42 protein-coding genes (1 of these 42 running past the window's edge) are annotated in these 57,671 nt (G+C 36.4%); 9 read left to right on the top strand and 33 right to left on the bottom strand.

The features are described from left to right. The 7 genes from QM491_RS16610 to QM491_RS16580 all read right to left on the bottom strand — a co-directional run. Positions 1-2,200, bottom strand: partial view of a TonB-dependent receptor gene (locus tag QM491_RS16610; RefSeq protein ID WP_283328694.1) — the 5' portion only. 605 nt of this gene lie to the left of the window's left edge; only the first 2,200 of its 2,805 coding nucleotides appear in the window; it begins with the start codon at positions 2,198-2,200; its stop codon lies off the left edge, out of view. Positions 2,201-2,819: 619 nt separating this feature from the next. Next, on the bottom strand, positions 2,820-5,921 hold the full coding sequence (locus QM491_RS16605) for an efflux RND transporter permease subunit (protein WP_283328692.1): 3,102 nt from the start codon (positions 5,919-5,921) through the stop codon (positions 2,820-2,822). 20 nt (positions 5,922-5,941) lie between these two features. Beyond that, positions 5,942-6,994, bottom strand: coding sequence for an efflux RND transporter periplasmic adaptor subunit (locus QM491_RS16600; protein WP_283328691.1), 1,053 nt, complete (start codon positions 6,992-6,994; stop codon positions 5,942-5,944). Positions 6,995-7,006: 12 nt separating this feature from the next. Next, positions 7,007-8,338 (bottom strand): TolC family protein, encoded by a 1,332-nt coding sequence (locus QM491_RS16595; RefSeq protein ID WP_283328689.1) that lies wholly within the window; start codon positions 8,336-8,338, stop codon positions 7,007-7,009. 70 nt (positions 8,339-8,408) lie between these two features. Further along, positions 8,409-8,840, bottom strand: coding sequence for a MarR family winged helix-turn-helix transcriptional regulator (locus QM491_RS16590; RefSeq protein WP_095163830.1), 432 nt, complete (start codon positions 8,838-8,840; stop codon positions 8,409-8,411). A gap of 391 nt (positions 8,841-9,231) precedes the next feature. Beyond that, positions 9,232-11,388, bottom strand: a complete 2,157-nt coding sequence (locus QM491_RS16585; protein WP_283328687.1) for an alpha-galactosidase — start codon at positions 11,386-11,388, stop codon at positions 9,232-9,234. Between the two features lie 175 nt (positions 11,389-11,563). After that, positions 11,564-12,736, bottom strand: a complete 1,173-nt coding sequence (locus QM491_RS16580) for a replication initiation protein (RefSeq protein ID WP_283328685.1) — start codon at positions 12,734-12,736, stop codon at positions 11,564-11,566. A 696-nt stretch (positions 12,737-13,432) separates the two neighbouring features. Between QM491_RS16580 and QM491_RS16575 the strand changes: the two genes are divergently transcribed. Beyond that, on the top strand, positions 13,433-14,503 hold the full coding sequence (locus QM491_RS16575) for an endo-1,4-beta-xylanase (RefSeq protein ID WP_283328684.1): 1,071 nt from the start codon (positions 13,433-13,435) through the stop codon (positions 14,501-14,503). A 134-nt stretch (positions 14,504-14,637) separates the two neighbouring features. Here the strand turns inward: QM491_RS16575 and QM491_RS16570 are convergent, their stop codons facing one another. The 3 genes from QM491_RS16570 to QM491_RS16560 are packed head-to-tail and all read right to left on the bottom strand — an operon-like array spanning position 14,638 to position 16,174. After that, on the bottom strand, positions 14,638-15,612 hold the full coding sequence (locus QM491_RS16570; RefSeq protein WP_283328682.1) for a type II toxin-antitoxin system HipA family toxin: 975 nt from the start codon (positions 15,610-15,612) through the stop codon (positions 14,638-14,640). A 19-nt stretch (positions 15,613-15,631) separates the two neighbouring features. After that, positions 15,632-15,961 (bottom strand): HipA N-terminal domain-containing protein, encoded by a 330-nt coding sequence (locus QM491_RS16565; RefSeq protein WP_283328681.1) that lies wholly within the window; start codon positions 15,959-15,961, stop codon positions 15,632-15,634. Between the two features lie 6 nt (positions 15,962-15,967). Beyond that, positions 15,968-16,174, bottom strand: coding sequence for a helix-turn-helix domain-containing protein (locus QM491_RS16560; protein WP_283328679.1), 207 nt, complete (start codon positions 16,172-16,174; stop codon positions 15,968-15,970). A 462-nt stretch (positions 16,175-16,636) separates the two neighbouring features. Here QM491_RS16560 and QM491_RS16555 point away from each other — a divergent pair, with 462 nt between their 5' ends. The 3 genes from QM491_RS16555 (at position 16,637) to QM491_RS16545 (ending at position 21,670) form a co-directional block, all read left to right on the top strand. Then, positions 16,637-18,571 (top strand): family 43 glycosylhydrolase, encoded by a 1,935-nt coding sequence (locus tag QM491_RS16555; RefSeq protein WP_283328677.1) that lies wholly within the window; start codon positions 16,637-16,639, stop codon positions 18,569-18,571. A 241-nt stretch (positions 18,572-18,812) separates the two neighbouring features. Beyond that, positions 18,813-19,667, top strand: coding sequence for a sialate O-acetylesterase (locus tag QM491_RS16550; protein WP_283328675.1), 855 nt, complete (start codon positions 18,813-18,815; stop codon positions 19,665-19,667). 77 nt (positions 19,668-19,744) lie between these two features. After that, on the top strand, positions 19,745-21,670 hold the full coding sequence (locus QM491_RS16545; RefSeq protein WP_283328673.1) for an alpha/beta hydrolase-fold protein: 1,926 nt from the start codon (positions 19,745-19,747) through the stop codon (positions 21,668-21,670). A gap of 124 nt (positions 21,671-21,794) precedes the next feature. On the opposite strand, the gene QM491_RS16540 is transcribed toward QM491_RS16545, so the two are convergent. The 8 genes from QM491_RS16540 to QM491_RS16505 all read right to left on the bottom strand — a co-directional run bounded on the left by QM491_RS16540 (position 21,795) and on the right by QM491_RS16505 (position 40,755). Next, positions 21,795-22,913: an endo-1,4-beta-xylanase gene (locus QM491_RS16540; protein WP_283328671.1), complete on the bottom strand. Its 1,119-nt coding sequence runs from the start codon at positions 22,911-22,913 to the stop codon at positions 21,795-21,797. 155 nt (positions 22,914-23,068) lie between these two features. Continuing rightward, positions 23,069-27,133, bottom strand: coding sequence for a hybrid sensor histidine kinase/response regulator transcription factor (locus tag QM491_RS16535; RefSeq protein ID WP_283328670.1), 4,065 nt, complete (start codon positions 27,131-27,133; stop codon positions 23,069-23,071). A gap of 424 nt (positions 27,134-27,557) precedes the next feature. Next, a complete protein-coding gene (locus QM491_RS16530; protein ID WP_283328669.1) occupies positions 27,558-29,717 on the bottom strand; it encodes an endo-1,4-beta-xylanase in 2,160 nt (719 codons plus the stop codon). 24 nt (positions 29,718-29,741) lie between these two features. Continuing rightward, positions 29,742-30,701: a DUF5627 domain-containing protein gene (locus QM491_RS16525; RefSeq protein ID WP_283328667.1), complete on the bottom strand. Its 960-nt coding sequence runs from the start codon at positions 30,699-30,701 to the stop codon at positions 29,742-29,744. Between the two features lie 120 nt (positions 30,702-30,821). Continuing rightward, on the bottom strand, positions 30,822-32,609 hold the full coding sequence (locus QM491_RS16520; protein WP_283328665.1) for a RagB/SusD family nutrient uptake outer membrane protein: 1,788 nt from the start codon (positions 32,607-32,609) through the stop codon (positions 30,822-30,824). Between the two features lie 39 nt (positions 32,610-32,648). Next, positions 32,649-35,675 carry a SusC/RagA family TonB-linked outer membrane protein gene (locus tag QM491_RS16515; protein WP_283328663.1) on the bottom strand — a complete coding sequence of 1,009 codons (3,027 nt, stop codon included), beginning with the start codon at positions 35,673-35,675 and terminating at the stop codon, positions 32,649-32,651. 48 nt (positions 35,676-35,723) lie between these two features. Further along, positions 35,724-37,613 (bottom strand): RagB/SusD family nutrient uptake outer membrane protein, encoded by a 1,890-nt coding sequence (locus QM491_RS16510; RefSeq protein ID WP_283328662.1) that lies wholly within the window; start codon positions 37,611-37,613, stop codon positions 35,724-35,726. Positions 37,614-37,626: 13 nt separating this feature from the next. Next, on the bottom strand, positions 37,627-40,755 hold the full coding sequence (locus QM491_RS16505) for a SusC/RagA family TonB-linked outer membrane protein (RefSeq protein WP_283328660.1): 3,129 nt from the start codon (positions 40,753-40,755) through the stop codon (positions 37,627-37,629). A 411-nt stretch (positions 40,756-41,166) separates the two neighbouring features. Here QM491_RS16505 and QM491_RS16500 point away from each other — a divergent pair, with 411 nt between their 5' ends. The 5 genes from QM491_RS16500 to QM491_RS16480 all read left to right on the top strand — a co-directional run bounded on the left by QM491_RS16500 (position 41,167) and on the right by QM491_RS16480 (position 46,977). Beyond that, positions 41,167-41,985 (top strand): SDR family oxidoreductase, encoded by an 819-nt coding sequence (locus QM491_RS16500; protein ID WP_283328658.1) that lies wholly within the window; start codon positions 41,167-41,169, stop codon positions 41,983-41,985. Continuing rightward, a complete protein-coding gene (locus QM491_RS16495; RefSeq protein ID WP_283328657.1) occupies positions 41,982-42,866 on the top strand; it encodes an NmrA family NAD(P)-binding protein in 885 nt (294 codons plus the stop codon). Before QM491_RS16500 ends, QM491_RS16495 begins: the two co-directional genes overlap by 4 nt. Before the next feature lie 588 nt (positions 42,867-43,454). Then, a complete protein-coding gene (locus QM491_RS16490) occupies positions 43,455-43,937 on the top strand; it encodes a nuclear transport factor 2 family protein (RefSeq protein WP_283328655.1) in 483 nt (160 codons plus the stop codon). A 25-nt stretch (positions 43,938-43,962) separates the two neighbouring features. After that, positions 43,963-44,880, top strand: coding sequence for a helix-turn-helix domain-containing protein (locus QM491_RS16485; RefSeq protein ID WP_283328653.1), 918 nt, complete (start codon positions 43,963-43,965; stop codon positions 44,878-44,880). A 501-nt stretch (positions 44,881-45,381) separates the two neighbouring features. Further along, a complete protein-coding gene (locus QM491_RS16480; RefSeq protein ID WP_283328651.1) occupies positions 45,382-46,977 on the top strand; it encodes a BACON domain-containing protein in 1,596 nt (531 codons plus the stop codon). Here QM491_RS16480 and QM491_RS16475 read toward each other — a convergent pair whose 3' ends face one another. The 15 genes from QM491_RS16475 to QM491_RS16405 form a co-directional block, all read right to left on the bottom strand. Next, on the bottom strand, positions 46,978-47,400 hold the full coding sequence (locus QM491_RS16475) for an IS1/IS1595 family N-terminal zinc-binding domain-containing protein (RefSeq protein ID WP_283328650.1): 423 nt from the start codon (positions 47,398-47,400) through the stop codon (positions 46,978-46,980). 158 nt (positions 47,401-47,558) lie between these two features. Next, on the bottom strand, positions 47,559-48,080 hold the full coding sequence (locus QM491_RS16470; RefSeq protein WP_283328648.1) for an SH3 domain-containing protein: 522 nt from the start codon (positions 48,078-48,080) through the stop codon (positions 47,559-47,561). Positions 48,081-48,096: 16 nt separating this feature from the next. Next, on the bottom strand, positions 48,097-48,375 hold the full coding sequence (locus QM491_RS16465) for a hypothetical protein (RefSeq protein WP_283328646.1): 279 nt from the start codon (positions 48,373-48,375) through the stop codon (positions 48,097-48,099). Further along, entirely contained in the window at positions 48,356-49,318 is a 963-nt protein-coding gene (locus QM491_RS16460; RefSeq protein WP_283328644.1) for an N-acetylmuramidase domain-containing protein, read from the bottom strand. The genes QM491_RS16465 and QM491_RS16460 overlap by 20 nt, the downstream gene beginning before the upstream one ends. Positions 49,319-49,404: 86 nt before the next feature. After that, positions 49,405-50,451 (bottom strand): SH3 domain-containing protein, encoded by a 1,047-nt coding sequence (locus tag QM491_RS16455; protein ID WP_283328642.1) that lies wholly within the window; start codon positions 50,449-50,451, stop codon positions 49,405-49,407. Then, positions 50,414-51,229, bottom strand: a complete 816-nt coding sequence (locus QM491_RS16450) for a lysozyme (protein WP_283328640.1) — start codon at positions 51,227-51,229, stop codon at positions 50,414-50,416. Before QM491_RS16450 ends, QM491_RS16455 begins: the two co-directional genes overlap by 38 nt. A gap of 62 nt (positions 51,230-51,291) precedes the next feature. Next, positions 51,292-51,957: an SH3 domain-containing protein gene (locus QM491_RS16445; RefSeq protein WP_283328639.1), complete on the bottom strand. Its 666-nt coding sequence runs from the start codon at positions 51,955-51,957 to the stop codon at positions 51,292-51,294. 10 nt (positions 51,958-51,967) lie between these two features. Then, complete coding sequence (locus QM491_RS16440) at positions 51,968-52,339, bottom strand: hypothetical protein (RefSeq protein WP_283328637.1); 372 nt, start codon at positions 52,337-52,339, stop codon at positions 51,968-51,970. Positions 52,340-52,467: 128 nt separating this feature from the next. Next, positions 52,468-52,845 (bottom strand): hypothetical protein, encoded by a 378-nt coding sequence (locus QM491_RS16435; protein WP_283328635.1) that lies wholly within the window; start codon positions 52,843-52,845, stop codon positions 52,468-52,470. Positions 52,846-52,892: 47 nt separating this feature from the next. Continuing rightward, on the bottom strand, positions 52,893-53,597 hold the full coding sequence (locus tag QM491_RS16430; protein ID WP_283328634.1) for an SH3 domain-containing protein: 705 nt from the start codon (positions 53,595-53,597) through the stop codon (positions 52,893-52,895). 2 nt (positions 53,598-53,599) lie between these two features. Continuing rightward, the gene (locus QM491_RS16425; protein ID WP_283328632.1) at positions 53,600-54,508 is read right to left on the bottom strand and encodes a glycoside hydrolase family 19 protein; all 909 of its coding nucleotides are present in this window, start codon (positions 54,506-54,508) and stop codon (positions 53,600-53,602) included. A 47-nt stretch (positions 54,509-54,555) separates the two neighbouring features. Beyond that, the gene (locus QM491_RS16420; protein WP_283328631.1) at positions 54,556-55,344 is read right to left on the bottom strand and encodes an SH3 domain-containing protein; all 789 of its coding nucleotides are present in this window, start codon (positions 55,342-55,344) and stop codon (positions 54,556-54,558) included. Beyond that, on the bottom strand, positions 55,341-56,546 hold the full coding sequence (locus QM491_RS16415; protein WP_283328630.1) for a glycoside hydrolase family 19 protein: 1,206 nt from the start codon (positions 56,544-56,546) through the stop codon (positions 55,341-55,343). The genes QM491_RS16420 and QM491_RS16415 overlap by 4 nt, the downstream gene beginning before the upstream one ends. A 260-nt stretch (positions 56,547-56,806) precedes the next feature. Further along, a complete protein-coding gene (locus tag QM491_RS16410) occupies positions 56,807-57,058 on the bottom strand; it encodes a hypothetical protein (RefSeq protein ID WP_283328628.1) in 252 nt (83 codons plus the stop codon). Next, a partial coding sequence (locus QM491_RS16405; protein WP_310589577.1) for a hypothetical protein occupies positions 57,055-57,671 on the bottom strand: 617 nt, incomplete at its 5' end. The genes QM491_RS16405 and QM491_RS16410, both read right to left, overlap by 4 nt.

Genomic DNA, 57,671 nt, shown 5'->3' with positions numbered 1-57,671 from the left:
TACCTCCTGACATATTTTCAGGGCGAGTTCTTGTCACCAAATTGGCATCTACAGTTTGGCTGTAAACTATTTGGCTCAAGTAATAGCGGTACGAAGACCAAATACCAATACTCGCAAAAGTTGCAGGGTCAAACTTAGAAATATCAAAACTTAACTCGTGATTTTTGGCTGGCAATAAGTCCTGATTACCCGAAGTGATATAAAATGGGTTATTGTTCTGAACCACTGGTTGTAAATCTGTTATACTTGGAGCTTCTACGTTGAGCGTATAATTGAAGCCCATATAAGCATTGTTTTTGAACTCGATATTGGCAGAGAAATTTGGAGTCAAGGCTTGATACTGCTTACTGATATTTGCTGTAAGAGGTTTTCCTTTCTGAGGATATACCTTGCCATCCAAGTCATATTGTAATACTGCTAATCCGAATGATAAGTTGATTCCGTCATTTGAAAATCTCAAACCTGAACCCACACGGTTGTAGGTAATTTGATTTTGATAATAAGTACTCAAACTATCATAACGTTGTGATTCTAAGTTACCGTTGAAAGCATCACGTCCCACATTTTGTCCGCTGTTGTTGAAGTTATAGAAACTTTCCCAATAGACTTTTTTGGAAAGCGGTTCCAAATAGTTCACCCCAGCTTTAATCATAGTCGTGGTATTCGCATTTTGGTTAAGCTGCGAAATCGCACGAATTTGGTCATTAACATTGGTGGCATTAAAGAAGCGTGTCAACGAGCGGATATTATCTGTTCCATCGGTCGATGACGTGCTTAAAGTACTACTTGCTGCAAATGTTCTTCCTTTTTTCTTGAACTTATGGCGATAAATAGCGGTGAAATTGAAGTTATAGGCATTCAGATTAGAGCCATTGTTCATGTTTATACGGTTCTGAACATCTTCTGAATTATTCAAATACTGCTGAACTTGGTTGACAGAACTATTGCTACCGCTGAAACGCAAATTTGTTTTAGCAATAATGGTATTTGAGGAATCCAACATTTGTTCCAAACGAGCAGCTACACTATGAGAGTTTCTAAAACTAACTGTATGGTTGGTATCGAGCGTACTAAAGTTAGAGTTTTGGAGGAAAGTTTTTGTATTCTGATACTGGTCGAGGTTCAACTTTGTTTGGTTATAGAAATAACTCGAACTAAACTTTGTCTTTTGGTGAGTGTAGTTGTAGTTGACACCCGTACCGAAGTTGTTTGTAAAGCCTTTTCCATCGAAATTGTTCAGATAATCACCTTCCATATAATAGAATCTATTGCCATTTCCGAAGCCAAAATCCCCATTATCGTTGGAATTAAAAGAGTTATTTCCTTTAAATTCACCATAATCACTCCAGTTTACGCCAGTTTCGTTGATATTATTGGCATATCCTAACACAGAGAATTGTTCCTTTTTGTTGAAACGGTTATAATTTCCTCTTAATACGCCACGGTCAGAAGTACCGACAGCGGCTGTAATTTTTCCGAAAGCACCTTTTTTAAATTCGTCTTTCAGTTCTAGGTTAATGGTTTTTTCTTTTTTTCCATCGTCAGCTCCAGTTAAAAGTGCTTGGTCAGATTTGCCATTATATACTTGTACCTTAGAGATAGTTTCTGCTCCTAGGTTCTTGGTAGCAGCTTTCGGGTCATCACCAAAGAAAGTTTTTCCGTCAACCAATACACGTTTAACATCCTTTCCTTGGGCTTTGATATTTCCGCTTGCATCGACTTCGATACCTGGGAGACGGCGAAGGAGGTCTTCTACTGAGGAACCAGGCGGAACCTTGAACGAAGCAGCATTGTACTCGACCGTATCACCTTTGATACTAAGTGGTGCTTTGGCAGTTTTTACCACTACTTCAAGGAGTTCTTTGGCGATAGGCTTGATTTTGATAGGACCGAGGTCATTTACATCGTTGGGAAACTCTTTGATTTTTTGTTGATAAGGCAAAAAACCTACATACGAGATTTTGAGCAAATACGTGGCATTTTTTACATTTCTGAATTCAAAAGTACCCTTGTCATTTGCCCTTGCAAAGTTCACCAAGGATGAATCCTTGGGCTGGAGAAGCATGACCGTTGCACCTGTCAAAGTAGTGGCGCTGGTATCCTGAACAACGCCTCGAATCGTTACTCGTGTAGGATTTTGGGCAAAGAGGTTGGTGCATGTAAAAAATAAAGCAATTAATAGAACTAAAGATTTGTTCATAGAATTTTGAATTTTAGATTTTCTTGGAGGTAAATAGGAGTGCTGAATTATGAGTGATGAGTTTTGAGTGTAATTTTATGATTACTCATATTTTATCTCATTAATTTCTTCAACTTAATTCTGCACGACTACGCATATGGTTTATGGAGCGGTGTATATATGGGGTTTCAGCTTTCGGGTATCGGCTTTCGGCTTTGAGCAAAATGTATTTTGTAAACAACATATCACTTCAAAAACATAAAACCACTTTGTGCCTTTGTGCCTGTTGCTTTTGTCCCTATTTCAACAATGACTTTTCAAATTTATAGGAAGTTCACAAGAGTATTTATGAATTTAAGATTTTTTAACTAAAAGTTTAGCTAATTAACTAAAAAAATAGTTCAAATCGTTGTCTCATGAAAAATTAATTTTAATATCATACCAATAGCCACAATAAGCTTACGATAGGATATTGTGCGCAAGATATATTTTATCAAAAAATTGTAAGGAAAGAATGGGATGAAAGGCTTAAAATATGGGCTGGAATTATATTTTTCGGTAGAAAACTATAGTTAAAAAATAAACCGCAGAAAAAGCTTCTCTGCGGTTTAAACGAAATACCAAGTTAAAAATTATGGTCTTAAGCAGTTTTTGCTGCTTTGCGACGAAGAATTCTATTTTTCAACGATTCTATAATCATGTACATACAAGGTACAAGCAAGAGAGTTAATAGGAGTGAGCTTGTTAAGCCACCAATAATAACCCATGCCATACCGTTTTTCACTTCTGCACCAGCGCCACTTGCAATCGCAATCGGCAACATACCTGTAATCATGGCAATAGTCGTCATCAAGATTGGACGTAAACGTTCTTTACCTGCCTCAATCAATGCTTCTTTTACAGATAATCCTTTCTCTTTCAAGTGATTGGTAAAGTCGACAATCAAAATACCATTTTTAGCTACCAAACCCAATAACATAATCAAACCAACAATGGCGAAGATGGTTAGAGATTCCATCGTCAAAGCAAGAGCCAATAGCGCACCAATCAAAGCCACAGGAATTGAAAATAATACGACAAACGGATATACCACACTTTCGTACAAAGCCACCATAATGAGATATACCAAAATAACACCTAGCAAGAAAGCAAATCCGAGACTACCAAAGGCATCTTTCTGACGTTGAATTTCGCCTAAATACTCAATCGTTAATCCTTGTGGCAATTTTAATTTATCTACCTTTTTCTGAATATCTGCTACGATTGTACCAGTCGCACGACCTACTGCCGAGGCTGTTACTTTAATAGAGTTCATACGGTCCGAACGTTCCAATACCGATTGTCCAACTACCTCTGTTACAGTTGCTACATCTTTGAGCTTGATGATAGCCCCACGACTATTACGCAAGGTCAAATCACGAACGTTTTCGATAGAACGTTTGTCGGATTTATCTAAGGTGATATTGATGGGATATTCTTCGCCCGATTGTCTGAACTTAGATTGATCGTTACCTCTAAATGCCAATTGAATTGCTCCACCTACTTCAGGAACACTCAAACCAAGATTCGCAATTTTTTCACGGTCAAGTTGTACAGAGATCTCCGATTTCAAACTTTTAGTCGAAAACTCCACATAGTCTGTTCCAGGAGTTGTACGAACAATCTCCTTCACCTGATTGGCAATTTGCTGAATCTCATTCATATCGACTCCCTTAATAGCAATCTGGATAGGCGCTTCGCTATTCCCTGTAAGCCCTGTCAAACGGATTACAACTTTTACCCCAGGAATTTTGTTGATTTCGTCACGCAATTGTGTACCAAAAATCTCTGACGAAACCTTACGTTTTTCTTTAGGGACTAAGGTTACAGCTATTTCGGAAATATTACTATTGCTACCACCTGAACCCATAGCACCTGTTTGAGTACCCACATTGGCAAAAACCTTTTCTACTTCTGGTTTTTGCAAAATCATTTGCTCGATTTGCTTCGTGACCAAGTTAGTTTGTGACAAAGGCGTTTGTGGTGATAACTCTAATTGAATAGTTAATTCGCCACGGTCGCCATTTCCTGCAAAAGATGATCCAATAAAACCAGCAGGTAATAGTGAAAATGCTCCCACAAACAAGATTAAAATGGCAATCAAAACCCAACGTTTGTGATTTAAAGACCATACTAAAATTTTACCATACTGTTCTTTAACACCGTCCAAAAAGCTTTCAAAGCCTAAATTGATACGTCCCCACAGGCTTGATTTGCTTAGTATTTCTACTTTCCCCCATCTTGAAGCCAACAAAGGCGTCAAGGTGAATGACACAAACAAACTCATTAAGGTTGAGAATACTACCACTAATGAAAATTCTCTTAAGATATTACCAATCAAACCACCACTCATTGACAAAGGCAAGAATACTACAACGTCAACCAAGGTAATAGCGATTGCTGTAAATCCAATTTCCTGACGACCTTCAAGGGCTGATTCTATTTTGCCTTTACCCATTTCGAGATGTCGGTAAATGTTTTCTAAAACCACAATACTATCATCGACCAAGATACCTACAACCAATGAAAGACCCATCAAAGTCATCAAGTTGAGGGAGAAACCAAACACATACATCAAGATAAATGTTGGAATCATAGCCGAAGGAATCGCCACTAATACAAACAAGGAACTACGGAAACTATGTAAGAAAAATAGCATTACACCACCCACAATCACAATTGCCAAGAAAAGGTCATGTACTACAGCATCGGCAGAAGCCAAAGTATAAACCGATTGGTCATTGGCAATTTCGTAATCAAACTTCTGAGAAGCATATTGTTTTTTAATGTCGATTAGTTTTGCTTTTACAAACTTGCTTACATTTACGGCATTAGCATCTGCTTGTTTTACAATTTCGATACCAATACCTGCTCTACCATTGTTACGGTTGATGGTTGTCGGTTCTGTTTGAGCATCGGTAATAGTACCTAAATCAGACAATAGTACTCTGCTACCATCGGCATTTTGACGGATAATCAATCGACGAAGTTCCTCAACTTTGACCAATTTGGCATCCAAACGGATTGAAGTACGATTATCATTGTTTAGTACACTACCCGCAGGGTAAGACATATTGCTGTTGGCAATCATTTGATTGACTTGTGCCGACGAAATACTGTATGCCTGCAATTTATCATTATCAAGATTTACTTGAATTTCTCTTTCGCTACCACCAATCAAGCGTACTGTACCTACACCCGCCACATTGGCGATTTGAGGTTTGATTTTTTGGTCAATCAAATCATACAAGGCAGGCTCCGACAAGTTGGCTGAAGCACTAATACGTAATACGGGTATTTCGTCCGTATTATAGCGGTTTACCACTGGATCGTCGGCATCGTCGGGAAGTGTAGATTTGATTTGGTTAATCTTTCTTTCGGCATCACGCTGCGCATCTAGGGTATTCACACCAGATTTTAATTGAATCGTAATCAAAGAAAGACCTTCCATTGACTGCGATGACATTTTATCGATACCCTCGATAGCCGAAACTGCTTCTTCGATAGGTTTGGTGACAACATTTTGTATTTCATCCGATGAGGCTCCACGGTACATCGTTTGAACCATAATCACGTTTGCCTCAAATTTGGGCAAAAGGTTATAATTAAGCTGTTTATAGCTGACAAACCCAAATAAAATTAGCGTTACAAAAATTACGGTAATCAATAAGGGTCGTTTTATAGATAGTTCGGTAACTGACATATTCTTATGATAGTTAGCTGTTATTGATTAGACGTTTTTGTAATTTTAGTCCCGTTAGTCAAGTTGATTTGACCACTTGTAACGACCTCTTGACCTTGTTGTAAACCAGAAATAACTTCAATGTTTTCGCCAATTTCACGACCTAATGTTACTTTTTGAACAATAGCCTTTCCGTCTTGGACAACATACACATAAGGATTTTTGATACCTTCTGCCAAAGCCAATTTTGGAATTTGCAAAACGCTTCCTTTGCGACCTAAATCAAAGTTGACCATCACATACGTACCCGCACGAAGGCTGTTGCCTGTCAGGGTTAATTCTACACGGTAGTTGTGGTTTTCGTCACCTTTAGGAGAAATGAATTTTACTTTACCTACAAAAGTTTTATTCGGAAAAACATCGGTAGTAATACGTGCCGATTGACCAATTTTTAGTTGATAAACATCTTTTTCATTGACATAAACCACTGCTTTCAAATTCACATCATCCACGATGGTAGCGATAACATTACCAGGGTTTGCATATTCACCAGCCATCAATTTTCGAGAAGTAATCACACCACTAATCGGTGAAATAATATTACCATCGGCAATTTGTTGTTTGGTCAATTCGATTTGAATACGTGTATTTTCAACATCGTATTTTGAGTTGGTAACACTCACTTCTGTACCTGCATTTCCTTTGAACAAGTCGGCATTACGTTTCAAATCCTTTTCTAATTTGTCGAGCGTCAACTGATTAGCTTTCAAATTGATTTGCTTCACCTTTGAATCCAAAGAACCAATTACTTGTCCCTTTCGTACACGTGAACCAACCTCAATACCCAAAGTTTCGATTTTACCTTGAATAGCACTTGTAACAGTGGCTTCGTTGGTCAATTCGATATTGGCAGGAAGGCTTACATCACCAGCCAATTCTTGATAGCTTACTTGGTAAGTCGAAACAGCCACTGGCAATGCCGTACGGTCTACAACTACCTTGTTTGCTTCAATTTTCTTTTTGTTTTTATATAGCGTAAATCCAATTAATCCTACCAGAGCAATAATGGATAGCGTGATTACTGACTTTTTCATTGATATTTTTGATTAAAATTGATTGATATAGCTTTTTAAAGAACCTTTTGATTTTTCATATTCCAATCTCGAACTCAGCACATTGATAAGCGAAGTCATGTAATTACTTTGTGCTTCTTTGAACGAGTAATCAGAATTGAGCAAATCTGACAATGTTGCCACTCCTTTTTCGTATTCTACCGTAGTACTTTCTAAGACTGTTTTGGCAAAAGTGAGGTTTTCGCGGTTGATTCCTAAGTCCGATTGAGACTTTTGCAATTGTGCCGAGGAGTTATGATATAGCATAGAAAGGTTATCACTCATAAGCTTGTAGTTCGCTTTGGCGTTTAGCAATGAAATTTCTGCTTGCTTAAGCTGGCTGCTTTTACGATAACCACTGAACATCGGAATATTTACTTTTAAACCAACCGTTGAGAAATCAAACCATTTGCCGAATGAAGGACCAAATTCATTCCCAAAACTTTGTCCACCATAACGGGCATACATCGAAACCGTTGGCAAGAAAGCTGCTTCTTTGCGCTTTACATCAAAAGACAAAAGTGAGGCATTAGCATTTTGAATTTTAAGGTCTAATAAGTTGCCTATTTCAAATCCATTCTCTTTTTCTACTAGCGTCATTCCTTCATAATTCAAAGATTCAACATCTACTACATCTTCAGTAACGGGCATACCTATGGCATTTTTGAGACGGTTTAAAGCGATTTGCTTGTTTACCTGTAGGATTGATTTTTGGGCAACAATATTGTTCAAGCTTGCTTTAGTACGATCATACTCTGTTTTTTTAATCACGCCTTTCTCTAAACGAAGCGCCAAAATCTCTAACAAGTCTTTATATTTCTTTTCGTTTTCAAGCGTTAATTTTTCTTGTTCTTTGATGACTAATACTTGAAAATACGCACTTACTGTATTGTAAATCAGTTGCTCTTGGTTTTGTTCTTTCTTAAAAGCCGAAAGCTGGTTGTTGGGTTCGGCAGCTTTGATACCCACTAACATCGACTTGTCATAAATTACTTGGTCGAGTTGGGCTGTACCCATGGTATTGTATTGATTACCAAACTGTAATCTAATTTCTGTAGGAGAAAACGCCCCCGCAGGAATCACAGTAATTTGACGCTTTAGGTTATCATCAAATGTAATTGTACCATTTACTTGAGGCAAATATCCTGCTAATGCTTCTACAGATTTTTGTTTAGCTAAGGCTATTTCGTTCTCGTAAATCGTATTACTGACATGATTTTTGAGCGCATAATCTACACTCGTTTTTAGGGTCAAACGTTGCTGTGCCTGAGCACTTAGCGAAAGCCAACATCCTAACAGTGCTAGGTAATATGGTATTGTTTTCATAAAAGAGTAGTTGATTTTAATATTGTTGAGCTTTCAATAGTTGATTTTATCAACTATTTGGGCAAAAAAATTATTTTTCTGAATTTTGCTTTAGTTTGATTAAAACTTTGGTAAATACCTCAAGCTCTTCTTCTGTAATACCTACCAAATTTCTTTCGGTCACCACATCGATAACCTCTTGGCACTGTTTCATGATATCTTTTCCTGCTTCGGTAATCACCAAATGTTTTTTGCGACGGTCGGTGGTGTCGTTTACACGAATCAAATAGCCCATTGACTCCAACTGGTCGATATGACGCATTACGGCCGACTTGTCCTTATGAATCATTTCGGCTAAATCTGACTGAATTGTTTCTTCTTTAGAAGCAATAAGATGTAGCAAAAAATGCTGCTCAGGCAAAATCTGAATACCTGCATTAGCCAATTCACGAGCCGATTGTTTGAACAATGCTTTGACTGTATCAGCAAATAAGTATCTAAATGAATTACGTTGTACTTCCATAATCGTTGACTTTTAAAAAGTTGATTTTAAAAATAGTTGACAAAATCAACGATTCAAAATTAGATAATGAAAATGTACTTTCCAAAGAAATTTGATAAAAAGTAAAAAAAGAATATAAACGGCTCAAATGAAGCTACATAGACTTAAAAACAAAACATGAGTCATCCCTAATTTAGAGATTGAGTGCATGAGTGATTATTTTTAATCTACATTTAGTAGAGACGCAATGCTATGCGTCTAAAGGGGATATAATCACAAAAGGCGTTCGAAATGAGTTTTTCGAACGCCTTTTGTGATAAACAGTAAATAAACCCTCTTTCTCTCAATCTCAACTCTCTAAATTAGGAATGACTCATGCTAATAGTTAAGTTATCGCAAAAGAGTTGTGTTTTTACTCGATCACTAACCAAGTGTATCCCTCGGCAGGAATTTTCACTTTTACTTGAATTTCATAATTACGGTTCAAACTATATACTTTTGAGGTACCTTCTTTTTCTCTGACTTTAGCTTCTTTGGTCAATCCTGTATAATAGAGGGGGAGTATAATGGTTCTCTCTATGGCTTCGGTATTTGGATTATACAGCATGGCTAATCCTTTTTGAGCTAGGGAGCTCGATACATGAAGCAAACCATCCCAATCTCTTCCATCAGCACGACGAAGCTGAATCATATCAGCATTCAAAATATCTCTATACTTTTTATACCAGCTAATAGATTTTTGCACAACAGCTTTTGTATCATCGGTATCGTATAGTCGTGGCCCTCGATAACAGGCTTGAACACCAGCCCCATAATAAATCATCATCAGTTGTTCATAATCAGAGAGGTGCTCATTGAGAGGTTCTAAAATAGCACTCTCGTCTCCACCTTGATATTTGGTCAATGGTACAAATCCCCAACTCATCGAGCTTGTCTTTTCGATAGTGCCATCGTGGATATTTTGTCGATTCAAAATACGCTGTTGTGCTCTACTCAACGAAAAGTTTACCTCACGATAACCTAAGGCAATTTTATGAGTGCCATCCAAAAAATACCAATCTGGCGCATTGATATATACGCCACTTTCATTCAACCAACGATATAACTCTTTCTGGATATTCATTTGTTTCCATTGCGAATCAGCCAAATTCTCGTGACCAGGGTGTTTGGTCGAAGCACATACATCGCCAGGGTATGGACCATCGTTTTCCCAAATATCAAAATGAGTTACTGCAAAAAAGTGTTTGATTTTATCTCGGTAATCAAGTCCCCACTTACTTCCAAAGCAAGGCGCATTTCCAAAAAACGCATGCCCAGTTTTTCCCGTTACTGGATCTACTACGTCATTGTCATCATCGATTCGGCGACTACTAAACAAAGAATATCCACCCAATAGTATTCCTTTGGAATGAGCATAGTCTGCTAATTTTTTCCAGCGAGATAAATTTAACTCGCTAGTATCTTCCATATTGAGGTGACTTCCAAAACTCAAAATCAAAGCTTCGTACCCTGTTGCAGCACATTGATTGATACAATTGACAACTTGTTCGTCATTTTGACTGACCAAGTGCATGAAAATAGGATTTTGAGTTGTCCATGGAGCTATAGTACGATACATTTTACGAATCATTAAACCCCTACGCTGACGATCGTAAGAGTCCATCAACAGCTCGTGTGTACGTACAGATTTATAACTTTCACCATTAGCAATTTTAATATGAGAGACCTTTTCGGGATATACCTCAAACAAGCAAGGTGTTTCGTAATTGTAATTTACCTGTGAGGTATAAGTCGAATCTATCAGCCAATGAGTGGTTTGGTCACTAATATCATAACGCATAGCATTGTTAAAAGCATAATTAGTTTCGAAGTAAATACCATGCTGTTTTTTCATCTGCGTTGGACTCCCTACTACGGCACTTTCTTCTTCTACCAAGCCTAAAATTTCATTTACTACTCTATCGACATGAATCGTTTTATGGCTCTGATTGATTACCTCTACCCATTTGATAATCAATGGAATATTATCATACAACTCATAGTTAACTTGTATTTTAATACCTTGTAAATCTTGCACTTGAGGCAAAAAACTTAGTATCAATCGTTTGCCTTCTGGATGTTTTGTATTGGATGCCCATGTGCTAGCTTTCCAATTGACAAAAGGCTCAACAGATTTTACTTCGAATGACTGATAAACAAAGTCGGAGCTTCCTTTACGAAGACCTTTTAACCATTCTTTTTTTAAGTAGGCATTTTCTTTTTGCCCTTCTAAGCCACCAACACAATACGTTTTTCCATCTATTATTACTCTAGCTTCTGGCTTTAGCGAACGTATCAATTGTTGCTGAGTGCATTTGTTAAAATAGTCATAACAAACTAAGTTGTCGCCCAGAAAAAAACTTCTGCGAACAAGACCATTATCTAAAATAATGTGAGAATCCTTGATTTGAATTTGTGATTTTTGAGCTATTGGATGAACAAGCCAATCTTGTTCAATAGTTTGATTTTGAGAGAATAGATTACTAATTGTTCCCAGAATGAGAGCAATAGATAAAAGTTTTTTTTTCATGAATTAAATAAATTTTAGGTTTGAAAATTGGGTTTTAATAGAGGAATCTTGCGTAAAATAAATCTTTACACATCAACCTTTTGAAAAAGAAAAATTAGGAAAATAATACCCTACTTTTTGCAACACCAAAGAATAATTCTATTTTTCAAGACCTACCAAATTTACTTTCTCAAATTTAATCTTTGATTAAAATATCTATACCATTTTGTTTTTCAAGTCTAAAACCTTCTACAAAAAGGCTATTCAAAAAATCGTCAAATGTGTTTAAATCTGTCATTCCGCGTTTTTTCATCAAATCAAAGCCTTCACGCTGTTCTTCCAACTTCAATACAGTAGCAATACGATGTTGTATCGGCGAAGCCTTAGTAACTGGCTGTTTATATACTTTCGAATTCTTGTACTCTAAGTATTCTTTGAGTAATTGTTGCTTGACGATTGCTACGTAGATGGCACCCGAAAGTGACTTAATACTTCCTCTGTCCTTCTTTTTTGTAAGTTCATTGATTACAAACATGATGTACTCATCGTCGATAGTTCCAGCTCTTAGCAAATCACTGATTTCTTGCATTGAGTTGAGACTAATACCGTTTTCGGAAAGTTTACTCTGAATAACCACGGGTAAAATAATATCTTCGTCGAGGCGTAATACCATCTGACGGTCAATAATAAACTCCACTAACTTCACAGATCGACCATCTTTGATTTCTTTGAAAGAAAATGACATATCTGTACTTGCTAACTCTTTTTGAGAAACCAACAATACCCATTTTTTGAAGTCATAAAAGTTTGGGTACTGGTTTTCGATGCCCAAAATACTTCGTAGCTCCTGAACTTCAATTGTAAAATTACTTGCGTTGTAGGCTGTTGCTTTCAGCAGCCAATAAATTCGGTAGGAATAGTAACTTCTTAATTGTAACAATACTTTGATTTCTGCTACTGTAAAATTTCCTTTGAGTTGCAGAAGGTACGGCTTTACAAAGTGGTTGAGCTGTGCCACAATAAAACCTGAGCCATCTTTGTAACGACAGGTTGCCATCAATGGATCACTTATAATTTCACGCTTTCCGTTCGAATCCATCGTTTCTATTGTTATTACCTTACTAGATAACTTCACAACGGCCTCTTTTACTTCCTGATATGATTTTCCCCCATCAACGTTGGCACATACTTCGGATATAGGAATACGACAAAGCGCAAATTCGGTATCGCCTTTGTTGATACGTGCTAACAACGCCACAAAAAGACGAGTTTCCATCAAGGACATATTAAACCTCGCCTTTACCAACTCATTGTGCTGTGCTACAGTTATATCCGACTCAACGAAACTATATTTTTTTACAGATTTCATATATCAAAAATAAATTATTTACGAGATACATCAAAGAATTCTCGCAAATAAAACAAACGGGGTTTTTCTCGTAATTAGCGTGTCTCTAAAATTGTTAATTGGATTAAAATAGGATAACTCCATTTATTATGATTTTTCTATAAAAAAACGAATTACACCTGCTTTTTACATACCATTTGACGGGGGATTTCTCGTAGTTAACGGGGTTTTTCTCGTAGTTAACGGGGTTTTTCTCGTAGTAACGGGGTTTTTCTCGTAGTTAACGGGGGATTTCTCGTAGTTAACGGGGTTTTTCTCGTAGTTAGACGGGGTTTTTCTCGTAATTAGACGGGGTTTTTCTCGTAATTATACATTTGTAAAATACTGAAAATCAATTAGTTGCGAATCAATTTTTTCCCTATAATAAGTAATATAGAAATAGCTACTAATTAGTAGTGGTTAAATTTTAAAAAAAAAGATATAAATAAGATATTCCGCGACGGGGTTTTTCTCGTAATTCATTTTGGTATTAAGGTAGGAGAAAAATCTTTTAAGCTTGGATATACAGCTACTATAGACAAGGCTAGCGTAAGCCTTAAAAAATTTGAAATATAATTTAGAATCATAAAAACATAATCTTAACTTAAGGTTTTTATAGAGTCTTGTTATGGGTCAAAAAACCTATTTTAGAAATAAATAGCTTTGAACAATTTAATCATGTTGAAGAAAATATATTTGATAGCTTTCATTCTTGGTGCGTCACTTGAATGCTTTGCTCAGAAGCAAGGCATCAAAGACTACTATCAAGCCTATTTTCCTATTGGTGTCGCTGTAAATCAAACAGTACTATCCAGTGATCCTGAAAGCAAATTGATAATCAAACATTTCAATAGCATCACGCCAGAAAATGCTATGAAAATGGAGCCGATTCATCCAGCCGAAAATGAATATAATTGGGCACCAGTCGATGAAATTCTTGCGTTTGCTAAGATTCATGGAATGGCAATGCGTGGCCACACACTGTGCTGGCATAACCAAGCGCCTGCGTGGTTTTTTATGAAAGATGGCATGAAAGTGAGTAAAGCTGTCTTACTCGAACGCTTGAAGATACATATCGGTATGATTATGTCGCGCTATCGAGGGCAAATTTATGCCTATGATGTGGTTAATGAAGCCGTATCTGATGCAGGAACTGAAATGCTTCGACCAAGTCCATTTTTGGAAATAATAGGGGAGGAATACATTGCAAAAGCCTTTGAGTATGCACATACTGCTGATCCAACAGCGCAACTTTTTTATAACGATTATAATACCGAAAATCCTCAAAAAAGAGAAAAAATCTATCAGTTATTGAAAGGTTTATTAGCTAAAGGGGTACCGATTCATGGAGTAGGATTGCAGGGGCATTGGTCTATTTATGAACCTTCCAATCAAGCGTTGGAAGAGTCTATCAAAAAGTTTTCTTCTTTAGGATTAAAGATTCAAATTACCGAAATGGATATCTCTGTTTTTCAAAAAGAACATGATAGTCGTCCCAAAAACGCCAAAGATAAACTAGTGCTCACAGACGCTCTTTTACAGAAACAGGCTGAACATTATGGTAAAATATTTGAAATTTTAAGAAAATATAAAACTTCGATTACTGGAGTTACCTTCTGGAACGTATCTGATAAGCATTCTTGGCTCGATAATTTTCCTGTGAAAGGAAGAAAAGATTACCCTCTGCTTTTTGATGAAAACTGTAATCCTAAACCAGCTTATTTTAAGGTTATTGAATGGAAAAAGTAAGTATTAAGCCGTAGGCAGTAAGCAAAAAATGTAATCAAGATTTCACTAGAGACACTTTTATCCTTTTAGCATACGGCATACAGCTTAATGCCTATTGCGGGTAAAATTATTTTAATTTTGCATTATTAAACTGTTTACCTTGTTAACTTATTCAAACGTGTTTGGTAAGCTTGCCAGTAATTTCGTTGTGTTTTTTCAGGTAAAAAAGAAGATTCAATTAGGGCTGAAACCCTTTCTGATTGCTTGAACATAAAATCCAAAATTCTTTCTACCGTCTTTGTCGAAATTTGAGCTTCTTGAGCTAATAGAATAAACTGTTGATAGATTTTCCCTTTTGCTATGATTTTAGGCAAAAGTCCATCTTCTAGAGCAAAGTCTCCATCGTTGATATGCAAGCGACTGTTGAGTAAATCATAAGCAGGACTAAGTTTGAAATCACCCAATTCTGTTTCGATAAGCGAAAAGTTTTTGTAGTGAGCATCACCATTAGAAAATAGATAATTAAATAAGAGCAATTTCCAAAGCTTAGGAGCTTCGATACTGTAGGCAGGTACATATTTTTTAAGAATCATGAATAGCTCCAAATAGTTACCTTGATATTTGTAATGGGTTCCGTGTGTTTGAGGGGTTCTGCCTGCCAAAGATGCAAAATCTTCTTTGGCCCATTTGCTTCCGTCTTTCTTCAAATCAAAACGCTTAGTTAAGTAGGCTGGCTGTTCATTTTGAAAAAAAATCAAAACATTTTCTGCTGTTTCTATGTCAAAAACCTGCCTAGCAATTTGCATAGTCAAATGCTCATTGGCTGGCATTAGCGCTGCGTTTTTACCTGTCGATGGAATAGGTTTTAAAATATAAGCACCTCGTTCGCCTTCATTCACTAATCGTAAACGATTTTTTTCTAAAAGCATCGAAAATTTTTCTTGCACCCCTGATACTGATATTCTCGTATGGTTTTCTTGAAAAAGTTCATCAGTGTTTATATTGCCTACGGGCGATAGATATGGCAAAATAGGAGATACCTTACGACCATCGAACATTTGATTTAAACATGTTTTACTGTAGGCGTCATATCCCATCGTCAAAGTACCTGGACATCTATCAAAGTGCATACAATAGAAGGTTTGGGGTTTAGTTACTTGGTAATTCTTGAACAGTTACTGCTCCAATGCTATCGTGTCGGGCAGTTATAAGCAATAACCCAAAATAGTCATCGGAGTCTATTCGCATTAGTTGACATACTACTTGTTTGTTGACTCCTTCTGGAAGCATATTGTAAAAAAAAGGAAATAGTACTTCCGAGGTATAGCATTGTGATGTCTTTGGCAAAGTCAAACTCACGCTAGGTTTACTAGGATTCGCAAACCATGTGTCCAAATAGCAAAAAGTAAAACTACCATTATCTTCATGAGTCAAAAAACCAGCTTGTTGATTTTTATAAAATACTTGGGCTTGCCTCATACCTTTTTACAGTTCTTTTATTTTGAAACATAATTCCAGTCCTAAAGCATCACCTAATTTTTGGAGTGTTTCGGCAGTAGGATTTCCTTTACCACTTTCAAACTGCTTGAGCGTGCGTAGCCCGACACCCGAAAGTTCTGCTAAAGTCTCCTGTGTTACTTGTAGCATCTCTCGTCTTTCCTTGATTGTTTGAATTAGTATTTTAAAGTGCATTATATTGCTCTTTTGAAAGGTTATTTTTTGTTTAAATCAAAAATACATAAAAAAGTGTATTAAATGGCACTTATTGAAAGAAAAGTAAAAAATACGTCTAAAGTTATACCTGATACTTAATAAAATGAGTTTTAGAATACTTTGAAAAACGGTATAAAAAAACGGTATAATAAAATAGACCTTCAATTTGTAAAAATTAGGGCAGGAGACTTGTACCAGAAATGGACCGTATTTGGCACTTAGATTTTCAGATAATTTACCTTAATTCGACAAGTCTGACTAATTGAACATGAGGTAATCATATTTAGTTATTTGTGCTATATATTTTTTTACCTTTTTATCTACTTTGAACCACACAAAATTTCTATACAATATTTTACTAATTACAAACAATGGGTACAGAATAAAACTCTATTTGATAGGTAGAGTTTTGTAGGATTCAAAAACAATTTTAAAAGATAAATGAAAATTAATAAAAGCTTTTTAGTACTCTTCAGCAGTTTGTTACTAGCAAACTCAGATGGCCTCTTTGCGCAAGAGGATAAGATACTTTACAACGAAGTAAAAACGTATATTAACCCCGTGCTACCTGGCGACCACCCAGACCCAACACTATTGAAAGTAGGAGATGATTTTTACCACTGTGGCTCAAGTTTTCATTTTACGCCTTACATGCCTATTTATCACTCTAAAGACTTGGTGCATTGGCGTATCATTAGCAGGGTGTTGCCCCCTCAAAAAGCCCATTGGGTAACAGACCAACCGTCGGCTGGCACTTGGCAGGGAGCTATTACTTATTTTTATGGTTCTTACTGGATTTACTTTTCAGCTAATGGACAATGGTTTAGCAAAGCAAATTCTCCTTTAGGACCTTGGTCAGAGCCTGTTCAAGTAAAGTCAAATCCCAAAACAGGTCCATTAGGTTATGATAATTCTATTTTTGTGGATGATGACGGTAAGCCCTATATGGTTATCAAAAACGGACAGAAAACGAATCGTTTGCAAGAGTTAGGAAAAGATGGACAATTGACCTCAAGTGTTATAGACTTGGATTGGATCAATGCCAAATTACAATATAGTTGGGCAGAGGGGCCTGTAATGTGTAAAAGAAATGGCTATTATTATTACTTTCCCGCAGGCGATGTTTCGGGAGGACAATATGTGCTTAGAGCTACAGCTCTTACAAGCGACTCTACTAAATGGGAGAGGCTTGGCGAGTTTTTTAAACCTATTAATGACGAAAAAGTAGGATTTAGAAGACCTAACCACATTGCAGCTCCTATACAATTAGCCGATGGAACTTGGTGGACAATTGGGCAAAGCTATGAAAGATATAATCAAGATGATTGGTCAGGAACAGGTCGACAAACAGCGCTTTATCCTGTAGTATGGGAGGGTGACCGCCCTTGGGGAATGGCGCCTACTACCCAGCCTGTGCTCAAACCTAACTTGCCCAAATCGGGGATTGCATGGCGAAGTGTAGCCTCCGATGATTTTGAGTCAGGGGATCTGTCTCTTGATTGGCATTTTTTGAAAAAGAAACATGCCGATTTGTATGATTTAACAGCCCGAAAAGGTTGGCTCAAACTTCTGCCCGATTCATTACGTACGAGTATTGTCCAGAAAGAAACCGACCATTATTACTCAACCGTGACCAAGCTCGATTTTAATGCGCAAAACGAAGCTGAAAAGGCAGGGCTTTATTTAAGCAATGGCGCTCAAACCGTAATTGTTAGATTATATAGTGGGTATGACAATGGAAAGAAAATCATCTTTAGTTTTGAAAATAATACACAGAGTATTCCCAACAATTTTGGAGATTTGGTATGGCTTAAAATCGAGAGAAATCTTCATGAACTCAAAGCTTATGCGAGTGGTGATGGAAACAACTGGAAAGCTGTTGGAAGTCCCATATATGTGCAGAATTTAGACAAAGTTCAACCTAATTATAATTCATGGGTAGGAACAAGTATTGGTTTGTTTACCGAGCGTAAAAGCGCTGATTTTGATTGGTTTATTTGTAAAGATGGTTTTTCTAAATTGCCATCTGTAGGAATGAGTAATTTTTACGGAGTCGAAAAAACCAACCAAGAATCTGTAGTAAATACTTCCGAAAATGGTGGCTGGATGATGATTTCAGGAGTTGATTTGGGATTGCAAAAAAAGAATGCTAAAGGAATCGAAATTCAATACAATGCAGAAACCAATGGCGTAATAGAACTATGGATAGATGATTTGAGAACAGGAAAACTAATAGCAAAAATACCTTATGTATCAGGTAAAAATAGTGTGCGTAAAAGTATTAAAGCCATAGCTGGACACCATGATATTTTTGTAAAATTTCCTGTAGGTAAATCCCATAAATTGCAAATAAAATCCCTGCAATTTTTACTATAGTTTAAAATCTATAACATAAAAAATTACCATCTTTAGCTCTGTATTTTTAGAGAATAACTGAAGTATTAATGCAAAATAAAATAGTATTAATACGCATTAGGCAGTATGCCGTAGGCAATAGGCAAAAAAGCTTTACTTATTCCATAAGAAATACTTTTTAAATTTAGCCTATGGCATAAAGCCTAGAGCTTAAAGCGGATAAAATTATTTTAATTTTGCCCACTAACATATCTTGATAACTATGAAAAAGAATGCCGTATTTGTTCTATTTTGTTTGTTTTGTTTCTGTGGTAAAACCCTTGCCCAAAATCCTAATTTTCATATTTACCTCAGTTTTGGACAATCTAATATGGAGGGAAATGCTAAGTTTGAGCCACGAGATACGATTGATGTAAATCCAAGATTTAAGGTTTTGGAAGCCGTAGATTGCCCAAATTTGAATAGAAAAATGGGTGAGTGGTACACCGCCGTACCACCACTTTGTCGTTGCAATACAGGACTGACGCCTGTCGACTATTTTGGAAGAACTATGATTCAAAATTTGCCAGAATTTGTCAATGTCGGTGTGATTAATGTGTCTATCGGAGGCTGTAAGATTGAACTCTTTGACAAAGATAAATCTGATTATTATGTAACTAACATAGCTCCTAATTGGATGAAAAATATGATAAAATCGTATGAAGGAAATCCCTACAAGCGATTGATAGACATGGCCAAATTGGCACAAAAAGAAGGTGTTATCAAAGGTGTTCTTTTACATCAGGGAGAGTCAAATACTAATGATTCTTTGTGGACAAAAAAGGTGAAAATTGTTTACGATAACTTGCTCCAAGACCTTAATCTACCTCCAAACTCTATTCCTTTATTGGCAGGCGAAACCGTTCATGCCGAGCAAGGAGGAATTTGTGCAAGCATGAATACTATTATTGCTACTTTACCTCAAACTATTCCAAGTGCTTGCATCATTTCGTCGAAAGGTTGTACCGATGCTGCTGATAACTTACATTTTGATGCTGTTGGCTATCGAGAATTGGGTAAAAGATATGCAGAAAAAATGCTTTCTTTGATGGGGTATAAACTCTCAAATTCAAAATAAGTTGCTGTGTGAAATATGACTACATTATTATTTAATAAATTTCTGATAATTAACTATTTAACCTTGAAAATGTCACAATGAAACAGTCTCTATTAATTTTTATTTTTATCTTTTTTACCTCAAAAGCATATACCCAAAAAATTGATAAAGAAGCTCCTAAGGGCTTTGATCAAGTCCGAACGGGAATTGCTACAGGTAAATTAGATACCATAAAGTACCAGTCAAAAACTGTTGGCACAACTCGAAAAGCCTTAGTTTATACACCTCCAGGTTTTAACAAAAAAGCCAAGTATCCTGTATTGTATCTTTTGCATGGCATTGGTGGTGACGAAAAAGAATGGCTCAATGGAGGAAAGCCACAAGTGATTTTGGATAATTTATATGCAGAAGGGAAAATTCAGCCGATGATTGTAGTAATGCCTAATGGGCGTGCTATGAAAGATGACCGTGCTGTTGGCAATATTATGGCTGCCGACAAGGTGCAAGCTTTTGCTACTTTCGAACAGGATTTATTGAATGATTTAATTCCTTTTATTGAAAAAAACTATCCAACATTAACAGACCGAGAGAATCGCGCTATAGCTGGGCTTTCGATGGGAGGTGGGCAATCGCTTAATTTTGGACTGGGTAATTTGTACAAATTTGCATGGGTTGGAGGTTTTTCATCTGCTCCTAACACCAAAGTTCCAAAAGAACTAATACCTAATCCTGAAGAAGCTAAAAAGAAGCTCAAACTCCTCTGGATTTCTTGTGGTGATAATGATGGTCTACTTTCGTTTAGCAAACGTACACATGAGTATTTGTATCAAAACGATGTTCCTCATATTTATTACCTAGAGCCTGGTGTTCATGATTTCAAAGTTTGGAAAAATGGTTTGTATATGTATTCACAGTTTTTGTTTAAACCTGTTGATGTTTCTTCTTTTACCAAATATACTGTATTAGGCACTCCCGCCAGTACTAATATTCGTAATGCGCAATATCCTCAAATTTTGCCCGATAATCGTGTGGTATTCAAAGTAAAAGCCCCAAATGCCCAAAAAGTACAAATTGATTTAGGGAAAAAATACGATATGGTCAAAGACAGTAGTGGTTTTTGGCACGTTACCACCGACTCTATTAGTCGTGGCTTTCATTATTACTCATTACTGATTGATGATGTACCTCTTGCCGACCCTGCCAGTGAAACTTTTTATGGTATGAGTCGCCAAGCAAGTGGAATCGAAATTCCTTATAAAGAAGGAGGTTTTTATGCTCTTAAAGACGTACCCCATGGCGATATTCGTATCAAAAAATATTTCTCAAAAGCGAGTAATACATGGCGTGAAATGTATATTTATACGCCACCAGGTTATGACAAATCAACTGAAAAATATCCTGTTTTATACTTGCTACATGGTGGTGGCGAGGATCAACGTGGTTGGGCTACTCAAGGTCGTACCGATTTGATTTTGGATAATTTGATAGCAGAAAAGAAAGCCAAACCTATGGTTATTGCTATGCTCGATGGTAATTTTTATGGAAATGGGGGCGGCATTGCAGGTTTTGGAGAATCGCAACTCAAAGCTTTTGAAAATGAACTTTTGAATGGGGCAATTCCTTACATAGAAAGTAATTTTCGAGTAGAAACAGACGCTAAAAACCGAGCCTTGGCAGGTTTGTCGATGGGAGGGTTACAAACACTTTACGCAGGGATCAAAAACACCAACGTTTTCTCGTATTTGGGCGTATTTAGCTCTGGCTGGTGGGCCAATAATCCGAAACTATCTGAGCCTCAATATGAATTTATGAAAAATAATTCCTCAATCATCAACTCCAACCTCAAAGAATTATGGATTTCGATGGGCGGAAAAGAAGATATTGCTCATGCTAACTGCCAAATTATGCTGAAAAAATTTAATGATATGAATATCAAATACCAATATAGCGAATATGCTGGAGGGCACACTTGGCCTGTTTGGCGTCATGATTTATTTGCTTTTGCACAAAAACTATTTTATTAATTGACACTAAGCGGCAGGCGCTAAGATTATTTATAATAGTCAGTATTTTATATCTTAATAGTAGTCTAGGTATATACTAAAAATAAAGATGAGTCATCACGAATTTCGTGATGACTCATCTTGTTTACTTGGTACTATCCAGCTTGAGACTTATCAGACTTTGATAAGCTTTTTTAGGTTCTAAAGTTCTGTCAAATAGGAGAGGATAATTGGTGCGATTAGGTATCGGAAAACCATTGAGCCAAGAGTGATGGTCATCGACACCCCAAAAAGTAATTCGACTAATTTTGTCTCTATGTTTTAGGAATAATTTGAAAAGCTCAGAGTATCGACTCGCCAATACAGTCTGAACAGAATCAGGGAGTGTGTCTTTGTAGGGATTCATTTTTGGGTCTTCTTGAAAACGTTGATTAACGTCTGCACCACGCAAATCCCAAGGGTTGGGTAGTACTGTCAAGTCCAATTCGGTGAAGGCGACTTTTAGTCCCATTTGCGCAAATTCAAGAATCGAATCTTCAATGTCTTTTAGGTTATTAGAATTTATGCTCCAATGCCCTTGAATGCCAACACCATTTATTTTTACCCCATTTTCTTGTAGTTTTTTTATCAATGCAATTGCACCTTTTCGTTTGGTGGGCTGTTCGATGTTGTAATCATTATAATATAAATCAGCTTTGGGATCTACTTGTGCAGCTAATTCAAAAGCCTCTTTTATATAAGTATCGCCAAGTTTATTAAAGAAAATAGATTTTCGATACGTTCCATCCTCGTTGAGGGCTTCGTTGACGACATCCCAGCTATTAATCTTGCCTGCATAGCGTCCCATTACGGTTTTGATATGTTCTTTCAAGAATATACGTAACGAATCAGGACTACCTATTTTATAAACAAAATTTGGTAACTGAGAATGCCAAACTAACGTATGTCCAACAATGTACATTTGGTTTTTGAGTCCATAATCTACAAACTTGTCAGCCAGATTGAAGTTGTATCTATTGACGTCTGGATGAATTAACTGAGACTTCATGATATTCTCAGCAGTGATGGCGTTAAACTCTTTCTTTATCAGTTGATTAGCCTTTTCATTTTTTTCTAAAATATGTTCAGATCCTAGGGCTGTTCCTATCAAAAAATCTTCTTGGTAGGCTGATTTTAGAGAATTAGCATTTGTTTGTGCTTGCAAGCTTTGTAGACAGACTATCGAAGCCCCAAGTGTTAAAAGTGTTTTGATTTTCGTGTTCATTATACGTGTTTGTTGTGTACTGTATGTACATTTTTGTAAGGGATAGGTAAAAGGATAGACCTAGCAAAGAATTTTTCTTTGCCATATCTTTCGACAGAATTTGGTTTATGAATACACTAATTAGCACCTTGTATGAGTACTAATTAGTGTGAAATTTATACGGGTGTTTTGCGAGTTTGTGTGATATATTCAGTTGGAGAAACGTTGTATTTTGCTTTAAATGCCCTTGCAAAATAATTAGGGTTAGAAAACCCAACAGCATAAGCGATTTGTGAAATTTTCATGTCATTTTTTTGTAAAAGCGCAATTGATTTTTTCAATTTTACCGAGCGCACATATTCCACAGGAGTTTCACCAGTCAGACTCAATACTCGATTATAAAGAGTACCACGACTCACAAACATTACTTTGCTGAGTTCTTCTACCGTCAAATCGGGGTCTTCAATGTTTTCTTCTACATATTTAGATAGTTTTAACAAAAACTTTTCATCTTCTGATTCTATTTCTATTTCGGGTGTTTCGAGCTGAATATGTTTGCTGTAAGTACTTTTTAATAAGCTATTTAAGCTGAGCAAATTTTCTATTTTGATACTAAGTAAATGAAAACTAAAAGGCTTGCTCAAATAATCACTGGCACCTGACTCTAAACCTTTGAGTTGGTTTACTTCTGCGGACAATACCGTGAGCATAATCACAGGAATATGTTTGGTTCGGGTATCATTCTTGATTTTTCGAACCATTTCGACACCGTCAACACCGGGCATATTGACGTCGCTAACAATGAGTTGCGGATGGTAAGATAGGGCTTTTTGCCAACCTTGTCGTCCGTCAGAAGCTTCAATAACTTTGTATTTTGTTTTTAAACTTTCCACCAAATATGCCCTTAAGTCATCGTCGTCGTCTACAATCAAAACAATTGGGAGTTCAATTTTGGGTGGTTCAGATTTGGCAAAATCTAAAACAGGTGCAACTTCTGTTTCAATGGCTACAAGGGGCGACTGGGCGGCGTCTAATGGCGACAAAGGTAAAGAAATAATAAAAGCACTTCCAACACCTTCTTCGCTCTCAACCTTGATAGTTCCTCGATGAAGTTTGACAAATTCTTGAGCAATTGACAAACCTATACCACTGCCCTGATTCAGAATATCGACGTTGTTGTTTATCTGAAAGAATCTTTCAAAAATTTTATCAGTACTTTCTTTCGATAGCCCTACGCCTGTATCTCTGACAATCAAGCGAACCCCTGATGCCCCTTCTTGAGCCATCTGAAAGCTGACATTACCGCCTTCATTCGTAAATTTTATAGCATTTGACAATAAGTTAATGAGGATTCTCTCCATTTTATCCTTGTCAAAAGACGTATGATAATGACTATAGACGCTCACAAAGTGCAAATGAATACTTTTGCGAACAGCGATATACTTAAATGAGTCCACGATTTCTTGGCAAAAAGAGACTAAATCTCCCTCAGTGGCATTTAGGTTTAACTCATTTGCTTCAATTTTTCTAAAATCTAATAATTGGTTTACAAGATTTAGTAAACGTTTGGCATTTCGACTAATCAAATTGAGCATTTCTAGTTTTTCAGTACTATTTTCTTGAAACATCAAATTTTCAATCGGGTTGAGCACCAGGGTAAGAGGCGTTTTTAGCTCATGACTCAAATTGGTTAAGAACTTCACTTTTATTTTTTCAAGCTCTGTTTTTTGCTCTGCGTCGTGGCGCTCTTTTTCAATCAAATGCTTCATTTCTAGTCGCTCTTGTTCACGAACAAACTCACGTTTGAGCTTTTGAATTGAGCTTCTACGAATACCCCAGACAATGAGCGCAATAGCAATGGCATAAACCAAATAGGCGTAATAAGTCATCCAAAAAGGGGGCTCAACTATAATTTTAATTACCTTTTCGGGTGTTTCCCATGAGCCATCTTCGCTATATGCCTTTAGGTGAAAGATATAACTGCCTGGGTCGAGGTTGGTGTAAACTGCTGTAGTGGCAGTGCCCACTTGATTCCATTCTTTATCAAATCCTTCGAGTTTATAAGCATATCTACTTTCGTGAGGTACGGTATAATTGAGTGCCATAAAATCGAGCGAAAAGTTTTGTTTATAACTCAACACTATTTCTTTGGCTACTGATATATGCTCTTGTATTTCATTGTTTTCTATGGGATTTACTTGTTTGTTGTTGATTTTCAGACTGGTAATAACCAAAGGAGGAATATTTTTTTTCTGTAGTATTTCGGCAGGATTAAAGTAATTGAAGCCATCTAAGCCACCAAACAACAACTGCCCGTCGGAAGTCTTTAACCCCGACCCTATATTAAAGGTGCTTTGTAGTACACCGTTGTAATAGCTAAAGTTTCGAAAAACTTTTTTCTCATTATCAAACGAACTAATGCCTTTGTTGGTACTTACCCAAATTTTGCCTTTAGAATCTTCTAATATTTTGTAAATCACATCATTAGACAATGAATGTGATTCGTCAAATATTTCAAATGTTCGAGATTGAGGTTTATACAAACAAAGTCCCCCTCCTTGTGCGCCTACCCAGATTTGCCCTGCGTGGTCACAATAAATACTCTGAACTTTATCAATTGGAAGTTTGCTGTTGATATGATTCAGCACTGTAAACCTTTTTTGTTGAAGGTTAAAAACCGCAATACCTGTGCCATTTGACCCCAGCCAAATATTTCCATTTTTATCTTCTTCGATAGCAGTAATAAATCCATTTAAAGGGATTTTTTGAGAAGGTTTTAGCCCAAAAATCTTCTCTGTCGTGATGAGAGATTGTTGGACTGGGTCAAATAAATAAACACCATTACCGTTGGTTCCGAGCCAAATATTTCCTTGGCTGTCTGTTTTGATACAATTGACAGGCAAGTCTCTACTATCTGTTGGACTATATGGTAGGAAATAGTACTTTGAAGCGCCTGTAGTCATGTCAACACTATAAAAACCTCGTTGATATGTGCCTACCAAGAGCGTTTTTCCAGAAACTCCTAAAGCAATAATAGAGGCCGTGTTAGCTTTTTCCTCTTTGAGTTTATAGGGATGAATTTGTCCTGTTTTTCGATTCCAGACATTGAGACCTGTGCCCTCTGTACCTATAAAAATATCTCCTATTGGACTTTCGGCAAAAGCCATTACAGAACTTCCTGTTAGACCGTTGGGGTCAAATACGTTGTAATGTTTATGATTAAAGAACGTTAAATTTGAGTCATATTTATTAACGCCACCTTGGTGGATAGCTACCCAATAGATTCCTGCGTCGTCTATGTAAATGTCTCGTACTGAGCGACCTCCGTTGTAGATGAAAAAACTATTAGGTTCTACGGGCGAGCTTTTTACACGAATTACTTTCCCTGTTTTTGGATTAAGAATATTAAGCCCTCCATCTGACCCAATCCAAAGTTGTCCATTTTTGTCAAAAACCAATTTATGAATCGTATTACTAACAATGGTGGCGTTATCGTTGGGGTTAGACACATAATGCTGAAAAGACGTTCGGTTTTTGTCTAGAACATTGATACCTCCTTGATCGGTACCAATCCAAAGTTGTCCTTGTTTGCTTTCGGTAATACAATGTATATTGTTGGTGCTCAGGCTACTGGTGTTATTGCTGTCGTGTAAATATTTTTTGAAAGTTTTTGTATGAGAATCATATTCTTGGAGCCCGTTGGAAGTGCCAAGCCAGATATGATTTTTATGGTCTTCGTAGATACAATTGATAACGTTTGGATTAATCTTAAATGAAATCGTTTTTTTGGTATGGGGGTCAAACTGAAATAACCCTGAATAAGTACCAACCCAAATTTTACCAGCATGGTCGGCATATAAACATATTATCCAACCATAATTGGTAAAGTCATAATTAATAAATGAGTTAAGATTTAGATTATAAACAGATAAGGTAAAATTTGTGGCAAGCCAAATGTTGCCCGTCTTGTCTTGGACAATATCTGTCACAGGACCTCTGCCGATACTTGTGCTATCAGTTTCTTTGTGGCGATAAACACTAAAATTCTGACCGTCGAACTTATTGAGTCCATCCTCTGTACCAAACCACATAAAGCCATTTTTATCTTTGATAATGGCATTAATAGAATTTGAGGAAAGTCCATTTTTACTACTAAAATTGATAAACTTATATTCCTTCTGTTGTGCAAAACCACAGAAATGAGATAGAATTAGGAATAAAAAAATAATACTTTTCCTCATAGTAATAATAAAATTGCTTCACAGGATTTTGGACTTGACCCACTATTGGGTATCGTTATGAAAGAATCTAAGATTTTTGACAATCGGACGATTCCTTTTACAAATAACAGATACGCAAATGACCGATAATCATTTTCAAAAGTAAAAATAGCAATATTATACCTTGAACATGAAATGTTTTAGCGGGCTAATCACTCAGTATGTAAGAGCCTTGAAACATTGGATTGCAAAAATCCCGAAGCAACCCAATGCTCAAGAACTATAGGTATAAGATTAAGAGATAAGTTTAGAGTTTACTAAGACTTTTAAACAATTTCGGATTTCGGATGTTGGATTTCGGAAGTGTAAGTTTCTTTTTTTGTAAAAAATAAAGGCATCTTGTTATATATCCGAAATCTCAAATCCATTGACTGCTGTTAAAGCTCTATTTGCTTGTATTGGCTTTGATGGCATCTGCTACATACGAATAGGCTAACTTGCGTACATACTGACCATTCCAAAGACCGATTGGCTCATCAGCTCTCCAACTCGAATTGGCAGGGCTATCAAGCGGACTCCAAATGGTAATGCCGTATCGTTGAGCCGCAGGAATTAGTTCAAAGTATTTGTCAATAACATATTTGTACATTTCTGCTTGTGCCTGATATTGCTCTTTAGTAGCGTCAGCGGTTTTGATACCACCTAAGCCAATATCTAATTCTGAGATTTTAATCAACTTGCCACTAGCAGCTAATAGTTTGAACATTTCGGCTATTTTGTTTTTATCGGAAGTAATACTAATGTGCATTTGAGTACCTATGCCATCTACTTTTGCTCCTTTACTTTCGATATAATTTACATAAGCAATGATTCCTTTACATTTGTCGAGGCTATATTCAAGGTTATAGTCATTAATAAATAGCTTGTCATCTGGATTACCGTATTTTCTGGCTAATTGGAATGCCGTTACAGCATAATCTTTTCCCATATAATCTTGCCAGAAGAACTCATCCGAAGAAATCGTAGTACGACCTACAGCAGTTTTTAGCTCATAAGGTTTGCCATCGTCCATAGGCTCATTAACTACATCCCATGCTTTTACATAAGATTTACTGACACCCATAATGCCCGACATCCATGTATCCAAAGCGCTGGTAATCAGGCTTGTTTTTTCAGATGTTGTTTTTTCTGCTAGCGTTACAGTACCACCCGAAGCTTTGGTGCTTTTGAGAACAACATTATCGATATATACTGTTCCACCAAACTCTCCATAGCTGAATACCAATCTAGATTTGTCAGAACCTGATACGGTTGTTGTTAACTCTATTAATTTCCAATCTTTTGTTACTGGTACCTGACCATAGCCATTTGATGTGTAAGAAGCACTTTGTAGTTCTGGTCTAATAATTCCTTCGGCAGTACCTTTTACCCAAAAAGAAAGTACATAGGATTCGCCATTATTTAGATTTTTCCCAAAATCATATAATGTTTGAACATCCCAGTAGTTTGCTGATTTTGAGGGGTTTGTTACAAAAAAGGCTTTCCCTTTGTTGTTATATCCTAAACCATCAGCCGTTACACCTCTCGATGAGCTACCGCCCCAGCCTCCCCAACCTGAGCCTGACTCAAAATCGCCATTGGCTACAAGGTTGGTGACTACTGGAGTGCCTTGGGTATCATAGATATAGAGGTTGTTGATGTCGATGTAATAGTTCACATTTGGTTTATAGCCCAAATCAAAATTGAGCTTAATGTTATTTCCTGTAAAGTCACTAATCTGAAATCTAACTTCTTTCCAAGAAATCCCTGTCGTAAATGTTGCAGAGGCCTTTCCTGATTTAGTCCAGTCAATCGAAGGGGTGTTGTTGCTAAGTCCTTCAAAAGAGATACGTCCTTCGCCAGCTATATCGGATTTGATATAGCACACTACTTCGTATTTGTGACCAGGCACAACGGTAATAGAAGGCGTGGTCAGTTGTAAAGCAGTAGCAGAAGAAGAACTTGCCGAAGCAGTCAGCTTGATAGCCTTTGTACCTGCTCCCATACCTGCGTTGTTGGCAATCGAAATACCAGCACCACTATTGGTTTGAGTCCAGCCTGTAAAAAGATTGTTATTTAAAGGGTTAGTGTTTAGGTCATTAGGAAAAGATGGCGCTGTTACGAGCATGGGTGCAATCAGGCTGTTCAGATAGCTCGCATTTTGATTGGCATGCCAGCAAAGGGTATGTCCGTAAACGGAAGTACCTGCTTCTTTGGCAGCTGCCAATAGTTTTGAAACATTGTCTAATGCCAAAGAGCCATTAGACTGTACCACAGCGCCATGCTTCATTTCATATCCTAGGGCAATTTCATCGAAATTTTTATTGGCTAGGCGATACATTACCCCTTTGTTGACGTAGTCGTTGAGAGAAAGCGCTACGCCAAACTTGAAGTTAGGATTAGAGGTGCGGTTTATATAGGATTTGAGCGCAGGATAGGCGTCAATATTTTCTTGTAAAGCAACACTTTCGGGTTTGGTTGTGGCAAACTCTAGCGGCTCAAATTTAGTACACGAAGCCAATACGATGCTCGTGAACCCCAAAGCTATTTGATATAATTTGTTCATAGTGAGTCGGTTATAAGAATGAGGTTACTTTGCTACAGGAGTAAAAGTTTCCATTGTTACAGCACGATCACGCATGACCAAGGTATCGCTTGTAACTACTTTCATTCCTGTGAGATTTACTTCGTAATTGAGATAAAGAGCATCACGGTCTTTGTTGCCCCAGCTATTTTTTTCTCCTTTTTTGACAAAAGCCCCTGTGCCCGTAGCTGTGATACCTGAGGTAGCCGATGAAATTGTACATTTTCCGTTATTGTCAAATTTCAAGAGTAAAGAGGTACTGATATTTTTTCCGTCTTTATCTTTAAGTACTACAGGAAAAGTAAGCTCACTCAATGACTTGGTCGATAGCATATTCACTTCATCTTTTTCTACATACTGCGCATGTCTAACAATGGTTTGATTTACACTACCACTTACAAGGTCTTTTCCTCTTCTTAGATAATTGCCATGCCAAGGATTCACGAACTTAATAGCATACAGAATATAATGTTTGCCATACAAAATAGAATCGGCATCGGTTACTTTAGTCATTGTTAGTGGAATAACGTAGGTGTTTTTGATGGCTTTGGGGTCAGCAAAAAACGCATCAGTAAGTTGTACATCTACTCCACCAGCAATCGTTCCTGCTGGAATCACGATTTTGTCAGAGGCTAGCTTGAAATAACTGCTTGGCATCGGTAGAATTTCGTCTTTGCCAGAGCCAAATCGCATCCCACTTCCTAGTAGTGAGTTATCTACAGATACCGTTACTGCTACATCTTTTTTGCTGTAATACGCTCCGCCCAATGCCGCATAAATTTGACATTTGTACTGATTATCTAGGTCGGTGTTTACCGTCAAATCTTCTCCTAAAGTGATAGTTCTTACAGGATATTGATAAGCAAAATAGACAGTTTGGTATTTGTAGTCTGGAAACTCCTTTTCGACATTACACGAAATGAGTCCCATAACGAATATTACTAATATGAAAATCGAATTCTTCATAAGTATGAATATTTTGTTTGTCATCCTTTCAGCCTAGTTTTTATAAATAATCAACTAGGCTGAAACGTGACTTTTGAGAAATTGTAAATACTTAATTATTGAGCTAATTTCAAGTTTTTATTAATTCCAGCCTTGATTTTGCTCTAGTGCCGAAAACTTCAGTACCTCCGAATATGGAATGGGTCCATATTTCATATAATTCTGATATATCCTTGATTCAACTGTTGGAAGTACCGTAAACGCACCACTACGAATACTTATACCTTTGGCAGATTCGGTAAGATTCGCATCCCAGCGACGTAAATCCCAAAATCTGAATCCTTCAAAACAAAGTTCCAAACGGCGTTCGTTTCGAATCAACTGGCGCATTTGTTCTTTATTATTTTTGATACTTTCGAGATAGGCATCATTGTTGGCTAAACCAATTCCAGCACGACGACGGATGGCTCTAACGATATCATAAGCCGAATAGGCATTGGTTCCTGTACCTGTAGGTCCCCAAGCTTCGTTGGCTGCTTCGGCATAACTCAAGGCAATTTCGGTATAACGAATATGCGGTTTGTAATGACGCTGATTGGTCGATGAAGTTGGGTTTAGGTTCACATCCTGACGTAATAGTTTACGCATATAATAGCCTGTTCGGGTCGAAGTGGCTACTTTATTGAGTCCATCGTTGGTAGTTCCATCGGTAGCGGTATTAATAGCAGTGTTGTTGACACCAGCCGTAGCTCCGTTGACCAAAATAAACATTTTCAAACGAGGGTCACGATTAGTATAAGGGTCATTGGCATTATAACCACTATTAGAATCGCTAATTGGGTATCCATTGATAGTCGGAAAAGCATCTACCAAGTTTTGTGTTGGATTGATTCTACCATTTCCAAAAAGTGTTGGTGGAAAATTTGCTTGTTCCAAGTCACGGTTTTCGCCCCAGTTATTACGCCAAAGTATCTCAGGAGGATTAGCGCCATCTTTCAAAGCTGCAATTTCTGTCGTGTTAGAATACCACGTAAGTCCGCTTGCTACATTGCTAGTAATAGCGTTGATTCCACCGTTAAGATTCAAAACTTGAGCCGAGTAGTTTGCTGCATCAACCCATTTATTAGCATTGTTTGGGTTAAAAGCAGGGCTTGCTGCCAAAAGCGCCACTTTTGCTCTGATTGCTTTGGCAATACGCCCACTCAAAAGACCGCTAAAGGTTACCCCAAAGGCGCGGTTGTATTGTTCGATGGTAACGGTGCCGTATTTACTTGGAATTTGAGATTCTTGTCCCGACGTTAAGTTCTGATAATCAAGAGGCAAACGAACATCTGCGCTGTCAAGGTCTGTATAAATCTGTTTGATACAATCTTCAAAACTTGCTCTTGGCAGATTATAATTGTCTGATGTAGTTTGAGGTTTTACCAAAATAGGTACACCTAACATATTACCTCCTTTTCCTAATCCTGCATGAGCCTGTAACAAATTGTACATCAACAAAGCTCTAATACCAAATGCTTCGCCCTTGATACGAGTAGCAAATAATTTGCTTGCCACAGGATCTATAACCCATGTTACTTTGTCTACTTCACCAAGCATGATATTCATGTACTGAATTCCTGCATAACAGTTGGTCCATTGGTTGGCTGGATTGTTATTGGCGGTCCATTGTCCAGTTGCCATTTTTAAATAACCGTTAGTTTGGTCATTGGTTACGGCATCGTCGGTAGCCACATCGTTAAATGACCACGAGTTGCTCGGAATACGGTTGTATCCATTCAATAAAACACCAAATGGGAATCTTGAATCGCTTGGTAAATAGGCACTTGGGTCTAATTGCCTGTTGTTTTCCTGTGCAGGCTCAATCAAATCTTGGCAACTTGAGAGCAAGAGGATACAGGCCAAAAATTTGAATATACCCTTATTCATATTCATCATAGTATCAGTTTCTAAGTATGAGTAATAAACCTAAAACAATGCTTTTACACCTAGGTTGAAAAATCGAGTTTGTGGTGAGCTAGCGACATTAAGTTCAAGAATTTCACGATTTTGGGCAAAAGTCAATAAATTGAAACCATTGATATATACGCCAAGCTCACGAACAAACGATTTCATTTTGAGAATATCAGTCAGGTCATAGCTGATTTGTACTTTTGCCAAATCAAATCGATTGGTGCTATACATCCAGAAATCAGACGAACGGAAATTATTATCGCTACTCAAAGTAGTAAGACGAGGATACGTAGCTGTCAACTTAGTAGCTTCTGTCCAGCGATTGCGAACGACTTCCGAATATTTATTTTCACCATATACCCAGAAATACGAATTGTTACGCATAGCATTTGCTCCAAAACGACCAACACCCATTGCCAAAAACGTAAGTTTTTTCCATTGTGCCGAAAGCGTTACGCCCATAGTAAATGGTGCGCCAAACCAACCTCCTTTTCCTAAAAATACTTCATCACGAGAGTCGATAATACCATCTCCATTTTGATCTTTGTACTTGATATCACCAGGTTTTACTTGACCAAATGTTTGTGAAGGAGAATTTTTGATATCATTATCATCTTGGAAAAAGCCTAAGTTTTGCAATCCCCAAATGCCGTCCAAAGCTTTACCTTGTCTGTTTTGGTAAGCATTTTCGTAAAGCTCTGCTCTTTTTACAGCGGTTGTTTGGTAATAAGTACCATTGATACCCAAGTTCCAGTTTACATCTCCAATTTTCTTGTTCAAATTGGCAGAGAAATCAAAGCCAACACGCTTATCTTCGTTATAATTAACATAAGGAATAAAAGAAGAGACTGGCCAACCAGTTGTAAAGTATGAAGGAAACAACACAGATGCTTGAATGATATTACCTGTGATTTTATTCATAAAGAAAGTACCATTCAGACTCAAAAGGCGATTAAAGAAGGTTCCTTCTATACCAATGTTGATTTCTTCTCTTCTTGGAAATTTCATATTAGGATTATCTCCTCTTCTCGATTCAGTTGCCTGAATACCCGTTCCGTCTTTCCAACCATACCATGAGCCAGCTGTGGTATAAAATCCTTGATAGAGATAATAATCAGAAATATCCAAATCGGTATTCAAAATGCTTGCTGAAGCTGTGAGTTTTAAATCGTTGACAATACGTGAATCTTTCAAGAAGTTTTCACGACTCAATCTCCAACCTAACGAAACCGATGGCGAAAACGCCTGACGATTACTTGGTGGCAACTTAGCAGAGTGAATATAAGCTGTACTCAAATCCACGTAGTACTTGTGATTGTAATTATAGCTTGCTAAAAAGCCAAGGTTTGCATTACTAGTGCGGTGATAAACCGCTGATTCGGACTGCTGGAAACCATTAGCCAACAAAATCGCAGACAAGTTGTGGTTACTACCAAAAGTTCGGTCATAGTTCAATTGACCCGAAAAAGCGATAGTTTGGCGATACCAGTTACCACTCACATTTTGTGTTCCAGATTTAGCATCTTGGTTATACACTGTCAAACTACTAATTAGGTCGGTACCGCTATAGTTATTCCACGCTGGCGAGTACGTAGCATACGAGTAATTGTATGACAGCGAATAAGCCGTAGCGTAGTCTACCGCAAAACCTGTACGGAATGACAACCCTTTCAAAACATTACGTAAATCAGCCTTCAGACCAGTATTAAACTGAAATTGACGGTTTGAATACTGGTTGTTTCCTCCTGCGTAAATCGTTGCGATAGGGTTAGTTTGGTCAAGTTGCGTACCTCCTAGTAAATATTTGCCATCAATAAGGTTGTTACTATTCTGAATCCAAATTTGTGAAGCCGCATCTTCTTTTTCGATTAAATCTATCGGAATTAAAGGTGCAAAACGATTGGGACGTACCGTAGCGGCATTGCCCCAATAATCTGTATTTACTCCTCTTCCTGTATAGAAAATGGCCGTTGCGTCGGCATTCATCGAGATATATTCGTTGAGCTGAATATCAAGATTTCCTCTAAAATTAAGACGGTCCGAATTGTTATTGTTTTTTGCTTCGCCAAAGTTCAATAATGAACCAGTTGTTGAATATCCTAAGTTGGTGTAATATCTTACACGCTCGTTTCCTCCCGAAATTTCTGCGGTAGCGTCATAACGCATAAATACATTTTTGAGATAATCTGAAGAATAAAAATCTACATTAGGATAACGGTATTTATTGCGCCCTGAACCATAATTATAGATATCCAATTCCGAATACAAATCTGTCAAACCATCATTTCTACGAGCTTCATTGTACAGGCTCATATATTCTGCTGAACCTAAATACTTAGGGTAGCTCTTTGGAATATTGATACCGCTATTTACTCTCAAATCAAATCGGCGCTTTCCTGCTTCTCCACGCTTGGTTATGACATTGACAACACCTTTAGCAGCACGGCTACCATAAAGCGCTACCGCATTGGCACCTTTCAAGAAAACAATTTCTTCTATTTCGGTAGGAGCCACATTACCAGTTTCGCGAGGTACACCATCAATCATAAACAGATAGTTACCCATGCCCCAATTGCTATTACCATTAAAGCCAGAAGCAAAAGCCTCCATGCCATCGAGGGTAGATGTAAAATAGTTTTTGTTTAAAAGCTCTTTTACATTTACCGAAGCAACACCCCCCAATAAGTCTTGTTTTTCTACCTCCCGAAAAGCAGCGTGAATCAAATCACGTGTTTTTTCTGGCGTAAGACTAATTTGAGAAATCGCTTTTGTAATGGTAATATATTTTGTTTCAAACCCTTTAGCCGAAATCGATAAAACATCATTTTTGGCTACTTCATATTCAAAAGAACCAAAAGCATCTGTTGTAACGGCTTTGCTATTTTCGGCAGCGCTTGTTACAACCGCCCCTTTCAAAGGTTGATTGTTTATCCCAAATACAGTGGCCTTAATCTGTATGGTTGGGTTGTCTTGTGCCCTCGATGTTACAGGCTGTAACATCATGAGCGTACACAAGAAGAGGAGTATTTTTATGAACTTCATTTGCTTTACATTAATCTTTTCAAGGTATGATTATAGTATTAGCTCTGATTACCAACCAGGGTTTTGAGCAAATTCTAAATAGAGGTTGGCATCGTTGTTTTTGAGCGGTAACCAATAATGCTTGTCGGTAAACTTGCGTTCCAAAATGGTGGTCTCACGAATGTTCAACACTCTGTTTTCTTTAGGATCTTTGTTGGGATCAAGTGTGCTGGCACGATCAAACTCTATCGATTTTTTCAAAGTATAGGGACTTTGGGTAAGCAACAACCAACGGCGTAGGTCGTTGAATCGGTGCCCTTCAAAAGATAGTTCAACGGCTCTTTCACGACGAACTTCATCCATAAATATATCCAAAGACGCCAAAAACTTAGTTGCCACATGCCCAACACCAGCTCTGTCACGGATGGCATTGATGGCATCTACGGCAGTTTTGCTGTAACTGGCCGATTTACCTGTTGGAGAGCCATAACCTTGTGCCGCAGCCTCGGCATACATCAAATAAATATCAGCCAAACGCATATAAGGTAGGTGGATATTCAAGCTTTTGTCATAACTGTATCCTTGGTCGTATTTATTTGCCGTTCTTGGTACAAACTTGAATAACAAGTATCCTGTACGACTTCCTGTAGCAATGTCACGATACGAACCACCTGTGTTAAGGTTGGCATAACGGTTGTTTGCCTCGCTGGCGTTTGGAATACTTCCTGCAACCATTTTTACCCCATCGAACACAATATCATTATAAAAACGAGGGTCACGGCCTTTCCAAGGATACTCAGGATTATAACCTGATTCACTATCAGCTTGAGTAACATCTTTGATTGGCAAACCATTGGCCATACCATAGTAATTAACGTAGTTAGAAGTTGGTAGAAACTTCACATCACCTTCGCTAATAATGAGTGGAGAATACTGCTTGCTTGTTCCCCAGTTCGAGCTATTGGCACCATAATAAGGACCTCTAAAAATGGCCTCAGTTCCCCCTGGAATATTCCAGTTTTGTCCTGTGGTATAAAAATTGGTATAGTACTGAGCAAAAGGAACTAAGCTATATGGAGCTTCGCCACTTTCGCACAAGGATAATAATTCAGCAAAAGCATCTGCTGCTTTTTTGCAGTATTCTGCATTGTAAGTACGGCTGCCACCTGACACTGAGTTCATCAATGGACTACCTGCCCAAAGGTAATTTTTCCCTAAATAGCCCAATGCCATAATCTTATTGATACGGAGTTGGTTTTTACCTAAGGTTCTTTTTCCTGCTGTGGTATTATCCCAGTTGGTAGGCAAAAGATTCGCAGCTTCTCTAAAATCGGCAGCGGCCTTGTCGGCACATTCACTGTATTTGAGTCGAGGTAAGGTAAGCTTTTGGTCACCAGGAAGCACTTGGTCGATATAAGGTAGTCCACCAAAATATTGCATAAACATAAAGTGGTACCAGCCTCTAAAGAATAATAACTGTCCTTTGATAAGGTTTTTCTCTTCCTGAGTTGCATCGGTTAATTTATCGATATTAGCCAAGCCCATATTAGCTTTACGAATAGCATACCAACCTAAGCCCCAAAGTGATTTTGTAAAGCGGTCGTCGTTGGTTAGGTTATTGTTACGATCCATCCAACCTGCTTGCCAGCCGTCAAAGTTGCGTTGCCAGCCCCAAAAATCACCATTGTCGATTTTTACACAAAAGTGAAAAGTTTGGGCTGTAGACTGAATTTCATCTTCTCCCCAGTTCCAAGAATTTGTCCAATATGCATTCGAAAAGTCTGGAATACAATGATATAGCTCTTCAGTAAAACCTTGAAAGTTAACAAAGTTTTTAAAGGCATCCTTGTCTGAAACCAATGATTGGGGGTCACGGTCGAGGAAATCCTTGCAGGAGGTAATTCCAAAAGTCATGGAAAGACCCACCGCCACAAACAAGAGTTTAATTTTCTTAATCATGCTTTTGTTTTAATTAGAAGGTAAGATTTAGACCTAAATTGAATCGTTTAACGGTAGGATATGCTCCTTGTGAAGCCCAGCCTGTACCTGCAAAGTTGGATTCGCGGTCATCAGGCATTTTGCTCCAAGCAACTAGGTTGTTACCATTGAGATAAATTCTGAGTCCTGATACGCCCAACTTTCTACTAAACTCTGACGTAAAGTTGTAAGCGATTTCAGCATTCTTTAAGCGTACATACGAACCATCATACATATATTGTGTGCCTCTATAATAGCCTTGTGGTGTTGTCAACCAACGTGGCATAGGATTAGCATTCGGATTACTAGGCGACCAATAATCACCTTCTTGGTATACGGTATGACTTTGCGAACTCAAGCTTCTAAATTCTACCTGACGTGTTACGTTGTTTACTGCATAGAATTGTACAAAAGCAGAGAACCCTTTCCAGTCGATGCCAAAAGTGGCATTGTAAGTATTGGCAGGCCAGCCTGTATAGCCATAAGGGATATTGTCACGAGAATCAATCAAACCATCACCATTATAATCTACCAAATAGTAGTTGCCAGGGAGTTTTTGGTTGTCGTTTGCATTCTGAATAGCACTTCCATATAATTGATCCCACGTGTTATAGGTACCACGACTTACATACGAATAAGCTTGGTTGATTTGCATACCTTCTGATTTTTGGTAGTCAGGTAATAATTCAGGATTAGCAGCTTCAATAATCTTATTTTGCGTATGCGTCATGTTAAGGTCTGTCCATAACCTAAAGTTTCTCAGGGTTTTATTGAGATGTAACTCTAGTTCATAACCACTCGATTTTACTGCTCCAAGGTTTGCCACAGGTGGTGTTGCACCAAAGTAAGTAGGAACGTCTGAACGGTTTGCTAACAAAATTTTACTTCTATTATCCGTAAAAAAGTCTGCTTTTCCTTTGATAAAACCTTTCAAAAATTCGAAATCAACCCCAACATTGTACTTTTCGGATTGTTCCCATTGAACATTTGGGTTACCCACTACAGTTTGGCTATACCATGTATAAGGGCTTTGTTCGGCAGCTTCACCACTGATTCCTAATCTTGATTTTCCATTATAGTTCCATTGTTCCAAATATGGCCATCTCACCCCAAGGTTATCAAAACCTGTTTGTCCATAAGAAGCTCTTACTTTAAATTGGTCTACAAATTTTAAAGACTTCATAAAGTTTTCATTTGAAACAATCCAGTTTAAACCACCCGATTGGAAGAAAGCAAAACGATATGCCGCTGCAAATTGCTCTGAACCGTTATAAGCTCCGTTATATTCTACCGTATATTTGTTGTTGTAGGTATAGGTTGTTCTAAATACCCAGTCTTCACGATACGATGGAATCATACTACCATTGGCATAGACGTTACGGTTCATTAAGCCCATACCTGTTAGATAATGCTTTCCAGCAATATTTTTGGCATAATTGAGCTGTAATTGATAGAACAATCTTCTTTGGCTAGCACCAATAGTACCAGCCGCAGGACTCCATTTTATACCTTCCTGAAAATCAAATCCTGTGATACCGTCAATGGCTTGGCGATACGTAACAGCTCCTGTTTCTGGGTTAATCCATTTACGTTGTGTATCGTTGTAAAGGTCATTAATACCTCTATCGCTTTCTACAAAAGTGTTATCAAGAGAGATAGTACCTGTAAATCTCAATCCCTTGGTAATCATATCCAACTCCTGATCGAGTGTAAAGTCTGTCGTGATTCTTGCGGTTGTTTGGTAAGAAACACCCCCAATCGCTAAACTTCTTGCCGAGTTTTCTGCTCTAGCTTCGTTTGGTGCATAATATCCCCAAGAGCCATCTGAGTACACAGGCAAAAACAAGTCGGGAGCTGCATTATAAGCGTCTATCCAAGCGCCATATTCCGAACCTGTAAAACCCCAAGGGCTTTTGCGTACCCCATAAGAGCCTGATAAGTTGGTTTTGAATAAAGTAGTTGGTGTTAACTGAAAGTCCAAATTACTTCTCACATTCAAGCGGTCAAAACCGAAACCTTGTTCATAGCCACGATTGTTTGGATAAGTTTTAAACAAATCGGCTTCATGCAAAAAGTCAGCACTGGTAAAATACTTTACGGTATTTGTACCGCCACTAATGTTCAAGTTGGCGTTGTTTGACCAAGCGTGAGATTTAAACAATGTTTCTTCCCAGTTGACATTCGGATAACGCTCTGCTTCTGCTAAGTTTGCTGGATTGCGGTACTTGTTCAGAATATCAAATGGCAAATAATCTCTCCAACCATCGGGCTTGGTGGCAAGCTCGTATTCGATAACGTCATTCCTTATACGTAACGCATCGAATGAGTCGTATTTCCCTGGAAGCTTTGATGGAGACTTCAAAATTGTATTAACCGTGGCACGGATAGATGCCTTTCCTGTTTTACCTCTTTTTGTCGTAATCAAGATTACGCCATTGGCACCTCTCGAACCAAACACGGCTGTAGCAGAAGCATCTTTTAAAACAGTTACAGTTTCGACAGAACTGATATCGACACTATTCATAGGACGTTCGACACCATCCACCAAAATTAACGGGTCTGAGTTGTTCCAAGTACTTCGTCCACGAATGATAATTTGTGGGTCCTCGGCACCAGGCAAACCAGTACTGGCATTGGTAATCAAGCCTGGCACGTTACCTGTGAGGGCGGCACCAATACTCGAAACACCACCTGCCCGCTCAAGGACTTTCCCAGTGGTTTGGGTCACAGAGGCTACAACACCTTCTTTCTTTTGCTTGCCGTATCCAACCACCACGACTTCGTCCAAAGCCGTTTGGAATTCTTCAAGCACAACTTCTAAAAACGTTTTTTTTCCCACAAGGATTTCTTGTGGCTTGAAACCAATCGAACTGATAATTAAGGTTTCTTTAGGAGAACAATTAATGCTAAATGCTCCGTCCCTGTTAGCATTGGTTCCTTTGGTGCTTCCCTTTACTGCAATTGTTGCGCCAGGGATAGGTTCGCCAGAGGCTGACTTAACAACTCCTTTTAAATTTTGAGCTTTTAAGGAAAAACTCGAAACCCCAATCATTAGCGAAACAAACCATGCTACTAAGTGAAGTTTATTCCGAATAGTTGAAATAGGTAGGTTAAAGTGTTTCATACATTAGAGTAAAATATGATTCATTTAATAAATAATATAAAATTACTGTGCAAAGTAAAGTCATGTAGATAGAATACATTAGCACAAATCTTCAAATATGTATTCCTTATGTTTAGCACTCAGACAAAAAGTGTCAATATGACACTTTTTGTCTGAGTGAAATAAAATTATAAATACTAATGAACGTCTTGTCTGACTAAAATTAGGATATCACATCTGTATGTTTTAAGATTTAACAAGATGCGTTTATGACCAAATCATGTTTAGTATTTCAATGAGGATTTACAAATATAGATTGAGTAATATAAGTAACTAGATCAACGTCATTTCGGCTACAAGCAACTTCAATTTGGCAACAATTATCTATCTACTTCTTTAGACTTTTGCATTATCATTTTTATTCTTTCAAATATGCAAAAGTCTATTTTTATTACAGGAGCTTCTAGTGGCTTGGGCAAAGCCACTGCAAAATTCTTTCAAGCAAAAGGATGGCGGGTTTTTGCTACAATGCGAAATCCAGAAAACGAAACAGAATTAACGCATCTCAACAATATTACCGTATTAAAGTTAGATGTTACTAACCCTACTCAAATTGAAAGTACCATTCAGCAAGTGCTATTGCAGCATGACATAGATGTTGTTTTAAATAATGCGGGCTATGGTTTAGTTGGCGTTTTGGAGGCATTATCCGACGAACAAATTAACCGTCAGCTCAATACCAACTTACTAGGAGTTATTAGAGTTACACAAGCCTTCATTCCGTTTTTTCGTCAAAGTAAAAAAGGCATGTTTATCAATATTACTTCTATGTTTGGCTTGCTTGGGTATCCTACATGTTCGATTTATTCTGCTACAAAATTTGCTATTGATGGTTTCTCGGAGAGTCTGGCTTATGAGCTAGCTAAGTTTGATATTCGAGTAAAGATTATTGCCCCAGGAGGAATACAAACCGATTTTGCGGGTCGTTCGTTAGATGGAGGAACGCATCCTGCTTATCAAACTCTAGTCGAAAAAGTAAGTGAAGGCTACAGTGAAGAGCGTAGTAGCCAATTTTCGACTGCAACACAGATTGCGTCGGTCATCTATGAGGCTGCTACCGACCAAAAGAGCCAACTCAGATATCTAGCTGGAGCTGATGCCAATCAATTATATCAAGAAAGATTAATAATAAGTCCTGAGAAACAGGCTCAACAGCTGTTACAAACTTTTAAATTGGAACTACAATCATGAATAACACGATAACAATCACAGGAGCCACTGGTAAGATTGGTTTCAAAATAGCTACAGCTTTACTCAAAAATAGCAAATCGATTAGAGTAATTGGTCGAAATGCCCAAAGTCTAGAATCTTTAAAAGAATTAGGCGCTGAAATCGCTCTAGGAAATATGAATGATGTAGACTTTTTGACAGCCTCATTTTCTGATTCTGAAGCTGTATTCCTAATGTTACCTCCAGACAAAGAAACGTTGGATTTTGGGGCTTTTCAAGACCAACTAGGTGAGATTCAATATCAGGCAATCATCAATGCAGGGGTTAAAAATATTGTATTTGTTTCGTCTCAAGGGGCTCATGATGTGTTGCACACAGGTACCGTAAGAGGGTTGGGAAGACAAGAAACTCGCCTGAATAGTCTGCCAAATGACATCAATGTGCTGAGTATTAGAGCAGAAGGTTTTATGGAGAATTTGATTGACTCCCTGAAATTATTTAATACCATTGCTACCCCTTTACGCCCAGAAGTCAAAACAGGTTTAATTGCTACAGATGATATTGCCGATTTTGCGACACAACGATTGCTAAAGCTAGATTTTACTGGCAAATCGTACCAAGATTTACTAGGTGATAGAGACTACAGCCAAACCGAAATTGCCACAATAGTGGGAAATACCATCGGTAAGCCATCAATAGAATATGTACAATACGCTTACGAAGCGTACAAAAATGCCTTGTTAAAAGCAGGAATGTCCGAAAGTAGAGCGGCACTGATTACAGAGCGCTATAAATCTATCAATGAAGGATATTTTAATGAAGGTGTTCGTAATGAAAAATCTACAACCCACACTTCATTAGAGCAGTTTGCTCAACATATCCTCAAACCTATGTTTGGGTAATTATTTTTAATATAAATGTTATAACAAAGTTAGTGGGCAAAATAAAATTTAAGATTGGGCTTTGGGCTTTCAGGTAACGGCTTTCGGCGGTGGGTTTTGGAAAAAAGCATGGCTGTGGGTAATAAAAAACATTTTAACACTCTTTGCCTTGTGCCTGTTGCCTAGTGCCTAAACACATAACTTAAATCTTATTCTGCACGATTACTTAAGTTAGTGGGCGAAATAAAATTTAAGATTGGGCTTAGGGCTTTCAGGTAACGGCTTTCGGCGGTGGGTTTTGGAAAAAAGCATGGCTGTGGGTATTAAAAAATATTTTAACACTCTGTGCCTTGTGTCTGTTGCCTAGTGCCTAAACACATAAATTAAATCTTATTCTGCACGATTACTTAAGTTAGTAGGCAAAATAAAATTTAAGATTGGGCTTTCAGGTAACGGCTTTCGGTGGTGGGCTTTGGAAAAAAGCATGGCTGTGGTTATTAAAAAATATTTTAACACTCTTTGCCTTGTGCCTGTTGCCTAGTGCCTAAACACATAAATTAAATCTTATTTTGCACGATTACTTAGTAAAATAAAATATATAAATATCAAATGAGTCCAGAAAGAGCAGTTCAACAAGTACTCGCCCAATATGTCAGAGCCGCAGATGCGCTTGATGGCGAAACATTAAGTCAACTTTTTATACAAAATGGAAAAGTAGAAATATACGACTTAAATGCAGGAAACCCGACTCTATTATTTGTGCTGAATGGCAAAGAACAAATTGCTAATGCCATTTCAAATCTAATGAAACCACATCCTCCCAAAGGTTGGAGTCACCATACCACCCATGACCATATTATCGCAGTAGAGGGTGATTACGCCGAAATGGATGCCCAATTTATACGCTTTGACTCTGTCGGGGCAATCCGCCCTGAAGGTGACTGGCCTGTAGGTACAGTTGGTCTAAAAGGAAGCGTTATCCCAACAGAATCAGGATATTACAAGCCTTCATTGAAATTAGAAAACGGAACATGGAAAATAACCACACATCGTATTTATCATGATTTGACCTTTGCTTTTCCTGAACAATAAGCAAAAGAACTTCCTATATTTGATTATGAAAAAGGAAAAAAACATACCGCTCAAATTGAATTCTATCTCAGAGATGCACAAGGCATTGGGTTTCCCTAAGCCCTTACATCCTCTGGTAAGTTTAGTAAATTATGCTGATATCACGATGCCACATGAACAGTGGCCTAAGTCAATCCTTCCCAATTTTTTTAAAATATCCTATAAGATAAATCCTTTAGGAAAAATAAAATATGGGCAAGGATATTATGATTGTGCAGAAGGGGGCTTATCGTTTATATCTCCTAATCAAGTGATAGCGTGTTCCGACGACAAACGAGATTATACAGGTTATACCTTACTTATTCATCCAGATTTTCTGAGAGGGTATTCGCTTGCAAATCGAATAAAATCATTTGGTTTTTTTTCGTATTCAGCTAATGAAGCTTTGCACTTGTCTGAAAAAGAACGACTCATTATTTTTTCGGTATTTGATAATATTAAAGAAGAGCTCAGCGGAAATATCGATGATTTTAGTCAAGATTTAGTTGTATCACATATAGAAGTATTGCTCAATTATAGTAATCGTTTCTACAAACGTCAGTTTATTACACGAAAAATCGTGAATAATGCTTTGATTGTCCAAATGGAGAAAATACTAGACGAGTATTTCAACAGAGAAGAAGGTCTTAGCAAAGGTCTTCCTTCTGTGGAATATTTGGCGGAGCAATTAAATGTTTCACCCCGATATCTAAGCGATATGCTTCGAGCACATACAGGACAAAATGCTCAGCAACATATTCATGAAAAGCTAATCGAAAAAGCCAAAGAATATTTGACCGCAACTAGCCTATCGGTTTCTGAGATAGCTTATCAACTAGGTTTTGAGCATTCGCAATCTTTCAATAAAATATTCAAGAAAAAAACGAATCTGACTCCTATTGAATTCAAGCAGTCGTTTAATTGAATGAAGGTTGGAACTCAAAGTCATTATAACTTAAAAGAATTGTAAGTAGCTTACTTTTAGGCTTAGTAGGAGTTTTAGTATTTTATTCTAAAAAGTAATCTATCTTATCACGAATATCATCTATTTAGTATATGATATTCAGTACCAAGTGTTTAGAGGAAGTTAATCAAAATTCTATATCTTTTCTCCTTTCAAAATACTCTTCTCGACTCCTATCTATCCATTACCTTCATTGTTGAAGTCAGCTATCTTGAGGTCTTTCACACCTACAGTGCTCAATAGGTCAGATAATGGATTCAAGCCTACCAAATTGTCGCTCCTAAGGAGCTGATTACAAGATTGTTTTCTGAAAAAACATCTAATAATTTCCAAAGCTCAAAATCATTAAAGTATTTATTTAAAAAAATAGGTATCATAAGTTCCCATTGACCGTCTTAACCAGAGCATAATCTTAAAATTATGTTCTGGTTAATTAAACAAAACAGTCTAAAAATGTTTCTTATGAAAATCAAAACTACACTACACAGTTATTTCTTGTTATGCTTTATCATTTTACTAGGTGCATGTAAAAGTCAAGATGTTGCTCCTCCAACAATGAATGTTTCAAGCGATATAATCGAAATGGGAGCTATTACTTCTAGTTCAAATTCAACTTTTAACATAATACAAACTGGGGAGGGTACGATCAGTTACACGATTGCTTCAGACAAAAATTGGGTAAAAATCTCTAAATCTAGTGGCACCATCACCAACGGTAAAGAAGTTGTTAGTATTAATACATTAATCAGTAGTACTGACCTTCTGGAAGGCGAAAATATTGCTACTTTAACTATTACACCAGTTATTAATGGTACACCTTCATCAAATATCACTGTGAAAGTGAAAGGTATTTACAAAGTAACAACTTTGGTTACATCTGTTTCTGAGCTGGATTTCGGAACAATAAAAACAGATAAATCTCTGTATTTGAAGTTTTCCAAAGTAGGTTCTGAAAATTTAACTTACGATGCCGTAAGTGATAAGCCTTGGTTGTTGTTAGACAAGGCTTCAGCTAGCTTATCCACTACTGACTCTTTAAAACTTACAATCAATACTTTAACCGCTCCAGCGGGCAACCAAACGGCTACAGTCACTATAACTCCAAAAGTAAATGGAGTTATAGGAAAATCAATTCAAGTAAATATTAAGGTTAATTATGATGACACCAAATCAGGCAATATAGAAGGACATCGACTTACTCGTAATGAAACTTGGGCTGGCAACATATATTTAACAGGAAGTATCGTCATTCCAGAAGGTCTAACGCTTACAATAAAGCCTGGGAGTATCATCACCGTTAAGACTATTTCACCAGGTATAAACATTATTGTCCTAGGAGGAAAATTAGTGGCGAAAGGTGATGAGTCTAATATCATAATCCTTAAGGGAGAAAACTACAAACTAGGTGATAGCTCTTGGGGTGGAATTGTGGTCGATGGGGATATAGAAATATCTTATTGTTATGTACAAAGTGCCTTTACTGGAATATACATGAATCATCATATCCAGCCCAAAATCATTGATATCCACCATATACTTTTTGATAATAATTTTATGACAGGTATACAGGTGGTTACCTATCCATTTAGCGCTCCACTAAATTTGAAAAATTTAACTTTTAGAAATAGTTATTTCAACTCATTTATTCATCAAGATAACTGTAATGTCAATATTTCTGAATCTGAATTTAATGATCCAGAAATCAATGTTATTAGTTGGGGGAGCAATTCCAACATATTAATCGACAAATCTAACTTTATTAACAAAAAATATGATTTCTATACTCATGTTGAAGTTATCCAACCAGAATCTAATAAAAATAACAAAGTATCCGCCCAAAATTGTTATGGAATAAAATATATAGCAGGATTTGGAAAAAATGGTAATGTATTTACTAATACATCTGTGGCAACAAGTGCAAATATCAATGCAGGATGTGGCTTTGCAGATAAATTCAAAAATTCCAGTTCAAACATAAGGCTTTCTAAACCTACGAGTAGAGAGAAATTATATGAACTGCAGCAACAGCAACTCCAAAAACTTAAACCATCTAAATAGCTAATCAAAGCAAGATGGTAGAGCGCTTAGTCTACCAACTTGCTTTATAGGGTTAGATTTTTGGAGATAATAGGTTTTTAGTTTGTCTACTTCATATTCTTGATTGTTTGATAGAGTAGGAGGAAAAAGAGAAGAAGCAATATTTTTTATTCGTTTGAGTATGGTGGTGGCTGAAATAGACAAAAGCCTTGCCATAGATAGTATTCCAACCCCTTCTTTGGTTAATGCGATGATTTTAGGATTTGTCTCTACATGACAAGCTTGATAGGTATAAAACAAGACGGTAGATTTGATACATTTTTTACAAAAATAACGCTGTTTTCCTCGTATATCTCGACCGTATTTTATCAAATTACCCGCACAACTATCACATGATATAGTGCCACCAACACATTTGTAACACTTGGTTGTAGTGAATGCCATTTTTTTGCGATTTAAGAGCTTTAATTAATCTTGTTGATACGTAACAAGACCTCAAAAATCACATCTTATACAAAAAAATACGCTTAACTCATTAAGAGTCAAGCGTACCAACACTTCTGTAACAGTACCCAACACTGTTGTAACATTATTCTGAAAACCTAATCTACATCGCTTCGCTTTATCCAGCCTTCCACTACTTTTTTACCATAATAACGAATCTTGAGCCATTCTCCTTTATCATCTAATACCCCTACTTCATCGCCTTTGATGAGGTACATTTTGGTAGGTTTGTTGGGAGAAAGATTAATCATAGTTTTAGAAATAACTTTTTTGAAATCGAAAAGATACTTTCCTAACTCTGTATTTTTTTTAACTGTTATCCATTTTCTATCTTCTATACACAATTCTGTACTTACGTCCAACAATCCCTTCCAAATCAGAATATTAAAACTTAGAGAGTCTCTCGGAATAATAAAATTGTCAATTATTGAAGGTCTTTGAAATATTTTACAACCATTTAAACTATTTTCTAGTAATTTAAAGATTTTGAGTTCATCTTCTTTCAAGTAATGCTTTACTTCATCTTGATATGATACATTACCAGAATTATAAAATCTCAATACCTCAAAATAAAAATCATCATTACCAGGAATTGAGTTTTCTTCTATTACTTTATACACTAACGTTACAAAATTTTTATATTGAATCAATATTGAAAGCAACTGAATATGGGATATTTACATTTCTGTCTGAATAGTAACTTTTATCCCTTTTTTTTTGATATTCTTCAAGTTTTAAACGCTCAATCTCAAATTTAACTTTTAACATCTCACGTATATTATCAAAATTATGAGGAATCTCCATAGCTATCGAATATCGGTATTTACTGCTAGAATATTCAAGATTATTAATTTGCCCAAATAACGAATTGGCAAAAACAAGGGTAATGATTAAACTATTTTTTAAGTTTTTCATATTCTTTTTTAAGTTTTTCGTCATATTTATTTTTTGAATAATTTGGTCCATTATATTCAGATGCGGCAATTGCCCATTCTTTATCATTTATTGCGTTTTTTAAAGTACTATTATTTTTTATAAATGAAGCCATTATGAATAGTTGAGATGAACTATTACCATTCATTAACTCCTTTTCCATTTCGTCTATTGAGTTAAATTCATTCCTGAAATTTGCTCCAATAACTTGACCTATTCCCCATGAAGTAGCCATATATGCACATTCTTTGTGAATTTCAACAGCTTCTAAAAACCTTTTTTCATAGTTTTCTGTAGTTGGGATATAGCAATTGTTATAAAACCAAATTTCGTTATGACTATTGGTCTCACAATTCTCGCCTTTAATGACGTAAGTATTTGAAGAGGAACATTTTTTACACCATTCAAAACCAGTTTTTGAAACTATTTCTGGTCTATTTTCCAATAATTCAGAAAGTACAATATTATTATCTTTCCTTGGGTCATTACTGGCAACAACTCCCCAAATTTTTCCATCTCTTAAACACTTATACATTAAGTGCCTTTCAAATAGTAACTTAGGAACCTTCTTGCCCTCAACCTCAAAAAAACCATTTCCACCAGATTCTACAACCGTAAATGCTTTGAATGCAATAAAATCTTTAATACCAGCTAATTTAGCATATTTCTTGAATGTTTCATCGTCTAATATGTCGTTACTATTTGTACCCTCATCCATCACTTTAGCCTTCTCAAATAGCCATTTTTCAACTAGGGTTGTTTGGTCATTATTGTCGGTTTTAAGGGTTAAAGTTTTAGTGGTTGGAGATTGATAGTCATTAAATATTAGGCTATTACCTGATATTTTAACGGCTAAATCATCATATTGGTCTTTTTTGCTTGAGTATACTTGTACTCCTGAAGCATCATGTGGTAATAACTCCAAACTAAAATTATCAATACAAATGTCTCCAATAAATATCTAAGGGGTATCAAAACAAAAAGCGGTTTCAATCAGAAACCGCCCATTTATTATTCTACATCACTTCGCTTTATCCAGCCTTCTACTACTTTCTTACCATAATAACGAATCTTGAGCCATTCTCCTTTATCTTCTAATATCTCTACTTCATCGCCTTTGATTAAGTACATTTTGGTGGGTTTGTTGGGGATTCGATGAATAATTGATTTAGAAAAATTAATTATGCGAACCTTGTCTACAAATTTATATCGGACTTCCCAAGATTGATACAATGAATTATTAGCATCACCTATAGTGAAAAAAAGATTTTTACATGAGCTTTCAATTTTATAAACAAATATTTTCTCATTGTATGATGTAGATGTTTTTATCTGAAAAATAATTGGGAATGGTTGACCTTTTTTTCCATTGTCTGTATAGATTTTAAAATAATTTATTCCAGTATCTTGAGGAAGATATGTAATGATAATATATTTATCTTTATTTATCGCTTTGATTGGTATACTAACAACAGAATATTCATAACCTCTAATTATTGATTGCCCAAACTCATTTATTAACCAGTTCCCCATATTTTTATCACTAATTTTCTTGTAAAAGTGTAGAGAATAATCGTTTAGCTGTGCTAAGGTATTATCTTCAAATAAATAGAAGCTATATTCATCAAAATACTGCTTATAACCATTGTTTTTGTTAGCTTTAATTGTAATCTCTAAACAGTTCTTCCCTTTTTTTCTTAACAATTCGTCTAAATTTCCATCCCAATCTAGAGTATCTGTTTTTAATGAACGATATTCATATCTAATTGGAGTAATTATGTTTTCTGTTAAATATGTGACATATGCAAAGATTGTATCCTTTGAAAAAGTTAATTTAGAACCGCTATAAAGGTTTTTTTCTCTATCTGTAAATTCTGACATATTACTGTTTTTAAAGTAAACATATTCTCTTTTTGTTTCCTCCCATGTTCCATAAAGCTGAGTTGGTTTTATTTGTCCTCTACAGGTAAATAGAAAACTAATAAATAATAAAACGAATAATTTACATCCTCTCATTTTTTTAATTGATTTCATTTCCTCTAAAAGTATATTTTCCATTATTAAATAAATTTATTTCATCTTCTCTTCTTGGAACAACAATTGATGGGCGCTTCCACTGCATAAATGCCTTTTCCATATCCTCTGCATCAAAACTATTGGAATTAATATTCTTAATAACACCACGTTCTTTCAAATTATTAGTTCCAGTATTAAATACGAAACTTACTAGAGCATCGTATTGATATTGTGTAAGTTTTACATCCACGGCATTTTTCAATGGAGTTTCGTACCTAGGTAGGTCTTTTTCCCTAAATAATTTCATACAATCATCAATACTCAACGTTTGGCTACAATACAAATCTAGCTCGTCTTGTGATGTAATTAAATGTCCTAGACCAATGGTTGGTTTTCCTAGTATCTCATTGTAGTAATGGTTACTTTTTTCACAGAACCATTCACTCGTACTATGCCCCTCATGTTCATCACAATATTTAGAACGTCCACCTTTGGCATCATTATAAACGTGGGTGATGACAGCTTCTTGCTTTTTGAGGAACGTTTCACCTTTTGTACTTAGTGTTAATAGAGTTACATCTACTGGTAAATTAGGGTCAATAGTAGAATTTCCCAAATACTTCCAAACGGCATCTATTTTAACATCTTTAGCTTCGGTGTCTTGAATATCTATTTTATATTTGTTGGTAGAATTACTAATATCAAACTCTACTCCCATCGTTGTTTTCTTTTTACTTTGGAGTAATACTTCAAAGGTTGGGCTTTCTTGAGTATGTTTGTACATCCACAAATGAGTTTTGTTCCAAAAGAAGCGTTTCATGCTATGAAGAAACATATAAAAAATCCCTTAACTCCATTTGAATTAAGGGATTTTTATGAAACCTATTCTACATCGCTTCGCTTTATCCATCCTTCGATAGTCTTTTTACCATAATAACGAATTTTAAGCCATTCTCCTTTCTCTTCTAATATCTCTACTTCATCGCCTTTGATTAAGTACATTTTGGTAGGTATAACCTTGTTACTGTATAAATAAGCTTTAATATTTTTGACATAGGAGGTATAATAGAGGAGTTCTCTAAAATAATTATACTGTTCTTCAGAAAGGACTTTTATAATCTGAGAATAAGTTTTTTTATTTATTTTTCTTTTGAAGGTAAAATCAAATATATCAGTCCCTGAGAAAGAAAAGCTTGTATCTGAAGTTGAAAAATCTGGAAAGTTACATGATAAAAGAGAGTCTTTTTTATTACAAAAGCACAGATATCTTCCTGAACTATTTAAATCTGTAGTTTTCAATATCTCTTCTTTTATGTTTGAGTACCCTTGGATGTTTTCACCATAACCTACTATCTCATTATTATTTATTGTGATTTGAAATACACGTGGAAATTTAATCAAACTGTAATACTCTAGCTTCGATGATACATCTGTCGTAATAGTACCTTTCCATATTCCTAATTCGAATATCTTTTTTGGATTTCTTGATTGTCCTTTTGTTGTGAGGGATAAAATTATGATGAATGGTAATAAATAAAGTTTCTTCATAAAGATTATACTATTTTAAAATGTTAAATGCTACTTTTGTAATACTTCGTCTAGAATCATATCCATAGGGTAAACTCGGATAAATAACTCCGTTTACCTTACCACCAACCTTATCAATATCAATATTTTCAATTCTATTATCAGCTAAATCATTTAATTTTTTTTTCTGCCAAAAATACATACTCGCTTTCATAGCTACATCTAGGTTAGTTGTGAGTAAATCTATATCTCTACCATCAAATTCCATCTTATTATTCGCATTTTCGGAATCACTATTCCATAAAGATGTAATAGTTTGATACTGTCCTTTACCTGTCAAATGAATAAAACCTTTTCCTAAAAAAGTTGAACCATCTTTTGTTGAGGCAGGACCATTACCCATCCTACATGAATAAGTATAGTCAAATAAATTACTAGAACAAATATATTTATCCTTTACTACTAAATCAGAAGTGATTTTTTTTAAGGCTGGGTTGCATGCTTTAGGTGTTTCATCGGAATCACATTCAGTTAAATCAGATTCATATCCCTCAAATAAATCACAGTATTTAATTTTACCAAAAACCTCTTTGATTCTGTCTTTTGAGGAATAACAAGTACTTTCTTGGAGTTTTTTAACCCAACTGTTTCTGTGCCTATCTGCCCTAAAAAATGTGCCATTCTCAGGGGGGTATTTATCTCAAATTTATCACTGTATTTATTGATAATACTTGCTACTTCGTCACATCTCTCTTGTGGGGTACTCGAAAATATCTCATGTAACTGTGCTCCAGTAATAGGAAAAGTGGCTTGATGCTCTTGAGCTTTACTACCCAAATACTTCCAAACGGCATCTATTTTAACCTCTTTAGCTTCGGTGTCTTGGATGTCAAATAGGAAAGCCCTCAACTTTTATAAAAAATTAAGGGCTTTCTTATTTAAAAAATTATATTCTTTTACTCCACATCACTCTTTTTTATCCAACCTTCGATAGTCTTTTTACCATAATAACGAATCTTGAGCCATTCTCCTTTCTCTTCTAATATCTCTACTTCATCGCCTTTGATGAGGTACATTTTGGTGGGTTTGTTGGGGATAGAATTTATCAATGATTTGGAGGGTTTAATACCTTTTAAACTAATTTTCAAAAATTCACTTAAATAGTTCCTTTTATCCTTTTTTCCTCTTGCATTCAATAAAGAAATGGACTCAATTGGGAGTCTACTAAGCCTTGAAAATTCAGCTATTTTTCCTGACAGAAGTGTCATTTCATTATTATCACATCCAAATTTTAGAGGAATAAAATAATTTTTAGTCCAATTACCTTTTTTTGAGTAATCATCTTCTGTAATTTCAGTATAGTGCAGTCCGAAATTAACTAATTGGGTCTTATCTAATGAATCTATTTCATCCTCTGTCTTACCTTGAAAACCTACAATATGAATTAATAACGGGAAATTTAAGCTACTATCACCGTGTTCATACCCAAATGACAGCATCTTATTTCCACTAATTATTCTATATGAAAGAACATTAGTTGAATAGTTGGAATTATTGCTCCAAATACCCTCCAAACAAGTTATATTACCATTATTTAATGTTTGACTAATACTTTTTGTGAAAATCATTAACAAAATGATTAAGCTGATTATCTTTTTCATATTTATTTTTTTAAGACTTCAAATGCTTCATTGGTATACTTTCTTCTTGTTTTGTAATCATTGGGAGGATTTGTTCCATTTATAACATACCCTAAATTATCAATATCATTATCTGTTATACCTTCATCTGCTTTTCGGTTAAGCTTTTTCTTTTTCCAAAAATATAAACTAGCTTTTAAACCAATATCCAAATTACTTACCAATTCATCAATATGTCCCCCGTCTGATGTCTGTTTATGAAAATATTTTTTGTTATTTGCATTTTCGATATCATTATTCCAAGCGTTACTGACAATTTCATAATTTGCTTTTCCAGTTAGTTGAATAAAACCTCGCCCCATAAATGTCGAGCCATCTTTCGAAGATGGTGGACCATTTCCTAAATCTCCTGAACTTCCAGGTTTCCTTGCAGAACAAGAGTAGCAATAGTCAAACAGTTCTGAGCTACAAATATATTTTTTCTTAATTTCCTCATTTGTAGTAGGAACACCTTGACTGCACTTCACTGTTTCACTTTCAGTTGCACAAGCGCTCAGATCAACACAATCAAATCCTACATATAAATCACAGTATTTTGACGCTCCAAAATTAGCTCTTATAGCTTTTTCTTTATAACAGGGGATTTCTTTAGTAGCAACAAGTCCTCCTGTTTCCGCGCCTATCTGCCCTAAAAAATGTGCCATTCTCAGAGGGGTATTTATCTCAAATTTATCACTGTATTTATTGATAATACTTGCCACTTCGTCGCATCTCTCTTGTGAAGTTCCCGAAAATATATCATGTAACTGTGCTCCAGTAATAGGGAAAGTGGCTTGATGCTCTTGAACTTTATTGCCCAAATATTTCCAAACAGCATCTATTTTAACATCTTTAGATTCGGTGTCTTGGATATCAAATACGAAAGCCCTCAACTTTTATAAAAAATTAAGGGCTTTTGTATTTAAAAAATTATATTCTTTTACTCCACATCACTCTTTTTTATCCATCCTTCGATAGTCTTTTTACCATAATAACGAATCTTGAGCCATTCTCCTTTCTCTTCTAATATCTCTACTTCATCGCCTTTGATGAGGTACATTTTGGTAGGTTCAGCTAACGATGTATTTATAATAGTTTTATTCTTAATTATTACCTTTTTCTTATCTTTTCTTAAATATTTAATAAAATCTTGTATAAACTTTGGGGGTTCAATTACACGTATCATGCCTCCAACTGTACTAGGGGCAGGATGCCACGCTCTATTTGTTTCAATATAATTGGGTCGAACTACAGACAATAAAAATGACAGGGTACTATATTGATTTTCAGAGTATGAATCTTCTATTTTATTTAAACCTTCTAATATGAAAATCTCATTCATTTTTATATTACTTATTGCCATATCCAAAACTATAGAGTCTTTAGGAATTGGCATGTATGTATTGTTTCTGATAGATTCGACATATGGAAAAGGAGTACGAGGCAAAAAGCAATACAAGCCATAAACGTGTTTTGTTTTGATCAAATAATCAACTCTATCTTCTATCTTACTGTTATTCTCTATGTTATATAACTTATTATCATTATATATCCAAAAACTTTGATCTGCATGAGGAAAATTATCATTCTGTTCATAAACCCAAGCATAGCCACCTAAAAAGCTATTGATTGTGTTGTTAGAAACACTTCCATAAAATGTTTCTTTTTTTTGCGTCTGAGCCTCACAAGTGAAGATGGCTAACAAACAAAAAATTAGTGTTTTTTTCATTTCTTCAAAACATTATATGCGTTTGTAAATATAGTTTTTCTATTTTCATTATTCTCTGCTTGTACGTTGATAGATTTTGAGACCTCTTTGAACTTATCGTCAAAATTAGGCGTGTCAGGAATGGCATCATCGGCTTTTGTATTTCCGTTATTATTTTTCCAGTACCACATACCCGAAAGGCATGCAATTTCCATATCATCAAAAGCTTCATCAGGGTCGGACATTACTTTCTTATAATCTTGCCCCAGCCCTTGTCCATTTAGCCAGTCATCAAAATCTTTGTATTGTTTTTTCCATGTTAAATGTATGAAGCCATGACCTCTATATTTAAAACCATCACAAGTGCTTTCATCGCCATTCCCTCCCTCACAACGATATACATAACAAAATAAGTTTTTACCCGCATCATAACGAGATACTAATCCAGCACCACATCTATATTTTTTTGGTACATCTGAAAGTGTACTCCAAGGGTTTTTCTTATGTCCCACGTTCACATCACTACAAGAAACTCTGTCGTATGGGCTTTCTTTCCATGTTTGATTAAACCATATAGCCCATTTACCTGTTTCACTATAGCAAGTACCTTCTTTAAAACTATTGCCTCTAAACTCACCTGTCTCATGCCCCACCTGCCCTAAAAAATGTGCCATTCTCAGAGGGGTATTTATCTCAAATTTATCTGAATATTTATTAATGATACTTGCCACTTCGTCGCATCTCTCTTGTGAAGTTCCCGAAAATATATCATGTAACTGTGCTCCAGTAATAGGGAAAGTGGCTTGATGCTCTTGAACTTTATTGCCCAAATACTTCCAAACAGCGTCTATCTTAACATCTTTAGCTTCAGTATCCTGTATGTCTATTTTAAATTTGTTGGTAGAATTACTAATATCAAACTCTACTCCCATTGTTGTTTTCTTTTTGCTTGACAGTGATACCTCAAAGCTTGGGCTTTCTTGGGTATGTATATATACTTTGTCGATACAGACATCTCCTATTTTTATTTGACCTATCGCAGTTATTGAAGCCTCAAATTTATGTAATGTGGTCTTTGTGGATATTGATTTTTTGAGCTTTTCTAAAGATAATATTACATTTTTACAATCTCTATCAAAGGTTAAGATATCATCGAGTCCAGAACAGCCACAAGTGATACTACTTCCCGCAACTATAAGCTCAGTCTCTTTTGCAGCTATCATTTGTTGAGCTTGTTCCAACGCCTCATTCAGCGCCAACAGCTTGGCTTTGTTCTGCTCACAGAGTGGAGTGATGAGTTCCTCTATAGGATTGGGACCTTTGCCGTCTTTACTTGTGGTGTTACAATCTGTTCCATTGCAGAAAAAGTCTTTTGTTTCTAGGGCTGTTTGGTAGGCATTGGATAGCTTTTGGGATAAAAAAATACCCTTAACTCGCTGGTTGTTAAGGGTATTTCACTTTACATACTTACCATTTCTCTTGGTTATAACAAATCAATGTCAAAATAACCTTCAGGTAAATTTCTTGAAGAATATAATGAAGGACTATATTGGATTTTTTTAGCTAACTGATCTATATATTCAGTACCTAAATTTTTATATAAAAGAGTTTCTTCATCATTTAATTGAATATTTATTTCAAATACAGCTACTCCACCACACATAACAAAAAGGAAATATTGCGTATTTCTCTCAATGAATTTATAATTCCAAGGTTTATTAATTATTTCTATCATTTTATATTGGTTAATATTTCTATGTATTTGCCTTTCGGAATTGGATTTATTACAGCTTCAGAATATCCATTTGGTAATTTCCCTCCTGGTAACCAAAGCTCATTTGCACCACCTTCATTTCCCGATGGAATTCTGATTTCTAGTTTTTTAGGATTAGGAATATCAATTCTAACTAATTGTTTGTTTTTCCATAAACCTGCTGGAATTCCTAGTTCGGTTTCAATTACTGTTAAATCTCCATTAGCTTTTGCCAATAGGTTATCCATATCGAATTTACTCATTACAAATTGTCCATCTGGTCTTCCAATTAATGCTCTGCCATAATTATCTAATGCACTTTGAGGAACTAGATATGAAGCTCCGTTTTCAAACTTAGCCAAATGGCTAGAAATATATTCCTCTTTTAAATAATTGGAAGGCAATGGTCTACTTCCTTTCGGAATTGCCAATATACTTTCTTGTGAAAACCCAGATTTAAAAGCGTTTAAGAGTGCATCCCCCGTCCCAGTAGTAAATTTACTTAAAATTTTTCCAACTGCATTTTTTATGAGTGGGTGTTTGGCGATTCTTCCTAGTGTGCCAAGTACGATTTTGCCTCCTACTTCTGCTACAG

This window comes from Flectobacillus longus (genome assembly GCF_030056705.1).
Lineage (GTDB): Bacteria > Bacteroidota > Bacteroidia > Cytophagales > Spirosomataceae > Flectobacillus > Flectobacillus longus.
Note: the sequence above shows the minus strand (reverse complement) of the source record. Positions and strands in the feature narration are given on the sequence as shown.

Coding starts and splice junctions, on each gene's coding strand:
- QM491_RS16605 (WP_283328692.1), bottom strand. CDS start 5,921: ATGTCAGTTACCGAACTATCTATAAAACGACCCTTATTGATTACCGTA.
- QM491_RS16600 (WP_283328691.1), bottom strand. CDS start 6,994: ATGAAAAAGTCAGTAATCACGCTATCCATTATTGCTCTGGTAGGATTA.
- QM491_RS16595 (WP_283328689.1), bottom strand. CDS start 8,338: ATGAAAACAATACCATATTACCTAGCACTGTTAGGATGTTGGCTTTCG.
- QM491_RS16590 (WP_095163830.1), bottom strand. CDS start 8,840: ATGGAAGTACAACGTAATTCATTTAGATACTTATTTGCTGATACAGTC.
- QM491_RS16585 (WP_283328687.1), bottom strand. CDS start 11,388: ATGAAAAAAAAACTTTTATCTATTGCTCTCATTCTGGGAACAATTAGT.
- QM491_RS16580 (WP_283328685.1), bottom strand. CDS start 12,736: ATGAAATCTGTAAAAAAATATAGTTTCGTTGAGTCGGATATAACTGTA.
- QM491_RS16575 (WP_283328684.1), top strand. CDS start 13,433: ATGTTGAAGAAAATATATTTGATAGCTTTCATTCTTGGTGCGTCACTT.
- QM491_RS16570 (WP_283328682.1), bottom strand. CDS start 15,612: ATGCACTTTGATAGATGTCCAGGTACTTTGACGATGGGATATGACGCC.
- QM491_RS16565 (WP_283328681.1), bottom strand. CDS start 15,961: ATGAGGCAAGCCCAAGTATTTTATAAAAATCAACAAGCTGGTTTTTTG.
- QM491_RS16560 (WP_283328679.1), bottom strand. CDS start 16,174: ATGCACTTTAAAATACTAATTCAAACAATCAAGGAAAGACGAGAGATG.
- QM491_RS16555 (WP_283328677.1), top strand. CDS start 16,637: ATGAAAATTAATAAAAGCTTTTTAGTACTCTTCAGCAGTTTGTTACTA.
- QM491_RS16550 (WP_283328675.1), top strand. CDS start 18,813: ATGAAAAAGAATGCCGTATTTGTTCTATTTTGTTTGTTTTGTTTCTGT.
- QM491_RS16545 (WP_283328673.1), top strand. CDS start 19,745: ATGAAACAGTCTCTATTAATTTTTATTTTTATCTTTTTTACCTCAAAA.
- QM491_RS16540 (WP_283328671.1), bottom strand. CDS start 22,913: ATGAACACGAAAATCAAAACACTTTTAACACTTGGGGCTTCGATAGTC.
- QM491_RS16535 (WP_283328670.1), bottom strand. CDS start 27,133: ATGAGGAAAAGTATTATTTTTTTATTCCTAATTCTATCTCATTTCTGT.
- QM491_RS16530 (WP_283328669.1), bottom strand. CDS start 29,717: ATGAACAAATTATATCAAATAGCTTTGGGGTTCACGAGCATCGTATTG.
- QM491_RS16525 (WP_283328667.1), bottom strand. CDS start 30,701: ATGAAGAATTCGATTTTCATATTAGTAATATTCGTTATGGGACTCATT.
- QM491_RS16520 (WP_283328665.1), bottom strand. CDS start 32,609: ATGAATAAGGGTATATTCAAATTTTTGGCCTGTATCCTCTTGCTCTCA.
- QM491_RS16515 (WP_283328663.1), bottom strand. CDS start 35,675: ATGAAGTTCATAAAAATACTCCTCTTCTTGTGTACGCTCATGATGTTA.
- QM491_RS16510 (WP_283328662.1), bottom strand. CDS start 37,613: ATGATTAAGAAAATTAAACTCTTGTTTGTGGCGGTGGGTCTTTCCATG.
- QM491_RS16505 (WP_283328660.1), bottom strand. CDS start 40,755: ATGAAACACTTTAACCTACCTATTTCAACTATTCGGAATAAACTTCAC.
- QM491_RS16500 (WP_283328658.1), top strand. CDS start 41,167: ATGCAAAAGTCTATTTTTATTACAGGAGCTTCTAGTGGCTTGGGCAAA.
- QM491_RS16495 (WP_283328657.1), top strand. CDS start 41,982: ATGAATAACACGATAACAATCACAGGAGCCACTGGTAAGATTGGTTTC.
- QM491_RS16490 (WP_283328655.1), top strand. CDS start 43,455: ATGAGTCCAGAAAGAGCAGTTCAACAAGTACTCGCCCAATATGTCAGA.
- QM491_RS16485 (WP_283328653.1), top strand. CDS start 43,963: ATGAAAAAGGAAAAAAACATACCGCTCAAATTGAATTCTATCTCAGAG.
- QM491_RS16480 (WP_283328651.1), top strand. CDS start 45,382: ATGAAAATCAAAACTACACTACACAGTTATTTCTTGTTATGCTTTATC.
- QM491_RS16475 (WP_283328650.1), bottom strand. CDS start 47,400: ATGGCATTCACTACAACCAAGTGTTACAAATGTGTTGGTGGCACTATA.
- QM491_RS16465 (WP_283328646.1), bottom strand. CDS start 48,375: ATGAAAAACTTAAAAAATAGTTTAATCATTACCCTTGTTTTTGCCAAT.
- QM491_RS16455 (WP_283328642.1), bottom strand. CDS start 50,451: ATGGAAAATATACTTTTAGAGGAAATGAAATCAATTAAAAAAATGAGA.
- QM491_RS16450 (WP_283328640.1), bottom strand. CDS start 51,229: ATGAAACGCTTCTTTTGGAACAAAACTCATTTGTGGATGTACAAACAT.
- QM491_RS16445 (WP_283328639.1), bottom strand. CDS start 51,957: ATGAAGAAACTTTATTTATTACCATTCATCATAATTTTATCCCTCACA.
- QM491_RS16440 (WP_283328637.1), bottom strand. CDS start 52,339: ATGGGTAATGGTCCTGCCTCAACAAAAGATGGTTCAACTTTTTTAGGA.
- QM491_RS16430 (WP_283328634.1), bottom strand. CDS start 53,597: ATGAAAAAGATAATCAGCTTAATCATTTTGTTAATGATTTTCACAAAA.
- QM491_RS16420 (WP_283328631.1), bottom strand. CDS start 55,344: ATGAAAAAAACACTAATTTTTTGTTTGTTAGCCATCTTCACTTGTGAG.
- QM491_RS16415 (WP_283328630.1), bottom strand. CDS start 56,546: ATGATAGCTGCAAAAGAGACTGAGCTTATAGTTGCGGGAAGTAGTATC.
- QM491_RS16410 (WP_283328628.1), bottom strand. CDS start 57,058: ATGATAGAAATAATTAATAAACCTTGGAATTATAAATTCATTGAGAGA.